This is a genomic window from Delftia sp. K82 (genome assembly GCF_002193035.1).
Classification (GTDB): Bacteria; Pseudomonadota; Gammaproteobacteria; order Burkholderiales; family Burkholderiaceae_C; genus Comamonas; species Comamonas acidovorans.
The window spans coordinates 767,307-823,006 of sequence record NZ_MYFL01000003.1; the positions used below are offsets into that span (position 1 = coordinate 767,307).

The window sequence follows — 55,700 nt, forward strand, 5'->3', positions numbered from 1 at the left end:
CGGCAGCTGCGCAGCCAGCCGGCCGTACAGGGCTTCGGTCTCGGCATCGAAGAAGCGGTACTGCGGCTTGTCGGTCTGGTAGGCGGCCAGGGTCAGCACGCGGCGCTTGCGCGAATAGGCGGCTGCGCCCAGATCGACTTCCTCGGGCACGAAGATTTCTTCTTCCTCGTCGGGCCGGGCCGGGTCGATGACCACCAGGGCCAGCTTGTCGCGGCCCCGGTTGGACAGGGCGTAGAGCCTGCGGTCATCGAAGGTGAAGAAGGCCGGGCTGACGCTGGTGCGGTAGTCGGTGGTGATCAGGGGCTGGAACTCGCCGGCCTCGTCGTCGCGGTAGAGCAGGGCGCTGTTCAGGCCGTCGCTGGCCACGGCGGCCCGCACGCGGCCTGCGTGGTCGGTCTGCCAGCCGACGATGTTGCCGGGGTTCTGCGCCACCAGTTGCGCCGCGCCCGTGTGCACGTTCACGCGGTACACGTCGAAGACCTCGGCATCGCGCTGGTTGTGGCTGATCAGCACATGGTCGGGGTCGTCTTCCAGGTCGTCCTCGATGCTGGCGCGCACGCCGTCCCAGGGCGTCAGGTCGGTGGCCTGGCCGCTGCGCGCGTTGACCGCCAGCACGTGGAAGTTCTCGTCGCCGCCGAAGTCCTTCTGGTAGAGCACCACATCCGAGCCCTTCCAGAAGAAGTTGCTGATGTCGCGCTCGGTCTCGGCCGTGATGCGGCGCGGCTCGCCCACAGGGGTGCTGCCCTCCAGTGCCTGCACATGGATGTTCATGCGCGCCGGATGGCCGTCCACGCTGACGGGCTGCATGAAGCCCAGCATGCTTCCGTCATCGGCCAGGCGGAAGAAGCCACGCTCCGGATTGCGGAAGAAGTCCTTGATCGGATAGGCCTGCGGAGCCTGCGCATCGGCGCTGGCATCCCGTGCCAGGTTGAGGATGTGGGCGGCCATGGCGGGGTGTCGGGAAAACGTCGGCAAGGGTGACCTCCTGGGTTGCAGCGGCAGGGGAAAAAGGGAGCCGGCCATGATGCCATGGCGATGTATACAAACAGGCGGATCACTGTCTTTGCTGGGATTGTTTGTATACATTTGATTGGTGTTTTCCCGTGTTTTTGCGGAAATATGCACCATGAATTGCCTTGAATGTATACATTCACGCCATTCCATCCAGACAAAGCCCCATGAGCCCCCAGCTTGCCCCCGCCGCCTCCGAAGCGGAAAGCCACTCCCAGGTCATCAAGGCCCAGCTGCAACTGCGCGAGATGATTCTTGCGGGCGAACTGCCCGCAGGCGAGCGCATCGCCGAGCTCACCGTGGTGCAGCGCCTGGGCATCTCGCGCACGCCGGTGCGCGCCGCGCTGATGCGGCTGGAGCAGGAAGGCCTGCTCGAAGCCATGGCCGGCGGGCGCGGCTACCGCGTGCGGCTGTTCTCCGAGGCCGATGTGGCCGATGCCATCGAGCTGCGCGGCACGCTGGAAGGCTTGGCCGCGCGCTGGGCGGCCGAGCGCGGCGTGGCCGAGCCGCTGCTGGCCCAGGCCGGCCGCTGCCTGGATGCCATCGACCGTGTGCTTGAGACGCCCGACTGGGGCGATGAGGCCTTCTCGCGCTATGTGGCGCTGAACTCCGAATTCCACGACCTGCTGCACTCCATGGCCGGCAGCAGCGTCATGCAGCGCGAGCTGGAGCGCGTGGTGCGCATGCCCTTCGCCTCGCCTTCGGGCTTTGTGCTGGCGCGGGCCGAATCGCCGCGTGCGCGCCACAGCCTGATGGTGGCCCAGGACCAGCACCGCCAGGTGCTGGACGCCATTGCCGCGCGCGAGGGCGCCCGGGCCGAGGCGCTGATGAAGGAGCACTCGCGCATCGCGCGCCGCAACCTGCGCGAGGCCGTGAGCGAGCCCGGCAGCCATGCGGTTCCTGGCGTGCAGTTGATCCGAGCCTGATTCGAGTCTGATCCGCGCTTGATCTGCGCTTGATGTGTGCCGGCGGCCTCGGCCGCCCGTGCCCCAGCCACCGCAGCGCCAAGGACTGCGGACCCCACCCATAAAGGAGACCCCCATGAGCACATTTCCCAAGAACACCTGGTACGTGGCCGCCACGTCCGACGAGATCCAGGACAAGCCGCTGGGCCGTCGCATCTGCGGCGAGCGCATTGCGTTCTACCGCGCGCAGCACGGCGTTGCCTCCGTGGAGGATTTCTGCCCGCACCGCGGCGCGCCCCTGTCGCTGGGCTTTGTCTGCGAGGGCAAGCTGGTCTGCGGCTACCACGGGCTGGAGATGGGCTGCGACGGCAAGACCATTGCCATGCCGGGCCAGCGCGTGCGCGGCTTCCCCGAGATCCGCAGCTATCCCGTCGAGGAACGCCACGGCTTCATCTGGGTCTGGCCCGGCGACAAGGCGCTGGCCGATGCCGCCCTCATCCCGAAGCTGCCCTGGCACGACAACCCCGAATGGGCCTACGGAGGCGGCATGTTCCACATCCAGGCCGACTACCGGCTGATGATCGACAACCTCATGGACCTGACGCACGAGACCTATGTGCACGCCAGCTCCATCGGCCAGGCCGAGATCGACGAGACGCCCTGCAAGACCGAGACGCGCGGTGAGGGCGCCGATGTCGAGGTCGTCACCAGCCGCTTCATGAACGACATCCCCGCCCCACCGTTCTGGAAGATGGCGCTGCGCAGCAACGGCCTGGCCGACGAGGTGCCCGTGGACCGCTGGCAGGTCTGCCGCTTCACCCCGCCCAGCCATGTGCTGATCGAGGTCGGCGTGGCCCATGCAGGCCACGGCGGCTACGACGCGCCCGACGAACACAAGGTCTACAGCATGGTGGTGGACTTCATCACGCCGGAGACCGAGGAATCCATGTGGTACTTCTGGGGCATGGCGCGCCGCTTCAATCCGGGCGATGCCGAAGTCACCGACCGCATCCGCGAGGGCCAGCACAAGATCTTCAGCGAAGACCTGCAGATGCTGGAGTTGCAGCAGCGCAACCTCAGTGCCCACCCAGACCGCAAGCTGCTCAAGCTCAACATCGATGCGGGCGGCGTGCAGTCGCGCAAGGTCATCGACAAATGGATTGCGCAGGAACAGCAGGCGGCGGCGGTGGCCGCAGCAGCGGCCCAGCCTGCCGCCGCGGTGGCCTGAGGCCGGCCATGGCCCGGCGCGCATCCAGGACCGGCGCCGGGGATGGGGTAACCTCGGCGGGCTTCAACCCCAGGGCCGCAAGGCCTGCCGCCACCGATGGTCCACTCCGCCTCCGATCCGCTTTCCATCGACCTCTACGACCAGCCGGGCCACCTGATCCGGCGCGCGCAGCAGATCGCGGCGCAGCTGTTCCGCGATGTGCTGGGGCCGGACGTGACGCCCGTGCAGTACGCCATCCTGCGCATGCTGCAGGAAAAGCCGGGCATCGACCAGGTGACGCTGGCGCGGCTGGTGGCGCTGGACAACTCCACCACGGCCGACATCGCGGCGCGCCTGGAGGCCAAGGGCTGGGTGCTGCGCGAGATCCTGCCCCGGCGCCAGCGGCGCCTGACGCTCACGGCCGAGGGCGAGACCATGCTGGCCGGCTTCGTGCCCAATGTCCACGAACTGCACGAGCGCATGCTGGCCGCGCTCGAACCCCAAGAGCAGGCCGAGTTCAAGCGCCTGCTGCGCAAGTTCGTGCAGCTGCACGACGCACGCGACACCCTCGACGCTTCCTCATCCGACTGACGGCGGCCCGGCCGCGTCCGCGACCGAGTCTGCGCGGCCCCGCCTGATCGGGGAAATCCCGGTATCTGGCGCAGATTTTCATTCAGTAAACTGAATCACATTCAGCATACGTAATGATGTGCTGAGAACACAAGAAAGCTTCCACAGAGCTTCAACCCAAGGAGACCCACGATGACTGCCTCTACCCCTGTCCCATGGCTGCAGCGGCCTTGCGCCGCTGCATCGTCCAACTGCCCGTTGCGGGAGCTGCGGCCATGAGCGCCGACCTGCGTGCAAGCGTCGACCAGCGGCCCATGACGCGCTTCCAGTGGTCGGTCATAGCCCTGTGCATGGTGCTCAACATGATCGACGGCTTCGACGTCCTGGTCATGGCCTTCACGGCCTCGGCCGTGTCGGCGCACTGGCAGCTCAGCGGCGCCCAGCTGGGCTTTCTGCTCAGTGCAGGCCTGTTCGGCATGGCGGGCGGATCGCTGCTGATCGCGCCCTGGGCCGACCGGCTGGGCCGCCGGCCGCTGATCCTGGCCTGCCTGGCCCTCTCGGGCGTGGGCATGCTGGGCTCGGCCTTCAGCCACAGCGCCATCCAGCTTGCGGCGCTGCGCGTGCTCACGGGCCTGGGCGTGGGCGGCATCCTGGCCTGCAGCAACGTGATCGCCAGCGAATACGCCTCGCAGCGCTGGCGCAGCCTGGCCGTCACCCTGCAGTCCACGGGCTATGCGCTGGGCGCCAGCATTGGCGGCTCCATCGCGGTGTGGCTGCTGGGGCGCCATGACTGGCGCGCCGTCTTCCTCTTCGGCGGCTGCGTGACGCTGGGCGTGCTGGTCCTGGCCTGGTGGCGACTGCCCGAATCCATGGACTTCCTGCTGGCGCGGCGCCCGGCCGGCGCGCTGCAGCGGCTCAACGCCCTGGTCGGCCGGCTGGGCCTGCCCACGCTGGTGGCGCTGCCGCCTGCCGCGCCCGCATCGGCGGGGCCGGTGCGGCGGGGCCCGCTGCAGCTGTTTGCGCCGGGCCTGCGCCGGCCCACGCTGCTGGTCTGGCTGTCGTTCTTCGCGGTGATGTTCGGCTTTTACTTCGTCATGAGCTGGACGCCCAAGCTGCTCGCCGCCTCGGGCCTCACGCCCGAGCAGGGCGTGACCGGCGGCGTGCTGCTGAGCCTGGGCGGCATCCTGGGCGCCACCTTGCTGGGCCTGCTGGCGGCGCGCTATCCCGTGCACCGCGCACTGGCCGGCTTCATGCTGGCCACGGCCGTGCTGCTGTGCTTCATCGTGAGCAATCCGGGCTCGCTGCTGCTGTCGTACGCGCTGGCCTTCCTGATCGGCGTCTTCGTCAACGGCTGCGTGGCGGGGCTCTATGCCATCGCGCCCATGGTCTATGGCGGCGAGGTGCGCGTGACCGGCGTGGGCTGGGGCATAGGCATAGGGCGCATCGGCGCCATCGTCTCGCCCATGGTCGCGGGCTCGCTGCTCGACGCCTCCTGGTCTGCCAGCCAGCTGTACGTGGGTTATGGCGCGGCCTTCGTGTTCGCGGCCTGCATCGTGTCGCTGCACCGGCTGCAAGGGCCCGAAGCCGGCAGGCCCGCAGCCACGGGCCGCACGCTGTCGGCGCATTGAGCGCGGCTTGCAGACAAGAAGGAGAACCCCATGACCGAATGCACCACCATTGCACCTGCCTCCACGCCCGCCCCCATGCCCGCCTTCCCGCTGGACCAGTGGTATGTCGCCGGCTTTGCCTGGGAGCTGCAGGACGCGCCGCTGGCCCGCACCCTGCTGGGCCGGCCCGTCGTGCTGTTTCGCACGCCCGATGGCAGCGTCGCCGCGCTGGAAGACCGCTGCTGCCACCGCGAGCTGCCGCTGTCTTGCGGCACGGTGGAGGCGCGCGGCCTGCGCTGCGGCTACCACGGCCTGCTGTTCGACCGCGCCGGCCAGTGCCTGGAGATTCCGGGCCAGCAGCGCATACCGCCCAAGGCCTGCGTCAAGTCCTTCGACCTGCGCGAACGTGACCAGATCCTCTGGATCTGGATGGGCGCCACGCCCGATTCCGTGCCCGCGCAGGAGCCGCCCGCCTATCCCGTGCACGGGGATGCGCGCTACCGCTTCGGCGGCGATGTCTACCACTACGACGCGCCCTACCAGCTCATCCACGACAACCTGCTGGACCTCAGCCACCTGGGCTATGTGCACCTCAAGACCATTGGCGGCAATGCCGGCGTCCACATGAATGCCGAGCTCAAGGTCCGCCAGGAGGGCGACAGCGTCACCGTGCTGCGCTGGATGCCCGACTCCGACCCGCCGCCCACCTATGCGGCGGCCTGGCCGTTCGCGGGCCGCATCGACCGCTGGCAAGAGGTGGAGTTCCACCCCTCGCATGTGCGCATCTGGACCGGTGCCATGGACGCAGGCAGCGGGCAGCTCGACGATCCGCAGCGCGAAGGCTTTCACATGCGGGGCTTTCACGGCGTGACGCCGGAGACCGAGCATTCGGCCCACTACTTCTGGACCATTGCCACCAACCCGCACCCCGAAATGCAGGACACCACGCGCCTGGTCATCGACCAGACGGCCGCCACCTTCGAGGAGGACAAGGTCGTCATCGAGGCCCAGTTCCGCAACCAGCAGCGCTTTGGCGCGCGCCCCGTCATCGACATCCATGTGGACGCAGGCCCCAACCGCGCGCGCCGCGTCATCCACCGGCTGCGCGAGGCCAGCGCCCAGGCGCTGGCGGCGGCCTGATTTTCCGAACCCCTCCATTCCCACGTTTCCCCATGCAAGCCAACCCCATCCTTCAGGTGCGCGTCGCGCGCAAATGCGCCGAGGCGCAGGACATCTGCAGCCTTGAACTCGTGCCGCTGGACGGCGAAAGCCTGCCCGCCTTCACGGCCGGCTCCCACATCGACCTGCACCTGCCCGGCGGGCTGGTGCGCCAGTACTCGCTGTGCAACGACCCGCAGGACACGGGCCGCTACGTGGTCGGCGTGCTGCGCGAGGCCGCCTCGCGCGGCGGTTCGGCCGCCGTGCACGAACAGGTGCAGGAAGGCCAGCAGATCGCCATCGGCGCGCCGCGCAACCACTTCGCGCTGCATGCAGACGGCCCTGCGCGGCATCTGCTGCTGGCCGGCGGCATAGGCATCACGCCCGTGCTGGCCATGGCGCGCCAGCTGGCGCGCGAGGGTGCCGATTTCGAACTGCACTACTGCGCGCGTTCGCGCGAGCGCATGGCCTTCACGGCCCTGCTGCAGTCCATGCCCTGGGCCGACCGCGTGCATCTGCATGTGGACGGCGAGAGCGCGCTCGACATGGCGCAACTGCTCGGCGCCCCGCAGGCGGGCCTGCACCTGTATGTCTGCGGCCCGCGCGGCTTCATGGACGCGGCGCTGGGCCATGCCCGCGCGTCGGGCTGGGGCGAGGACCGCCTGCACTACGAGTTCTTCGCGGGCGAGGCCGTGCAGCGCGAGGGCGATGCCGGGTTCGAGATCGAGATCGCAAGCACCGGCCAGGTGGTGCGCGTGGCGCCGGAGCAGACCGTGGTCCAGGCGCTGGCCGGCATCGGCGTGGAGGTGCAGACCTCGTGCGAGCAGGGCGTGTGCGGCACCTGCCTCACGCGTGTGCTCTCGGGCGAGCCCGAGCACCGCGACATGTACCTCACCGAAGACGAACAGGCCGCCTGCGACCAGTTCCTGCCCTGCTGCTCGCGCGCGAAATCCGCCCGGCTGGTGCTGGACCTGTAGGGCGGCACCGCGCAGGGCCCCTGGCGGGTGGACAATGGGTTTCCCCTTGCCCACAGCCCGTTGAAGCCGCTGATTTCCCCGCGGCAGCGGGCGCCGCTCTTTCGCCATGCAACCTGCCCTGCTTGTCCTGAACTTCAACGCCGAAGGCCATCTGCGCCAGATGGCCCAGGCCTTTCCCTCCTTCGACCTGCTCTACGCGCCCGACGCCAGCCAATGCGAGGCGGCTCTCGCCGAGCACGGCGCACGCATCCAGGCCGTGCTGACCATCGGCTCCATCGGCCTGTCGGCCGCCCAGATGAAGCGCATGCCGGCCCTCAGGCTGGTCTGCGCGCTGGGCGCGGGCTACGAGAACATCGATGTCGCCCATGCGCAGGCCCACGGCATTGCCGTGGGCAATGGCGCGGGCACCAATGACGACTGCGTGGCCGACCACGCCATGGGCCTGCTGATCGCCTCCGTGCGTGGTCTGGTGCGCCTGGACCGCGCCACGCGCGACGGCGTCTGGCGCACCGCCATGCCGCTGCCGCCCAATGTCTCGCACAAGCGCCTGGGCATCCTGGGCATGGGCGCCATCGGCGCCAAGATCGCCCAGCGCGCGCTGGGCTTCGAGATGGAGATCGGCTACCACAACCGCAGCCAGCGCAGCGAGCTGCCCCACCGCTACTTCGGCGACCTGCTGTCCCTGGCGCAATGGGCCGATGTGCTGCTGGTCGCCACGCCGGGCGGCCCGGGCACGCGCCACCTCATCAACACGCAGGTGCTGGATGCGCTGGGCCCGCAGGGCCATCTGGTCAATATCGCGCGCGGCAGCGTGGTCGATACCGCCGCCCTGGCCGCCGCCGTGCGCGAAGGCCGCCTTGCCGGCGCGGGCCTGGATGTCTACGAAAGCGAACCCGCACCCCCGGCCGAACTGCTGGACCTGGACGCCGTGGTGCTCACCCCCCATGTGGGCGGCTGGTCGCCCGAAGCCGTGCAGGCCTCGGTGGACCGCTTCATCGCCAACATGCGCTGCCACCTGGAAGGCCGCCCGCTGGTCTCGCCGGTCACGGCCTGAGGCCGGATTCAGCCCTGTGCCATCCCGGCAGCTGCTGCCAGGTGCAGCAGCCCCATGACCAGGCAGATGGCCGAGGACACATGCCAGAAGCGGTCGCTGTTGTCCGGAAAGCGTGGTTTCAGCCACGGAAAGGCCACGGCCCGCGCCACCAGCACCAGGCCGGCCCCGGCCAGCACCGGGCGCATGAAGGGCAGGGGACTCAGCAGGCCCGCGCCTGCCAGCGCATACCCCGCCAGCAGCGACAGCACCACGCCGATGGCCGCCGACACCAGCGGCGGATACCAGTGCCCCGCCTCGGCCATGCGCGCCATGCGCTCGCCGGCACCCATGAGCCGCAGCCCACGTCCCCCCCAGACGATGCAGGCGAAGTGGGCCAGCGCGGCCGCCGTGTCGAACAGGGCGGCGGCCAGGGCCAGCAGTTGCACGCCCTTCACGGCAGGGCTTCCCACGCGCCGGTGTGCTGATGTTTCTTCATGGTGTATTCCTTGGGGTTTGCTGCAATGGCCGGCCACTGTAGTGCTTAAACTCCGGGCAGAAAACTCGCCTTGTGCTCAGGTTTTGCCGCATGCCCTCCCATACCTCCGCTACCACTGAATCCCAGAGAAGAAGACAGCCCGTACAGGCCCGTGCGCAGCGCACGCTGCAGGCCATTCTTCAGGCAGCAGCTCAGATTCTGGTCAAGGAGGGCGAAGCCGCGCTCACCACCAACCGCATTGCCGAGCGCGCAGGCGTCTCCATTGGCACGCTCTACCAGTACTTTCCCGACAAGCAGGCTGTCTTCCGCGCCATGGTCGATGGCCAGCGCCGTGCGGCCGTCGCGGCCATCGAGACCTGGCTGGAGCAGGCGTCGGAGCAGGGCCTGCTGCGCGAGGCCGTGGCGCGCGGCGTGGTCGCCTGCATCGTCGAGGGCTTTGCGGGCCGCACGCCTGCGCGGCGCAAGCTGGCGCGCTTTGCCTGGCGCCAGGATGGCGATGAGCGCATTGCCCTGTCCATGCGCGAGACCGCCGAGCGCATGGCCGCCCACCTGCAGCGCTGGGGCGGCCCCTCACTGTCCTATGCGCGCCTTTACGTGGCCACGCGGGCCGTGCTGGGCACGGTGCGCTTCGCCTCGTTGGAGGCTTCGCCGCTGATCGCCTCGGGTGCACTGGAGGAGCTGCTGTGCGAGATGGGGACAGACATGTTGCTGGGTGGCGTGCAGGGCGCCAGCGCTGCTGCCTCATAGAGGCTGTTCCATTCGCCGAGGCCATCATGGGGCATGGCGTTCGTTGATGGCGTGCCGGAGGCCCGGGCCGTTCCTGCGCAGCAGGATGGCGAAAAAAAGGCCCCGCAGAGCGGGGCCTTTTGCTTCTACCGGAGTGTGCGATCAACCGATAGCATTCTAACGAGTTCGCGCGGCAATGGCTTTCTCCGCCACATCCACCAGGTCGGTGCCGACCTGCTGCTTCCACTTGTCGTAGACGGGGCGCGTGGCCTTGACGAAGGCTTCGCGTTCGGCAGGCGTGAGCTGGGTCACGGTCACGCCGTTGGCGGCCAGGTCCTTGAGCAGCGGCTTGTCGGCCTCGATCATGCCCTTGCGCGCGATCACGATCTGCTCCTTGGCGGCGTCCACGGCGGCCTGGCGCACGATGTCCTGGTCTTCCTTGGTCCAGGTGCCCCAGATGTCCTTGTTGACCACGAAGATCAGCGGATCGTTGATGTAGCCCCACAGCGTCAGATGCTTCTGGCCCACGGACTGCAGCTTGGCGGCCATGTAGACCGAGACGGGGTTCTCCTGGCCGTCCACGGCGCCGCTGGCCATGGCGGGCTGGGCATCGGCCCAGCTCATCTGCGTGGGGTTGGCGCCCAGCGCGGTGAAGGTGTCCAGGAACAGCGGCGAGCCCACGACGCGGATCTTCAGGCCCTTGAGGTCGGCAGGGGTCTTGATGGCGTGCTTGGAGTTGCTGATCTCGCGGTAGCCGTTCTCGCCCCAGGCCAGCGGCACCACGCCGGCCTTTTCCAGGCGCTGGAACAGGCGCTTGCCGGGCTCGCCATGCGTGAGCGCGTCGGCAGCGGCGTAGTCGGGCATGAGGAAGGGCAGGGCGAACAGGTTCAGCTCCTTGATCTGGGGCGACCAGTTCAGCGTGGAGCCCACGGCCATGTCGATCACGCCCTGGCGCAGCGCGCTGAATTCGCGCGTCTGGTCGCCCTGGATCAGGGACACGCCCGGGTAGAGCTTGATGTTGATGCGGCCGTTGGTGCGCTCGCGCACCTTGTTGGCCCAGATCTCGCCGCCCTTGCCCCAGGGAAAGGCCGTGCCCAGCACCAGCGACATGCGGTACTCGCTTTTGTACTTGGCCTGGGCATGGGCCATCAGGGGCGCAGAAGACAGGGCCAGGGCCGCTGCTGCGGCCAGGCCGCTGGCGAGGAAGCTGCGAAGTTTCATTGCGAAGGTCTCCTTGTTGAATTTTTGGGAAATCAGTAGCCCAGACGGGCGGGCAGCCACAGGGCGAGCTGCGGGAAGGCGATCACGGCGATCATCACCAGGAACATGGCCAACAGCATGGGGCCGACCCAGCGCACGGTGGACTCCATGCGCACGCCCGCGATGCGGCAGGACACCATCAGGTTCACGGCCAGCGGCGGCGTGAACTGGCCCAGCGCCACCTTGAGCGTGAGGATGACGCCGAACCACACCGGGTCCCAGTTGTAGTGCTGCATGATCGGCAGCAGCAGCGGCACGAAGATCAGGAAGATGGAGATGCCGTCCAGGAACATGCCCACGGTGATCAGCAGCAGGATCAGCAGCGCCATCACGCCGTACTCGCCCAGGCCCGAGTCCACGATGGCCTTGGCCACCGGGTCGATCACGCCCAGCGTGGACAGTGAGAACGCGAAGATGCCGGCCAGCGACACCACCAGCAGGATCACGGCCGACAGCTCGCCGGCCTCGCGCAGGATGGGGTAGAGGTCGCGCAGCGTGATGGTGCGGTGGATCACCATGCCCACGAACAGGCCGTAGAACACGGCCACCACGGCGGCCTCGGTGGGGGTGAACCAGCCGGCTCGCATGCCGCCCAGGATCAGCACCGGAGCGGCCAGGCCCCAGGAGGCCTCCCGCAGGCTGCGCCAGAACGGCGGGCGCGGCATGGACGATTCCAGCGCACCCATCTTGTGCTTGCGCGACATCCACACGGCAGGAATGATCAGCGCCACGCCGGCCAGGATGCCGGGGATCATGCCGGCCGCAAACAGCGCCGGCACCGAGGCGCCGGGCACCAGCACCGAGTAGATGATGAAGGCCACGGACGGCGGGATCAGGATGTCGGTGGCCGCAGCCGCGCCCACCACGCTGGCCGAGAAGCTGCCGGGATAGCCGGCGCGGCTCATGGCCGCGATCATCACGCCGCCCACGGCGGCGGCATTGGCCGGACCCGAGCCCGAGATGCCGCCCAGGAACATGGCCACGGCAATCGCCACCAGGGGCAGCATGCCGGGGCCGCGGCCCACGATGGCCACGGCGAAGTTCACCAGGCGCAGCGCCACGCCAGAGCGGTCGAAGATCGAGCCCACGAGCACGAACATCGGAATCGCCAGCAGCGGGTACTTGCCCAGGCCCGCATAGAAGTTCTGCGGCACGGCCAGCAGGCCGTACCACTGCGTGTCGGGGCTGGCCAGCGCGATGGCGGCGGCGCCCGCCAGGCCCAGGGCCGCACCGATCGGCACGCCCAGGAACATCAGGCCCAGGAAGGCGATGAAGAGCAGGGTTGCGATCATTGCGCCTTCTCCCCGGTGCTGTCATCGAAGGCGCCAGGGCGGCCCTGGCGCTGGAACAGCTGCAGCGCGCGCACCGTGATCAGGGCCGAGCAAATCGGCAGCCACATCGAATACCACCACTGCGGCACGCCGATACCGGGCGAGGTTTCCTCGAAACGGTAGTCGTCCCAGACCACGCGCACGCTCAGTGCGGCGATCACGGCGAACAGCAGGGCCACCATCAGCGTGCCGAAGCGCGCCAGGCGCTTCCTGCGCAGGGCGCTGCCGCCTTCGGCGAAGTACTCGATGCGGATATGGGCGTTGCGCGCCACGGCCGCCGAGCCCGCGACCATGGCCAGCAGGATCATCAGGAAGACCGAGATTTCCTCGGTCCAGGCGAAGGAGGAGGAGGTGAAGTAGCGCACCAGCACATTGGCGAAGGTGATCAGGGCCAGCAGGGCCATGATCACCACGGTGAGCCAGTCCTCGATGCGCAGCGAACGCGGCTCGTCCGGCTGCGAAGGCGTCTCAGCGGCGCCGTTTTCGGTGGGAGGGGATGACATGGACGCGGGGAGTCAGAAAATTACACATGGCGGGGCAGATGCAGTCACTGAGCTTCCTCGGCGTCGTGTGCCGGGGGCCGTGAGGAAAAAATGTCACATTGGGTAAATGCGGCGCAGCGCCATTATGTGCGCATCCATGCGGTGTGCCAGAGGGACCATCCCTGCCCTGTCAGGCACCCGTCACGGCCCGGCGGATAATGGCGGGCATGGAAACCAAATGGCTAGAAGATTTCGTCAGCCTGGCTGAAACACGCAGTTTCAGCCGCTCCGCCCAACTGCGGCATGTGACGCAACCTGCGTTCTCGCGCCGCATCCAGGCACTGGAGGCCTGGGCCGGCACCGACCTTGTGGACCGCAGCTCCTACCCGACCCGGCTCACGCCGGCCGGCAAGACCATGTATGACCAGGCGCTGGAGATGCTGCAGTCGCTGCAGAGCACGCGCACCATGCTGCGTGCCCACGTCAGCGCGGGCAAGGGCATGGTGGGTTTTGCGGTGCCGCACACGCTGGCCTTCACCTTCTTCCCGAACTGGGTCTCCAGCGTGCAGGCCAAGTTCGGGCCGTTCCGCAGCCGGCTGTTCGCGCTCAACGTGCATGACGCCGTGATGCGCCTGGTCGAAGGCGGCTGCGACCTGCTGATCGCCTACTTCCATCCGTCCCAGCCCTTCCAGCTTGACCCGGCGCGCTACGAGATGGTCAGCCTGGGCCATGAGGTGCTCGCCCCCTACGCCAAGCCCGACGCCGACGGCCTGCCGCTGCACCAGTTGCCGGGCCGCCAGGGCCAGCCGCTGCCTTATCTGGGCTATGCGCCCGGCGCCTACCTGGGCCGGGTGACGGAGCTCATCCTCAAGGAAGCGGCCGAGGCAGTGCACCTGGAACGCGTCTACGAGACCGACATGGCCGAAGGCCTCAAGGCGATGGCGCTGGAAGGCCATGGCGTCGCGTTCTTGCCGTTCAGCGCCGTGCGCAACGAGCTGGAGGCCGGGCGCCTGGTCAGCGCCGCGCCTGCGGGCGACAACGGTTTTCGCATGGACATGGAAGTGCGCGCCTACCGTGAAAAACCCGCCAGCAAGGACGCGCCCCAGGGCGTGGCCGGCGCGCTGTGGAACTTCCTGCTGGAGCAGGGCGAGACCATCGGCTGACACGCCAAACGGCACGCATCAGGAAAAAAGGGGCTCTCGCAGCCCCTTTTTGCTGCACGTTGGTGCATGCGGGTGCCCGGCAAGAGCCCGACTTGGTGCACGGGTTATGCCTAGGGTAAACACCTATTATGCATGGCATGCATAAGGGCTTTTGCAAACGGCATTGGCTGTGCCACCGGCCCTGGCATTAGAGTGCGCGCACAGCAACCACGCCGTGTGCAGGACGGCCGGTGCGCTGGATCGGGCAAAAAACGCGTGCCATGGCACGGCAGTTGCTTACCTGAATCCGGCTGACGTGCTGGAAAGCCCTAGCACGTGTCGGTGCTCCAGCACCGTGCGTGATTGCACAATATGTGTCACATCGTTGATAGTTCGAGCCAGCCCACAAGGCGACTCGACCGTTCTCATCAAGACCGTTTTCGTTCTCATCTCAGGAGACCCGTATGAAGAAGCATTTGTTGGCCATCGCCGTGACCGCCCTGGCTGCAGGCAGCGCTTTCGCGCAGGCTGGTGACACCCTGGCCAAGATCAAGTCCTCCGGCGCCGTGACGCTGGGCGTGCGTGAATCCTCCGGCCTGGGCTACACGCTGGGCAATGGCAAGTACGTGGGCTTCCACACCGAGATGGGCGAGCGCGTGCTGGCCGACATCCAGAAGGAACTGGGCCTGGCCAAGCTGGACATCAAGTACCAGCCCGTCACCTCGCAAAACCGCATCCCCCTGGTGACCAATGGCACCGTGGACATCGAGTGCGGCTCCACCACCAACAGCCAGGCCCGCCAAAAGGATGTGGCCTTCGCCGTGACCACCTACGTGGAAGAAGTGCGCATCGCCGTCAAGGGCAACTCCGGCATCACCGGCATCAAGGACCTGAACGGCAAGACCATCGTCACGACGACGGGCACCACCTCGGTGCAGACCCTGCGCAAGAACAAGCGCGCCGACGGCCTGACCTTCAAGGAAGTCATGGGCAAGGACCACGCCGACAGCTTCCTGATGCTGGAAACCGGCCGTGCCGACGCCTTCATCATGGACGGCTCCATCCTGGCCGCCAACATCTCCAAGTCCAAGGCACCTGCCGACTACAAGATCGTCGGCGAAACCCTGTCGGTCGAACCCATCGCCTGCATGCTGCGCAAGGACGACCCTGCCTTCAAGAAGGCCGTGGACGACTCCATCAAGCGCCAGATCGCCGACGGCTCGCTGGCCAAGCTCTATGACAAGTGGTTCATGCAGCCGATTCCCCCGGTCAACGTGAAGGTCGGCCTGCCACTGTCCGACGCCACCAAGGACGCATGGGCCCACCCCAACGACAAGCCCATGGAGTCGTACGAAGTCAAGTAAGCACCAGCTGAATGCCGCCCCTTCTGCCATGCGGTTGGAAGGGGCGTTTTTTGTTGCGTCGCCGGTTTTTCTGCCGGCACGCATTTCGTGTTTTGAATGAAGGGGTGCTCCTATGAGTTGGGATTGGCAGGTGTTCTGCCAGGACACCATTACCCAAGAGGTCGGTCAAAGCTGCTTCGGCAAGAACGGCGATATCACCTACCTCGACTGGATGCTGTCGGCCTGGGGCTGGACCATTTCCGTGTCGCTGCTGTCGCTGTTGATCGCACTGGTCGTCGGATCGCTGATCGGCACGCTGCGCACTTTGGAGGGCCGGCCGTGGATCGTGCGGCTGGGCAATGCCTGGGTGGAGCTGTTTCGCAATATTCCGCTGCTGGTCCACATCTTCATGTGGTACCACGTGGTTCCGTCCTTTGTTCCTGCGCTGAAGTCGCTGCCGGGCTTCGTGCTCGTGGTGCTGGCGCTGGGTTTCTTCACCTCGGCGCGTATCGCCGAGCAGGTGCGTTCGGGCATCCAGGCGCTGCCGCGCGGCCAGCGCTATGCGGGCATGGCGATGGGTTTCACCACGTTCCAGTACTACCGCTACGTGCTGCTGCCTATGGCGTTCCGCATCATCATCCCGCCGCTGACCAGCGAGACCATGAACGTGTTCAAGAACTCGTCCGTGGCCTTCGCCGTGTCCGTGGCCGAGCTGACCATGTTCGCCATGCAGGCGCAGGAAGAGACTTCGCGCGGCATCGAGATCTATCTGGCCGTCACCGGCCTGTATGTGGTTTCCGCCTTTGCCATCAACCGCATCATGGCCTTCATCGAGAAGCGTTCGCGCGTCCCGGGCCTGATCGCTGCCAGCGGCGGAGGACACTGACATGAACCTGCAAATCGACTGGTCGTTCTTCACCTGGGACCTGTTCAGCAACTTCGTGCTGAAGGGCCTGTACTTCAGCCTGACGCTGACCGTCATCGCCACCATCGGCGGCGTGCTCTTCGGCACCGTGCTGGCGCTGATGCGCCTGTCCGGCAAGAAGTGGCTTGATGTGCCCGCCACGCTCTACGTCAACGGCATGCGCTCCGTGCCGCTGGTGATGGTGATCCTGTGGTTCTTCCTGCTGATGCCGCTGATCATCGGTCGGCCCATCGGCGCCGAGGTCTCGGCCATCATCACCTTCATCGCCTTCGAGGCGGCCTACTTCAGCGAGATCATGCGCGCGGGCATCCAGTCCATCCCGCGCGGCCAGGTCTCCGCGGGCCAGGCCATGGGCATGACCTACGGCCAGAACATGCGCCTCGTGGTCCTGCCCCAGGCCTTCCGCAACATGCTGCCGGTGCTGCTCACGCAGACCATCATCCTGTTCCAGGACACCTCGCTGGTCTATGCCATCGGTGCCTACGACATGCTCAAGGGCTTCGAAGTGGCGGGCAAGAACTATGGCCGTCCCATCGAATCCTATCTGGCCGCTGGCGTGACCTACTTCGTGCTGTGCTACTCGCTCTCGTGGGCAGTCAAGCGCCTGCACAAAAAGATTGCCATCATTCGATGACACACCACCCCCTGAGTCGCTTCGCGCCTTCCCCCTTGAAGGGGGACGACGGCCTTGGCTGCGGGGCGGCCCTTGCTGGCCGTCCCGCCACCATGACCGCGCCCCTTGTCGGCGCGGCGATGGACAACTGACACGAGTCGGAGTGAACCAATGATTGAACTCAAGAACGTTTCCAAGTGGTACGGCAGCTTCCAGGTGCTGACCGACTGCTCCACCAACATCCAGAAGGGTGAGGTCGTGGTGGTCTGCGGCCCTTCGGGCTCGGGCAAGTCCACGCTGATCAAGACCATCAACGCGCTGGAGCCCTTCCAGAAGGGCGAGATCTTCGTGGACGGCGTGGCCGTGCACGATCCCAAGACCAACCTGCCTCAGCTGCGCAGCCGCGTGGGCATGGTGTTCCAGCACTTCGAGCTGTTCCCCCACCTGTCGGTGACCGAGAACCTGACCATCGCCCAGATCAAGGTGCTGGGTCGCAGCCCGGACGATGCCAAGAAGCGTGGCCTCAAGATGCTGGACCGCGTGGGCCTGACGGCGCACAAGGACAAGTTCCCGGGCCAGCTGTCGGGTGGCCAGCAGCAGCGCGTGGCCATTGCGCGCGCGCTGTCCATGGACCCCATCGTGATGCTGTTCGACGAACCCACCTCCGCGCTGGACCCCGAAATGGTCGGCGAAGTGCTGGACGTGATGATCGGCCTGGCCAACGAAGGCATGACCATGATGTGCGTGACCCACGAAATGGGCTTCGCACGCAAGGTGGCCAGCCGCGTGATCTTCATGGACGTGGGCGGCAAGATCCTGGAGGACTGCTCCAAGGACGAATTCTTCGGCAACCCCGAAGCACGCCAGCCGCGCACCAAGGAATTTCTCAACAAGATCCTGCAGCACTGAACCGGTGCGGCCCTTGCGGGCACGGCAATCAAGGGGCGCTTCGGCGCCCTTTTTTTGTGGCCAAGGCGAGCTGATGATGAGAATCGTTCTCGATACAATCGCCGGCTCAGCTGTTTGCATCGTGCTCCAGATTCCGCCCCCATTACCCCGCCGCCGGACAACTTCCACGTCCGCCGTGCCATGCCTGCCATGAAGCGCGACGACGCCCCGGGAGAGCCCGGTGGCCATTCCCGCAGTCTCTACACCCGCTGGCGCAAGCCACTGCAGCGCATGCTGGCGCGGTACTTCAAGAGCCCGGCCGATATCGAGGATGCCTCCTAGGAGGTCTTCGTGCGCATGCTGTCGGCCGACAAGTGCCTGCCCGTGGACGAAGAGCGGCCCTATCTGCATCAGGTCGTGCGCAGCGTGGCGGCCTTCGCGCACCGCACGACACCGCAGCAGGCCGGTGTGCGGCTGGTGTCCGTGGAGGATTGCCGCGACGAGGTCGAGTCCCTGCCGGCCCGCGACAGAGCCGATCATGCGCTGGACGATGAGCGCCGCCAGCGCCTGGCCCGGCTGCGCGATGCCCTGAACGAGCTGCCCGAGCGCCAGCGCCAGGCCTTCGTGCTTCACCGCGTGCAGGAACTGACGCTGGAGCAGACGGCCGAGCGCATGGACATCACCGTGCGCATGGTCTCGCGCCACCTGAGCCGGGCACTGTCCTATTGCGAGATCCGCGTACGCTACGCCAGCGCCGAGCAAATGCGTGCCCTGCTGCGCGCAGACGAGCAGCGGCCGGGCGCCGCAGAGAACACACGATGAGCAACGAACTTCCCCCGGGCGTTTCGCCGCAGGAGCTGGTGGGGCTGCATGACAGGGCGGCCGACTGGTTCGTGCGCCGCCAGCAGCCGGACTGGACGGGCGCCGATGAGCGCGCGCTGGATGCGTGGCTGGGCGCCAACCCGCTGCACCGCAGCATCTTCGAAGGCATGTCGCGCCACTGGCATGGCGCGCCACAGCTCAGGGAACTGTTTCCCGATGAGTTTGGCGCAGCGGTGCCGCCCGCCGCGCCTGCCGTCTGCGCTGCACCAGCGGCCGCGCCGCCGCGCCAGCGCGTTCATGCCCGCTGGCCCGGCCGCCCTGCAGCAGCCCTGTCCGTGCTGGCGGTGGTCTCGCTGCTGGCCTGGGGTGGCTGGTACCGCTGGGATCACACGCCGGGCTATACGCTGCAGGCCCGCACGGCGCCCGGGCAGACGCAGAGCATCGAGCTGCCCGATGGCTCGCGCGTGGACCTCAACGTGGACAGCGAACTTCAGGTGCGCTACTACCCGCGCCGCCGCGAGGTGGTGCTGGATCGGGGCGAGGCCTTCTTCGAGGTCACGCCCGGCCCGGACCGGCCCTTCACCGTGGACTCCGGCGCCAGCCGCGTCCGGGTGGTGGGCACCGCGTTCAATGTGCGCGCCGGGCCGCCGCGGCTGGTGGTGAAGGTGCTGGAGGGCAAGGTGCAGCTGCGGCCCGAGCGGGAGCGGGCCGGGGGCGATGTCCTGCTGCTGGCGGCAGGCGCGGGCGTGGCTGTGGACAGCGCCGGCCGGCACAGCTCCGTGGTGGCCGATGCGGACAGCGTGGGCGACTGGCGCACGGGCCAGGTGCGCTTCAGCGGCACGCCGCTGGCGGAGGTGGCGCAGGAGCTGTCGCGCTATCTGGGTGCGCCCGTGGAGCTGGGCGACGAGTCGCTGGGCCGCCTGCGTGTCTCGGGCCTGCTGGCCACGGCCGCGCCCGAGCGCTTTGTGCGCGCGCTGCCTGCCTTGATTGCGGTACGCGTGCAGCCGCGCAGCGGCGGAGGGTGGCTGATCGTGCGGGGATGAATCGAAGGTTGAGAAACAATTTGTTTCAAACTGACGGCCAACCCCAGGTTCCAGCTTTGCACCGGTCTTGGCTTCTATAGGGGCAGGGGCGTGGATTTTCCAGGCCCGCACGGCTGCCAGCCAAGGACCACCGAGGGCGCTCGTCCCTCACGCCCCAGCCAACGGCCGCAACACCTGACGCGCATGCGCGGGTGGGCTGGAATGGCTTGTCCGACGCGGTTCCTGATCGCCCGCGACGGCTGCCTGCAGCCTGCCCGTCGCGTGCCCGTGCAACGGCACAGCAACGGAGTGGCAATGAGAGCGCAAGAAGCAGCAGGCAGGGAATTCGCAGGCAGGGGCATACATGCCCGACACAGGAACATGAAGGAGCAGGGCGCCGGCCCGCAGGCCAGTCCGCGCCTGCTGGCGTGGCTGGTGGCCGGTGCCGTGGCCGGCATGGGCGCCGCGCCGTCCGCCCGTGCGCAACAGCTTCAGCAGCCGGCCGCCTCTTCACCGATGCCGTCATCCGGACAGCGCCTGGCCTTTGACCAGCCGGCGCAGCCGCTGATCAACGCGCTGCGAGCCTTTGGCCGCCAGGCCCAGTTCCAGGTGCTGTACGACGAAGCCGTGCTGGGCGGCCGCCAGGCGCCGGCCCTCCAAGGCAGCTTCACGCCGCAGGAGGCCATGGACCGGCTGTTGGCTGGCACCGGTGTGACCGCGCACAGCACCGAGCAGGGCACGTTCACGCTGCGCAAGGCGCCTGCGCCGCAGCCTCAGCCGTCGGCGGGCACCACGCTGTCCACGGTCAACGTGACATCGCAGCGCATGGCCGCGCCGGGCAGCTACGTGGGCAGCGGCAGGAGCGCCAGCACCAAGCTGGACACGCCGCTGATCGAGACGCCGCGCTCCATCTCCATCGTCACCCAGGAGCAGCTGCAGAACCAGGCGCCCAAGAGCATCGAGCAGGCCCTGTCGTACACGGCCGGCGTGTCCACCGAAGTCACGGGCGCGGACCTGCGCATGACGGGCGCCATCATCCGGGGTTTCAGCGATGGCAGCTCCTACTACAAGGACGGCCTGCGGCAGTTTTCAGCCGGCACCTATGGTTCGTGGAACGACGAGATCGACGAGCTGGACAGCATCGAGGTCATCAAGGGCCCGGCCTCCGTGCTCTTTGGCCAGGGGCGGCCGGGCGGCGTGATCAACGTGGTCTCCAAGAAACCCGAGGCCGACCATTTGAACAGCGTGGGCCTGTCCTATGGCCGCTACCAGCGCGCCCAGGCCACGGCCGATCTGGGCGGCGCGCTGGATGCCTCGGGCGACCTGCTGTACCGGCTCAACCTCAAGGCGCGTGACAGCGACGGACGCACCGTGGGCTCGCGCGATGACCGCATCTCCATCGCGCCCTCGCTGCGCTGGAACCTCTCCGGCCGCACCCACCTGACCGTGCTGGGCAGCTATTCGCGCGAGCGCGGCACGCCCAAGTCCTGGTGGCCCAGCCTGTTCACCTACCCGCAGATCAAGGACCTGCCCGCGCACCTGACGGCCGGCGACCCGTCCTTCGACCGCTTCGACCGCGACACGCGATCGCTGGGCTACGAGTTCTCGCACCAGACCGACAGCGGCTGGCAGCTCACGCAGAATCTGCGCTACTCCACCATCGACATCGATTACCGCCACATCTACGCCATGGACGTGCTGGCCGACGGCCGAAGCGTCTCGCGCGCCAGCCTGGCCCAGCGCACCAAGGGCCGCACGCTGGCGCTGGACACCCGCCTGCAGAAGGACCTGCGCTGGGGCGGGCTGCAGCACCGGATGGCCTTCGGCATGGACCATGTGAAGTACAGGGAGCGCGGCGGCCTGGGCTTTGGCTGGGATGTGCCCGACCTGGACATGCTCGACCCCGCCTATGGCCAGTCCATCGCCTATCCAGAGCTGGAGGACAGCCGCACGGACCTGCGCCAGACCGGCATCTACACGCTCAACCAGTTCAAGTGGGACCGCTGGGTGGCCAATCTCAGCCTGCGCCATGACCAGGCGCGCACCACGCAGAACAGCAGCACCCAGCCGCGCATGAGCGACAGCGCCACCACCGGCAGCGCGGGCCTGCTCTACCTGTTCGACAGCGGCTGGGCGCCCTATGCGAGCTACGCGACCTCCTTCGATCCGGTCACGGGCCTGCAGTACGACGGCAATCCGTTCGAGCCCCGGCGCGGCAAGCAGTACGAGGCGGGCGTGAAGTACCAGCCTCCGGGAAGCACCTCGCTGATCACGGCCTCGGTCTTCGACCTGCGCCAGACCAACGTCACCACGCTGGACCCTGACCACCCGCGCTTCAGCATCCAGACGGGCGAGGTGCGCTCCACGGGGCTGGAGCTGGAAGGCCGCTTCGCGCTCACGCGCGAGCTGAACGCGCTGGCCAGCTACACCTACCTGGACCCGCGCACCACGCAGAGCAACCGGCCCGCCGAAATCGGCCGCCAGACCATACAGACCACACGCCACATGGCCAGCCTGTGGCTGGACTACCGACCGCGCGCGGTGCCGGGCCTGATGGTGGCCGGCGGCCTGCGCTACAAGGGTCGCTCTCCCTACAACGTGGCAGCGGACGGCACGCTGAACATCAACGACTCCGCCACACTGGCCGACCTGGCGCTGGCCTACGAGACGCCGCAGTACCGCATCGCGCTGAACATCAACAACCTGTTCAACCGCAAGTACTTCGCAGGCATCTTCCGCGGCGTGGATCGCGAGGCCACGCTGAGCTTCAAGTACTACTGGTCTATGTAGAAGACCTGCGCGCGGGTGGCTTGCGCGCGGCGCGAGCCGGCCCGCGCGGCTCGGGCGTCCTGATCAGCTGGTGGTTGAACTCCTTCCACAGCGCGTCGCGCCGGGCCAGGGCCTCGGACACATCCTTGTGGCGCAGCTGGGCCACGGCCGATACCAGGGCGTTGCACAGGTAGAAGGCCGCCGTGTAGGAGTGAAAGGGCGAGGCATTGGCCGTGCGTACCTGCAGCCAGTGGTGGGCCACGGTGGCCAGCGGCGCGGCGGGGCTGTCGGTGAGGGCCAGCACCTGGGCGCCGGCGTCGGCAAAGCGCTGCGCTATCTCGAAGGTGCCGCGCGAATATTGGCTGACGCTGAAGGCCAGCAGCGTGTCCGAGGGGCCGATCCACAGCAGCTGGTCGGCCGGCGCGATGGCTCCGGCATCCAGCTCCTGCACGCCGGGGCGGCACATGTTCAGGTGCAGGGCCAGCCAGGCGGATACCGGCGAGCTGTTGAGCTGGGCCAGCACGAACACCCGGCCCTCGCTCTGGGCCAGCTTGCGGGCCATGGCCTCGAAGGCCGCCATGTCCAGCCCCTCGCGCGTGGCCTGGATGTTGTGCTGGTCGTGCAGCAGCGCATCGTCCACGCATTCGCTCAGGCTGCGCTGCGCGCCCAGCAGCACGGGCGCGCGCTGGGCGGCCGTCTGCAGCAGCGCCGTCACCTCGCCGCGCGCCTCGCGCTGGGCCTCGGCATAGCTGGCATAGCCGAGCTTGGCGAACAGGCGCACCACGGTCGAGGCGCTGGTGCCCGTGTGCGCGGCCAGCGCCGTGGCCGACTCCAGCAGCGCATGCGGGTAGTTGCTGCCCAGGGTCTGGGCCAGCGTCAGCTCGCTGGCCGTCAGCTCCGCGCCCTGCTGCGCCAGGCGCTGCGGCAGCAGCAGTGCGGCTTTTTGCAATGGTGATTTCATATTTTTCTTGTATATGCAACGTGTGTTGCAAAATAGGGGGTCGCGTGCAACACTGCATGCACTCTGGAGATTCCACCATGCACGATACCCTCGAACAAAGCCGCGTGCAGCAGCGCGCGAGACTGCTGGACTGGCTGGGCGGCCAGCAGCAGGCCATGCAAGACCTGTTGCACAGGATTGTCGATATCGACAGCGGCAGCCGCGATGAAGCCGGCATCCTGGCCGTGGCCCAGGCGCTGCGCGAGCGGCTGGAGGCGGCCGGCGTGGCCGTGCGTTTCGAGGACGTGCCCGGCTACGGCGTGCTGCTGCATGCCGATGTCGCCGGTCCCGACGGGGACGGCCCGGCCGAAGGCGCACCCATCTATCTGATGGGCCATATGGACACCGTCTTCCCGGCGGGCACCGTGGCGCGCCGCCCCTTCCGCGTGGAAGAGGGCAGGGCCTACGGTCCCGGCGTGGCCGACATGAAGTCGGGCCTGGTGCTCAACGTCTTCGTGGCCGAGGCCTTTGCGCGCTGCGGCGGCCTGGGCGCGCCGCTCAAGCTGTTCTTCTCGTGCGACGAGGAGATCGGCTCGCCCGCCACGCGCCAGACCATCATGGACACGGTGCGCGGCGCGCGCGCCGTCTTCAATGCCGAGCCCGGCCGCGTCAGCGGCAACCTGGTGACCAGCCGCAAGGGATCGATGGCCGTGGAGTTCGAGGTGCAGGGCGTGGCCGCCCATGCGGGCATCAACCACGCGGCCGGCGCCAGCGCGCTGGAGGCCATGGCGCGCAAGCTGCTGGCCCTGCATGCGCTGACCGATCCTGCCACGGGCACGACCACCAATGTGGGCGTGCTGCAGGGCGGCATCGTGCCGAACATGGTGGCGCCCCACGCCAAGGCCGAGCTCGATGTGCGCTACACGGCCCAGACCGATCCCGATGCGCTGATGGAGCGCATCCGCGCCATCGTGGAGGAAGAATCCGTGCCCCGCACCCAGGGCCGCGTCACCGCCGTGCGCCGCACCCTGCCCATGGCGCCCACGCCCGATGCGCTGCTGCAGCTGTACCGGCGCGGCGCGCAGTCGCTGGGCTTCGACGTGCAGGGCGAGTTCACGGGCGGCGCGGCCGACAGCGGCCTGACCGCCTCGGTGGGCGTGCCCACGCTGTGCGCCACCGGCCCCGTGGGCGGCCATCCCCATACCGAGCGCGAGTACTGCGAGCTGGCCACCTTCGTGCCGCGTGCGCAGGCCGTGGCCCTCGCCATCTTTGATCACCCCTGATTGCGCTGATACCCATGAAAAACCTGTCCGTGAACCCCTCCCTGAACACCCGCCGCAAGCTGCTGGGCGCAGGCCTTGGCCTGGCGGGCCTGTCCGCGCTGGCGCCGCTGGCCGCACGCGCCGATGACAAGTACCCCTCGCGCCCGATCACACTGGTCGTGCCGTTTCCGCCCGGCGGTTCGGTGGACATCATGGGCCGCCAGTACGCAGAGCCCCTGTCGCGCATCCTCGGCGCGCCCATCGTGGTGGAGAACCGGCCCGGCGCGGGCGGCTCGGTGGCCACGCAGTACGTGTCGCGCGCCAAGCCGGACGGCTACACCCTGGTCGTGTCCTCGCAGAGCAGCCACCTGGCCAATCCGCTGACCCAGCCCAAGGTGGGCTACGACCCCATCAAGGACTTCGAGAACATTGCCATCCTGGGCCGCCAGCCCAATGCGCTGATGGTGCATTCCAGCCTGCCCGTGAAGAACTTCCAGGAGTTCATCGAGTACGTGAAAAAGCGCCCCGGCCAGGTCAACTACGGCAGCGCCGGCATCGGCAGCATGGGCCAGCTCAATGTGGAAATGCTCAAGGCCGCCACGGGCATCTTTGCCACGCACATCCCCTACCGTGGCGGCTCGCCGCTGGTCACGGCCGCTATCGGCAACGAGGTGCAGTTCATCCTCGACAACCTGGTCTTCATGCTGCCCCACGTGCAGTCGGGCAAGGTGCGCGCCCTGGTCGTGGCCTCGGAGCAGCGCCTGCCCATGCTGCCCGACGTGCCCACCATGGCCGAGGTCGGCTATCCCCAGCTCAACATGAGTTCCTGGACCGGCATTGCGGCGCCTGCGGGCACGCCCGACGCCATCGTCCAGACGCTGTACAAGGCCATCCGCCAGGCGGCCACGGCGCCGGCCATGGTGGCCAGCCTCAAGGAGCGCGGCGTGGTCGCGCCCGAGGAGATGAGCCCCGCCGCCTTCGAGAAGATGATGGCCGAGCGCCTGAAGCTCTTCGGCGAGGTGGTGCGCAAGGCCCATATCGTGGCCGAGTAAGCAGGGCACGCCCAGGGTGCCCCCAGGGCGCCCCGGATGGCCGGGCGCAGCCGACGTATTTCCATAAGGAGGAGACATGAGCATGACCCCTATCGCCCGCCAGGCTGCCAGCCACCCTTCCCGCCGCCGCGTGCTCGGCGCGGGGCTGGGCCTGGGTGTGCTGGCGCCGCTTGCGGCGCTGGCCGCCGAAGGCAAGGCCGCCGGCTACCCCACGCGCCAGATCAGCTTCATCGTGCCGTTTCCGGCCGGTGGCTCGGTGGACGCCATGGCGCGCCAGTACGCCGAGCCCATGGCGCGCATCCTGGGCGTGCCCATCGTGGTGGAGAACCGGCCCGGCGCGGGCGGCTCGGTGGCTGCGCTGGCCGTGGCGCGCGCCAAGCCGGACGGCTACACCCTGGTCGTGTCCTCGCAGAGCAGCCACCTGGCCAATCCGCTGACCCAGCCCAAGGTGGGCTACGACCCCATCAAGGACTTCGAGAACATCGCCATCCTGGGCCGCCTGCCCAATGTGCTGGTCGTGCCCGCGAGCCTGCCCATCCGCAGCTTTGCGGAGTTCATCGCCTATGCCAAAAAGCACCCTGGCCAGCTCAACTACGGCAGCGGCGGCACGGGCAGCATGGGTCAGCTCAACATGGAGATGTTCAAGGCCGATGCGGGCCTGGACATCACCCATGTTCCCTACCGGGGCGGCACGCTGCTGGTCACCTCGGTGCTGGCGGGCGAGGTGCAGGTGTTCTTCGACAACCTCATCTCCATGCTGCCCCACATCCAGGCAGGCAAGGTGCGCGCCCTGGCCGTGGCCTCCGAGCAGCGCGTGGCGCAGCTGCCCGATGTGCCCACGCTGGCCGAGGTTGGCTACCCGCAGCTGAACATGAGCTCATGGACCGGCTTGGCCGCGCCGGCCGGCACGCCCGCGCCCGTGGTGCAGGCCCTCTTCAAGGCCGTGCGCCAGGCCGCCACGGCGCCGGCCATGGTGGCCAGCCTGCAGGACCGGGGCGTGACCCCGCCCGAGGAAATGAGCCCCGCCGCCTTCGAGGCCATGATGTCCGACCGCCTCCAGCGCTTTGGCGAGGTGGTGCGCAGGACGGGCATCGTGGCCGAGTGAGCCTGGCCCGCCAAGGGCCTGCCCTCAGTCCAGCTGCACACCCACCTCGCGCACCAGCCGGCCCCAGTCCGCCAGGTCCTGGCGCAGCGTGTCGGCGAATTGCGCGGGCGTGGTCCGGGGCAGATCGGTCAGGTTGAGCTCGCCCAGCTTTTTGGCCGTGGCCGGGTCCTGCAGCAACTGGTTGATGGCGGCGTTGAGCTTGTCCACGATGGGCTGCGGCGTTTTGGCGGGCGCGAAGACGCCGTACCAGGAATAGTTGTGGAACGGGTAGCCCGCCTCGGTCAGGCTGGGCAGGTCCGGCTGGCTGGGAATGCGCTTGTCGCCGCTGTGTGCGATGGCGCGCACGCGGCCCGCACGCACCAGTTCCACGGTGGAAGAGGTGTCTGCAAACGCCGCCTGCACCTGCCCGCCCAGCAGGCCCTGCACACAGGGGCTGCTGCCCTTGTAGGGCACATGCTGCATCTGCAGGCCGGCCTGCTTGAGCAGGAATTCCATGGTCAGGTGCCCGCCCGAGCCCTGGCCCCAGGAGCAATAGCTGAGCTGGCCGGGCCGGGCGCGCACATGCTCCACGAACTCCTTGAGCGAATGCACGGGCAGATCGCGCGAGACCAGCAGCAGATTGCCCGCGCGCCCTATCTGCGCAATGGGGGCGAAGTCCTTGATCGGGTCATACGGAACCTTGCGGTAGAGGCTGGGATTCACGGCCATGGACGCCGTGTAGGTGAACAGCAGCCGGTCGCCGTCCGGCGCACTGCGCGCGGCCTGCTCCACGCCGACCAGGCCGTTGGCGCCGGGCCGGTTGTCCACCACGAAGGGCTGCTTGAGCAGCCGGGTCAGGCCTTCGGCAAACACCCGCGCGATGGTGTCCGTGCCGCCGGCGGCGGCCGTGGGCACGATCAGCGTGACGGGGCGGGCGGGGTAGTTGCCGGCATCCTGTGCCGGCTGGGCGTGGCCTGTGCAGGCCATGGCCAGCAGCAGTGCCAGGGCCATGCCGTGCTTCTTCATCGTCTTCATGCACTTGTCTCCTTGTGTCGCCTTGTGTCGCCTTGCCTGTGCGCGGCCCCGTCAGCGTAGCCCCAGGCGCGCCTGCGTGCCCTGTTCGATCATGTCGGCCCCCACGCGGTAGAGGTTGCGCGAGACATAGCTGTCCACCTCGCGCGCACGCTCGCGCAGCCAGCCGGCCTTGAGGCTGCGGGCCTGGCCGATCTCGGGCGCGTCGCCCGCCGCGGTGGCCAGCACGTCGATCACATGCAGGGCCAGCTGCCACTGGCCCGCGTCGGCCAGCGCCTGGGCGCTGGCCACCAGGCCGGGCTTGTCGGTGATGGCGTCGGCAATGGCGGCGCCTGCGGCTTCGGGCGGGGCCGGGTGCAGCGTGGTCGGGTTGCGGTCCCACCAGCCGTTTTCCGAACGGTAGATGTCGCGCACGATGTAGCTGGGGTCGCCATAGGTGGGCTTCATCCACTCCACGCCGAACAGTTCCTGCGGATAGTCCATGGCCGCGAGCACCTGCTGCTCGTTCAGGCCCTCGTTCATCAGGCGCACGACTTCGGCGCGCAGCCAGCGCAGCGCCTGTGCGGTGTGCAGCAGCACCTGCTGCACGGCCTGCTCGCCCTCGATCACGGGACCGAACTCGCGCACGGCCTTGAGCGGGCGCAGCGCGGCCATGGCCTGCAGCGTGTCGGCCCAGCGCACGGTGTCGCGCAGCGTGCGAAACGGCGTGCCGATGTTGGGGATGGAGTCCAGCAGCGCCGCGCCGCCGTACAGCACGCGCTGGCCGGGGCTCCACAGCGCGATGGCGTCGTCGGTCTCGGACGGCGCCCAGAACAGCTCGATGCGGCTGTCCCCGCTGCCTATCTCCAGCCGCGTGTCGAAGGTTTCGGTGGGCTCGTGCATGTCCAGCCGGTGCTCGAAAAAGCCCGCGCTGCGGTTGAACTGGATCTCGGCCATGCGGTGCTGCAGCGCCCGGGTCTCGCGGTAGCGAGTCTGGCGGCGCGGCAGGTTGCGGTGCGCGATGAGGCGCGGCACTGGCTCTCCGCGCGCGGCCGCATGCTCCAGCCAGGCGGGCACGCCCGCGTTGTAGCCGATGTGGCCGTGGCTGTAGCACAGCGCATGCACGGGCGCGTCGCTGAGCTGGCGCAGGCTGGCGATCATGTCCTGGCTGACCTTGCCGCCGGGGCCGGCGTCGATCACCACCAGGCCCGCGCCGGTCTCGGCCACGAAGGACTGGCCCTGGCCGCGCAATATGTGCAGGCCCGGCGCCACGGTTTCGCTGCCGGTGCCCACCAGCAAAAAGGGCTTGTCGTCGTCTCTGGCGTTCATGGGGTCTCCTGTTCTGGTTCGATGGGGGGCAGGGCGTAGCGGCCGTCCAGCAGTTCGGGACTGGGCATGTAGGCGCGCAGGCACAGGTAAAAGCCTTCGCGCGGCGCGGGCAGCCAGTTGGCGCGGTGGTTTTCGCTGGCCGGCGGCGCGTGGCTGATGTGGATAGTCAACCCGCCATCGCCATCAGCGTCGGGGCGCAGGCCCGGCGTGCGGTCGCCGATGGCATAGCGGTCGATGGGGTTGTCCACCAGCATGCAGTCGTGGGCGCCGTAGAGGGTCAGGGACCAGAAGGCCTGCACGGGCGGCAGCGCGCCTGGGGCAAAGCGCAGCCGGTAGCGGCGGCTGCCGTGCAGGGGCCGGCTCTGGGCGTCATGCCAGGCCAGCGGGTAGATGGCCTCGCGGCTTTCCAGCATGCCGATGTACTTGAGCGCAATTTCGGCGCGGGCCTGGAAGTCGTCGCCAAAACTGCCTTCGACCAGGGCGGGGAGTTCCCAGCCCGAGTCCAGGCGCCGGCCCGTGCTGGCTGCGCGCAGCCGGGGCAGCACGCTGTCCAGGGCGCGCTGCAGTGCGGCTTGCTGTTCCGCGTCGGGTGCGCCCAGCCCGGCACCCAGGCCCACGGCCGCAAAGCGCGCGACCCGTGCGGCATGCCCTGCTGGCGGCGGGTTGTCGCGTAAGGCGGCATTCACCTGGGCTGCATAGTGCTCGGCATTTGGCGGGGCCTGGGGATCGCAGTCCGGGTCGAAGGCGCGGGCCTGCGAGGGAGTGCCCGCCTGCCAGTCGGCCAGCGGGCGCACCGCAAAGCCGTCCTGCAGCGCGTGCACGGCGGGCAGGTCGTGCTCGCCATCGACCAGGATGCGGCCTATCACCCACAGCCAGGGCGTGGGCGCGGCAATGTGTGCGCCGGGCGCATCGAACGGTGGCGGCAGCGCCCCCTGCCAGCCGGGCGGCGTGACCAGGAAGGAGCGCGCTGCCGTGCCCGTCAGGCGCTGGCCCAGGTGGGCGAAGGGGTTGGTGAAGAAGTCCAGCAGGCCCAGGACGTAGTAGCGGCCCGCCGTGTCGGGCACGTCGATCACCAGCGGCCCGGCGCCCAGGTCCAGCCAGGCGTTGGTGTAGAGCGTGTCGTTGTTGGGCGTGACCACGCGGCTGGTGCCGGCGCGCAGCAGCTGGCGCGCATGCACGAACTGGTTGCACCAGCGCAGCGGTGCGGGCGCGGCCTCGCCCGCCGCATTGCGCCGGGGCGAGGTGGCCGCGCGCATGCGGCGCATCTCGTACAGCGGGCAGGTGTGGATGACGGCCTCTTCGGCCAGGGTGCTCAGGTCCATGGCGTGTCTCATGCGGCCACGGGCTGCAGGGGCGGAACAGGCCATTGGTGCGCGCCTGCCTGCGGGTGGTACATGCGCAGGATTAGGTAGAAGCGCCCGTGCGGCGTGGGCAGCCAGTTGGCGGCGCCCTGTGTTGGTCGGGCATGGCCCAGGTCGATCTGCAGGCTGCCGTCGGCCTCGCGCAGCAATCCCGGCGTGCGGTCCCCTATGGAGTGGCGGCCGATCTCGTTGCCGTAGAGAAAGCGGTCGGCGTCGTACAGGGTGACCGACCAGAATGCGTCGGCCGGTGGCATGTCGGCGGCATTGAAGCGCAGCACATAGCGCTGGCTGCCGTCCAGCGGCTGCAGGCCTGCGTCGTGGTGGGCGGCCGCGTAGATGGCCTCGCTGGTGGCCAGCGCGCCCAGGCCCAAGTAGGCGGTGCGTGCGCGGCCCAGGTACTCGCTGCCGTAGCGGCCGGTGGACGGCGTCATGGTCCAGGGCCGGGGACGGCGGTTGCGCCCCATGGCGGCCACGGTGCGCACGCCGTCGGCAAAGCCCTCGGTCAGGCCTTCGCGCACGGGCTCCTCCAGCTGCTCCCACGCCATGTGGGCGCTTGCCACCAGGCCGGCCTGGCCGAACCAGGCCAGCAGCCCCTGGTCCTCCTTGCGGCCAGGTGCCTCGGCCAGCGCATGGCAGAGGTTGGCAAAAAATCGCGGCGCAACCTCGGCCGCAGGCTCCTGGCTCTCGAAGGCGGCCGCCATGGCGTCCACGGGCGGGCCGACCCAGTTCGCGACGGCGGCCGGGCGGCCTCCTTTCGGCGTGCCTGGCGCGGGCTCCAGCCGGATGTCGGCCTGCAGTGCGCGGGCCGCAGGCCAGTCGGGCGCATCGCCCACCACGGTGCGGCCGATGAGCCAGACCAGGTTGCTGGGGCAGTGCACCAGACGGTGGCCGGCCAGGTGTTCCGGCACCTGGCCGCCCGGCCCGACCAGGACCACGGTCTCGCCTTCGGGCGCGCAGTTGCGCGGGCCCAGGTTCTCGAAATTCTCGGTATAGGCGTCGTACAGGGCCAGCACGAAATAGCGGCCCGGATGTGCGGCGCTGGAGGGCACGGTCAGCAGGCGCGGGCCGTCGGCCAGGTGGATCCAGGCCAGCGAGTACAGCAGGTCGTTGGCGGGCGTGACCACGTCGCGGTCCTCATGGGTGGAGGGGCGCTGGCTGTGGTGCAGCGTGTCGAAGTCGCCGCGCATGTCCAGGCCCAGGCCGGTAGCGCGCGCGGCGCCGGCATCGGTCTGCAGGCGGCAGGTGCGGTAGGTCTCTATCAGCGGATAGCCGTAGACAAAGGCGGCCAGGCCGATGGAGCGCGCCAGGGCGCGGCGGACTTCGGGCAGGGAGGGAGGGGTCGGGTTCATGTCCATTGTTTTATTCAGGGGATGAGAGGTTCAGTCGAGGGTCACGCCCGTGGAGCGCGCCAGGTCCAGCGCCACGGGCAAGAAGGCGGCGTAGGCGGCGCTGGCCTCGGCCGGGCTGTTGCCCTGGGCCTCCAGGCCCAGCGCCTCGACACGCTGGCGCACCTGGGGCTCGCGCATCACGGCGGCGACCTCGCGGCCCAGGCGTTCGACGATGGCGTCGGGCGTGCGCGCGGGCGCCATCAGCGAGATCGATCCCGTGATGGCATACACGGGCTCGCGGTAGCCCTGCTCGGCAAAGGTGGGCACATCGGGCAGGGCCTTGCTGCGGCGCGGTCCTGCCACGGCCAGGGCGCGCAGCTTGCCGGCGTCGATGAAGGGCTTGAGCGTGGCGGCCGAGCCCAGCGTCATCTGGATCACGCCGCTGATCAGGTCGATGGACATGGGCCCCTCGCCCTTGTAGGCCACGTGCAGCGACTGCAGGCCGTAGGCCTTGTCCATGAAGACCTGGACCTGGTGCGGTTGCGTGCCCGCCCCCCAGGAACCCATGGCGTACTTGCCCGGCGACTGGCGCACGGCCTCGACCAGGCCCTTGAAGTCCCTGGCCGGCACGGCCGGGTTGACGGCCATCACCATGGAGGGCGAGACCACGTCCGAGACCATGCGCAGCTCGGTGCGCGGGTCGTAGGGCAGCTTCTTGTAGAGCACCAGGTTGGCCGTGATGGGCCCGGGCACGGTCAGCAGCAGGGTGTGGCCGTCGGGCACGCTCTTGGCCACATGCTCGGTGCCGATGATGCCGCCCGCGCCGCTGCGGTTGTCCACCACCACGGGCTGACCCAGGCGCTTGGCCAGGCCCTCGGCCAGGATGCGCGCCACGGTGTCGGTGGAGCCGCCGGCCTGGTATTGCACGACGATGCGAACGGGACGAGAGGGATAGCCGTCCTGGGCCAGCGCGGCGCTGCAGGCCAGGGCAAGGCAGGTCAGTGCGGCGGTGCGCAGCAGGGGTGTGTTCATGGAGGCCTCCGGGCGGGCGATGGGGTGGGTGTCGGCTTTCATGCAGCCTCCCTGCCGATGACCAGCGCATCGACGGCCACGCAGCCGCCGTCCTCGCGCGGGCGGGCGATCAGGGGATTGATCTCGGCGCTTTCCAGCGTGGCGCCTGCGCGCTGCGCAAAGCCGGCCAGGGCGTACAGCGTGTCGGCAATGCTGTCCAGGTCCACGCGGGGGCGGCCGCGCGCGCCGTCCAGCACGGCAAAGGCCCGCAGCTTGCGCACCATGGCCAGCGCGTCGTCGCGCGTGATGGGCAGCAGGCGCAGCGAGACATCGCGCAGGATCTCGGCATGGATGCCGCCCAGCCCGAACATCAGCACCGGGCCGAATACCGGGTCGCGGTGCACGCCGGCGATGCACTCCACTCCGCCCTGCACCATGGGGGCGGCCAGCGCGCCGTCGATGCGCGCATCGGGCCGAGCCTGGCGCGCATTGGCCAGGATGCGGTCGAAGGCGGCCTGGGCGCCGGCCGCATCCGCCAGGTTCAGTGCCACGCCGCCCACGTCGGACTTGTGGGCGATGGCATCGCTGCAGACCTTGAGCGCAATGCGTCCGCCCATCTCCTGCACGGCCTGCACGGCCTGCGCTGCCTCGGTTGCCGTGCGCACCAGCCGGTGCGGCACCACGGGCACGCCGGCCTCGGCCAGCAGGGCCATGCTGCGCTGCTCCGACAGCGTGCCCGCCGGCAGGTACAGCGCGCTGCCTGCATCGGCCATCGCGGGCAGCGCCTGCGGTGTTTCATGCAGGCGGGCCAGCGCGCCAATGCAGCGTATGGCCGCGCCCGGGTCGGCGAACACCAGGCAGCCCAGCGCCTCCAGCGCATCGCGGCGCTCGGGCGGGCACAGCGTGCTGACGGCCAGCAGGGTATCGGGATGGTGGGCGCGCAGCGTCTGCACCAGGCTTTGCAGCACGGGCCAGAAGGCGTCGGACAGGCCTCCTGCCGCGAAGAAGCCCAGCCAGCTGTCGAACTGCCGGTCGGCCAGCATCAGGCGGGCGCTGCGCTCCAGCAGCGTCATGTCGTTGGTGACCTGACCCGTGATGTCCACGGGGTTGCGCGGCGCGGCAAACGGCACCCATTCGCGCAGCTGGCGCTGGGCCGCATCGGACAGCGGTGCCACGTCCAGGCCGGCTGCGCTGGCATCGTCGGCCATCATGGCGCCCACGCCGCCCGAGACCGTGAACAGTCCGATGGACCGCCCCTTGGGCGCCCGCGCGATGGAGGCACTGGCCGCCAGCGCGAAGAAGTCCGTGATGGAATGCGCGCGCAGCACGCCGTAGCGGCGGAACACCGCGTCATAGACGGCATCATTGCCCGCCAGCGAGGCCGTGTGTGATGCGGCGGCGGCCGCGCCCAGGGCGCTGGTGCCCACCTTGCACATGACCACGGGCTTGCCGCGCTCCTGCGCCAGGGCCAGGGCCGCGCGCAGCCGGGGGCCGTCGCGGCAGCCCTCCATGTAGGCCATGATCACGTCGGTCTCGGGGTCCTGGGCCAGCCAGGCCAGGCCGTCGGCCAGTTGCACATCGGCCTCGTTGCCCGTGGTGGCCCACAGCGACAGGCCCAGCCCGCGCTCGCGCGCCAGGCTGTAGGCATAGGCACCGAAGGCGCCAGACTGGCTGACCATGCCGATGCGCCCGGGCCGCACCAGCCCGCCGCCCGGCGCGGGCGAGAACGTGGCGTAGACCTGGTGGCCGGGGCGCATGAAGCCCAGGCAGTTCGGGCCGATGAGGCGTATGCCCGCCTCCTGCGCGCGCCGCGCCAGTGCCTGCTGGGCGGCCGTGCCGTCGGAGCCGGTCTCGGCATAGCCCGAGGAAAACAGCACCATGGACTGCACGCGCGCGGCGGCCGCATCCTCCAGCACGCCGGCCACCTGCGATTGCGGCACGGCGACGATGGCCAGGTCCACCGGCGCGCCGATGGCGGCCAGCCGCTCGTGCGCGGGCAGGCCCTGCACGTGGCTGGCGCGCGGGTTCACCGCATACAGCGCGCCGCCGTAGCCGAAGCGCAGCAGGTAGTCCAGCGGAATGCCGCCGATCTTGCTGGCCTGGTCCGAGGCGCCGACCACGGCGATGGAGCGCGGCGCGAACAGCGCGTCGAGCCGGGAAGTGTCGAAGCAATGGCTGTCGGTCATGTGTGTCCCTCAGAAGTTGTGGCGCACACCCAGCGCCAGGGACCGCACGCCGTCGCCGCTGTTGGCGGCCACCGGCACGTTGGCAATGGCGGCCGAGGCATTGGCCGCGTTGCCCAGCTGCAGCCAGCGCGCGTAGAGCACGGTGCGCTTGCTCAGCGCGTAGTCGTAGCCCAGCGTCCAGGTGTTCTGGGCGCGGTCCGTACCACCCACCTCGCGCCGCGCCACCGAGACCAGCAGCTTGGAGCGCGCATCCACGCTCCAATCGGCGCCCAGCTGGGCCAGCTTCGCCTTGGGTGTGCCTGCACGGTCCACGCGGTTGATGACGTAGTTGCCCGTCAGGCGCAGGCCGTCCAGGGCTTCCCAGCTGGCCGACAGTGCCTGGTACTGGCTGGTGGCGGGCGCGGCCACGGGTGCGGCGGCGCTGCCTTCCACGGACTTCTGGAAGCTGTATGCCAGGAACCAGGGCTTCTGGTTCCAGCCCAGCGTGGCGCCGTAGAGGCGGCCGTTGCTGCTGTTCGGTGAAGCCACTTCGCCAAAGGAATAGGCCAGGTCCGCCAGCCAGGGCTGGCCTGCCGGCGTGCGGTAGCGCACCAGGTTGTTGGCCCGCGCCGCAAACGGCCGCAGGCCGGCCTGGGCATCGGTGGCCGACACCAGGTTCAGCGAGGAAAACAGCGCGTTCATGCCCAGCGGATCGGCGCGGAACAGCGCGCCGAACATGGGCGTGTACATGCGGCCCATCTCCACGGCGCCCCAGCCGCTGTTCAGTCCCACCCAGGCCTGCCGCGTGAAGGCCAGGCCCGGGCCGGGAATGGTGCCCAGGCCCGTGTCCGGCGCCACGCCGGCCTCCAGCATGAACTGGGCGCGCAGGCCGCCGCCCAGGTCCTCGCTGCCGCGAAAGCCGATGCGTGATGCCGCGCTGCCCCCGTCCTCCAGCCGGCTCAGGCGCGTGGCGCCCGATCTTGCGCTGTTGATGTGGACGTCGACGATGCCGAACATCTCCACGCTGCTCTGGGCCCACGCGGACGTGCCCAGGGCCGCCATGCCGCCGGCGGCCAGCCAATGCTTGTGCTTCACGAACTTGTCTCCTTGGTAGCGCCCCGGATGCTTTGCCCGGTGGCTTGCTTGCTACTATCCCGAGCGACAGGGGATGCACTCTGTCAAGCCATTGACAAATGGCGGTACATGGGCACCGGACTAACCCGGGGCCTTCGACATCGTGAGAGAACCATGCGCTCCAAGCCTGCTCCCGTGGCCGACCCTTCGGCGCTGATCCGCCGCGCCCTGGGCCTGTGCCGCATGCTGCGCAACTGGCCGCCCGAGGTGCTGGATGAGCTGACGGCGCTGTCCCGCCTGGGCCGCTACGAGCGCCACCAGCAGGTGCGCGCCGCCGACCCCAAGCGGCGCGAGGTGCTGGTGGTGGCTTCGGGCTGCGTGGAAGTGGGCGGCGTGGACGCCACGGGCTCGCGCTTCGTGCTGTCCATGCACAGCGCGGGCGACATCGTCGGCCTGGCGCGGCTGCTGGAGCACACGCAATTCGTCTACGACTACCACGCGCACCAGCCCACGGTGTTGGTGGAGATTCCCGGCGAGTCCTTCCTGGCCCTGCTCGATGCCCATCCGCCGCTGTGGAAAGACATCTGCCTGCTGGTGCTGGCACGCATGCACGAGCTGATCGTCGTCCAGCAGCGCCACGCCTTCAGCAACATCGACAACCGCGTGGCCGAACTGCTGGCGCGGCTGGCCCCCACGCATGGCCAGCCCGCGCCCGACGGGCAGGGCGTGGTGCTGCGCATCTCGCAGAGCGACCTGGCCGCCATGCTGTCGGTCTCGCGCCAGACCATCAACAAGGAGCTGCGCCTGCTGGAGCAGCGCGGCCTGCTGCAGGCCGCCTATGGCCGGCTGACGCTGGTCGATCTTGCCGGCCTGGGGCGCGCGGCCGCAGCCGGCCCGGCAATGGGACAATAGCGCACCATGACCGCCTCCACCGACACCCTCACGATCACCCGTCCCGATGACTGGCACCTGCACGTGCGCGATGGCGAAGCCATGCGCAGCGTGGTGCCCCATACGGCCGCGCAGTTTGCGCGCGCCATCATCATGCCCAACCTCAAGCCGCCGGTGACCACCGCCGAGCAGGCGCTGGAGTACAAGCAGCGCATCCTCTCGGCCGTGCCCGAAGGCATGGCCTTCGAGCCGCTGATGACGCTGTACCTCACCGACAACCTGCCGCCCGAGGAAATCGTGCGCGCCAAGGCGGCCGGCGTCGTGGCCTGCAAGCTCTACCCGGCTGGCGCTACCACCAACAGCGACCACGGCGTCACCGACCTGCGCAAGATCTACCCCACGCTGCAAGCCATGCAGCGCGAAGGCCTGCTGCTGCTGGTGCACGGCGAAGTCACCAGCAGCGACATCGACCTGTTCGACCGCGAGGCCGCCTTCATCGACCAGCACCTGATCCCGCTGCGCCGCGACTTCCCCGAACTCAAGATCGTCTTCGAACACATCACCACGCGCGAAGCCGCCCAGTACGTGACCGAGGCCGACCGCTTCGTGGGCGCCACCATTACGCCCCAGCATCTGCTGTTCAACCGCAACGCCATCTTCACGGGCGGCATCCGTCCCCACTACTACTGCCTGCCCGTGCTCAAGCGCGAGACGCACCGCCTGGCCCTGGTGGAGGCAGCCACCAGCGGCCTGCCCAAGTTCTTCCTGGGCACGGACAGCGCGCCGCACGCGGCCCATCTCAAGGAACACGCCACGGGCTGCGCCGGCTGCTACAGCGCCCATGCCGCCATCGAGATGTATGCCGAGGCCTTCGACAATGCCGGCGCGCTGGACAAGCTAGAAGCCTTCGCCAGCTTCAACGGCCCGGACTTCTACAGCCTGCCGCGCAACACCGGCAAGGTCACCCTGGTGCGCGAAAGCTGGACGCCGCCGGACAGCTTCGCCTTCGGCGAGGCGCAACTGAAGCCGCTGCGCTCGGGCGAAGCCTTGCCCTGGAAGCTGGTGGCCGCATAAACTGGCTTGATGCAGCCAACCGCACCCGCAGCCATCCTCATTGATGCAGACAATCTGCAAGATGAGGTGTGGTTGGAGGCGGTGCGCGAACAGGTCAAGCATCGCTGCGGTCGCCTACCCGTCATTCGAGTCTATGGCAGTACGGCGAAGCTCCAGTCCAGAGTGGACCTGTGGGCACGCCTGGGGGCCGAGATGGCGCCCACCTTGCCGCTGGACAAGAACACTACCGATGCCAGCCTGATGGTTGACGCGGTAGAGCTTTGCTGCCGCGATGGCGTGCGTTTTTTTGCTATTGCGTCCGGCGATGCGGATTTCGCCCCCCTGGCTGTACGGCTGCGTGCCAGAGGCTGCGAAGTTTGGTGTTTTGCGGTGACTCAGACACTTTTTAACGGGGCGCAGCTTTACTACGACAAAGTGGTCCGCTTCGAGAGGCCGCCTGTGTTGGCGCCTGTTTCAGTCACCCCTGAAAGGGTGCCGGCCCTCGCGGAGTGCATAGCACCATATAAATTACTGGCACTTTCGTCGGCGCAGGCCGCTACGTCGCTGCCAATACCGAAGCTTGCGGTGCCCCGGCTACCTTCGTCGGGCAAGTCCCAACCTGTCGAGCCATCGCGCCCGGCTTTGGTTTCTTCCGTACTGAAGGCGTGCCCGGCATTGCGAGGCGGTCAACCTCTTTCCCTGTCCCTGGCCATCCCCTTGCTGCGTCGGGAAGGACTGATCGGGCAATCCGAGAAGCCGAAATCATGGGCTGCGAAACTTGCACCCCATTTTCAATTGATGCCAGCCTCTCAGCCCAATGCGATTCGGTATGTCGCGAGGCCTATCGGTGTGAAGGCAGGCGTTGCTGTCCATAAAAAGCAGGCAGCAGCGCCCGTGCGTGATGTTGATGGGCCCAGGCAACCACGTGTAGCAGCCACACCTTTGCGACAGGAGTTGCATGTGTTGCGATCGGCTCTGTGGGCGTGCGCTTACCTGAAGGTTTCGACTGCAGACGTACTTTTCCATGTCCCTGAGCTGCTGGATGGAAAACAACGTTTTTCGTTGTCCAGTGTGGCGAGTCGTTTGCGCATGAAGGGCATGCTGGCGCCACCCCATTCGGCCCTCAAGATCTTGGATAGATTTCCCGCCAGCTTTGAAGTGGATCTTGCAACGACTCCCCAAAGCGTTCGCTACATTGGCTGAGTCAGGATGTTTTCTCTTCACAGCGCATCTCCATGAACGACAAACAACCGCGCATCGCCCTGCTGATCGACGCCGACAACGCGCCGGCCGAGATGATCGACGAGATCCTGACCGAGCTGTCGACCTTCGGCGTCATCGACATCCGCCGCGCCTACGGCAACTGGACCAAGCATTCGCTCAGCGGCTGGCAGCGCAAGCTGCTCGATTTCGCACTGCGGCCCATGCAGCAGTTCGACTACTCCAAGCACAAGAACGCCACCGACATGGCGATGACCGTGGACGCCATGGAGCTGCTCTACACCGAGCGGCCAGACGCCTTCGGCATCGTCTCTTCCGACGCCGACTTCACCCCGCTGGTCATGCACCTGCGCTCCAAGGGCGCGGCCGTCTACGGCTTCGGCATGGCGCAGACGCCCCAGCCCTTCGTCAATGCCTGCTCGCGCTTCCTGTACCTGGAGGCGCTGGGCGAGGCGGCGCCAGCCAATGGCAATGGCCAGGACGCCGCGCATGAGGCGGGCCAGGCGGCGGTGCCGCCCGTGGCTGCAGCCGCAGTGGCTACCGCTCCCCAGCCGCCGAACGGCGCTGGAAAGGAGCGTGCGCCGGCCCAGGCCGAGAACGAACCCTCGGCAGAACCCCAAGCCCAGCCCCAGCGTCCCTGTCTGCGCGTTCCCAGCCAGGAACTGCGCCAGGACAAGCGGCTGCTGGCCATGCTGCGCAGCGCCGTCAACGCCACGCAGGACGAAAGCGGCTGGGCCCATGTGGGCGCCGTGGGCGCGCAGATCGGCAACAAGGCCTCGTTCGATGCGCGCAACTACGGCTACGCCACGCTCACCAAGCTGCTGGCGGCCACGCAGGCGTTCGAGATGCGCGACGAGGGCACCTCGCGCGTGGCCGTGCGCGACAAGCGCCTGGCCAAGGCTCAGTCCAGGCCGTCCGGCAATTGACGTTTCCCATCGACTGGAATGCGCCCTGGCTGCAGGGGCTGCAAACGGAGGGCAGGGCGGCCTGCCTGCAGGTGGAGCAGGGCCGGCCGGTCTGGCAGGCCTTGCAGTCACTGGCCGACGCACAGGCGCTGCCCTTGCGCTTTGTGCCCCAGCACGATCTGCCCGAAGGCAAGGCCTACGAGCAATTCATCTTCGAGACGCGCTGCATTCCCACGCGCGACAACCTGCATGACTTCTTCAACGGCCTGATCTGGTTGCGCTGGCCCGCGCTCAAGCAGCGCTGCAACGCCCTGCAGGCCCGTGCCATTGCCCAGGCGGGCGTGGGCGCGCAGCGCGGGCCGCTGCGCGATGCCGTCACCGTGCTGGACGAGAACGGCGCCCTGCTGCTGGCGCCGGCCGCGCTGTGCGAGGCGCTGAGGCACCGGCGCTGGCACCAGCTCTTCGTGGAGCGGCGCGCGCTGTGGCGCCAGGCCAGGCTGCTGCCCATAGGCCATGCGCTGCTGGAAAAGCTGGTGCAGCCGCGCAAGCCCATCACGGCCCATGTGCTGTGCGTGCACACGGATGGTGCAGGCGCCACGGCAGGCCCCGCCACGGCGGACATCGACACCTGGCTGGCCGGCAGCATCTGGCTTGAGGCCGACACCCTGGCGTGCAAGCCTTTTGCACCCTTGCCCGTGCTGGGCGTGCCCGGCTGGTGCCACGAGAACGAGAACTTTTCCTTCTATGATGACTCTCTCGTGTTCCGGGCGCCCCGTTCCGCACAAGCATCACAACAAGGAATGGCAACGGCGCAGGACCCGGCTTGAAAACAGCCGGTGGGGCCCTCACTTTTCAACGCTGTAGGGCCCAGATCCTTCCCCCTTTCCCCACTTTGTGGAGAACCCACTGATGAAACGCATCGCACTTTTTCTTTTGACCAACGTCGCCGTCGTGGTGGTGCTGGGCATCGTCGCCAGCCTGCTGGGCGTCAACCGCTTCCTGACTTCCAATGGCCTGAACCTCGGGGCCCTGCTGGGCTTCGCCTTCATCATGGGCTTTGGCGGCGCCATCATCTCGCTGCTGATCTCCAAGCCGCTGGCCAAGTGGAGCTCGGGCGTGCACGTGATCAACGAGCCGCGCAACGCCGATGAGGCCTGGATCGTCAACACCGTGCGCGGCTTCGCCGACCGTGCCGGCATCGGCATGCCCGAAGTCGGCATCTACGAGGGCGAGCCCAATGCCTTCGCCACCGGCGCCTTCAAGAACTCGGCCCTGGTGGCCGTGTCCACGGGCCTGCTGGAAGGCATGACGCGCGAAGAGGTGGAGGCCGTGATCGGCCACGAGGTCGCCCACATCGCCAACGGCGACATGGTGACCATGACCCTGATCCAGGGCGTGATGAACACCTTCGTGGTCTTCCTGTCGCGCGTCATCGGCTATGCCGTGGACAGCTTCCTGCGCAAGAACGACGAAAGCAGCTCGGGCCCCGGCATCGGCTACTACGTGACCACCATCGTGCTGGACATCGTGCTGGGCTTCCTGGCCGCCATCATCGTGGCCTGGTTCTCGCGCCAGCGCGAATTCCGCGCCGACGCGGGCGCTGCCCAGCTCATGGGCCGCAAGCAGCCCATGATGAATGCCCTGGCCCGCCTGGGCGGCATGCACCCCGGCGAGCTGCCCAAGAGCGTGGCCGCCATGGGCATTGCCGGCGGCATCGGCAAGCTGTTCTCGACCCACCCGCCGATCGAAGAGCGCATAGCCGCGCTGCAGAACGCGCAGAACCTCTGATTCAGGATCAGGTTCGACACGCTGGAGCCTGCCCAGTGGGGCCCGGTCATCGACGGGGCTCCGCTTCCCGAAGCCCCATCAGAAATGCTTGTCCGGTGCTACATTTTTGCGAATGTAGTAACGTACAAGCATTTTCTTTGACGGAGGTGCGTCATGCAGATTTCGACCTTCAGCAGCCGTGAATTCAACCAGCATGTTTCCGCTGCCAAGAAAGCGGCCAGCGGTGATGACGTGGTCTACATCCTGGACCGGGGGCAACCTGCCCACGTGCTGATGAGCATTGAGAAATTCCGTGAACTGTCGGGGCAGACCCGGAACATTCTTCAATTGCTGGCCATGCCCGAGGCCGCCGATATCGATTTCGACATTGAGCGGACGAAGGATTTGCCGCGCGCCGTGGACCTGTCCTGATGTATCTCGTGGACTCCAACATCGTGTCCGAACTGCGCAAGGCATCGTCGGGCCGCGCGAACGATGGCGTTGTGGCTTGGGCGCAATCGGTCGCGGCCGAGTCCCTTTTCATCAGCGCGATCACGCTGATGGAGCTGGAGAAAGGCGTGCAGTTGAAAGCCCGGCAAGACCCGATTGCCGGGCAGGTGCTGCGCCGCTGGCTGGTGGAACGCGTGTTCACGGCCTTTCAGGGGCGAGTGCTGCCAGTGGATGCGATGGTTGCCATGGAAAACGCGGCCTATCACGTGCCTGCGCCGCGGCCGCTGGCCGACAGCCTGATCGCGGCCACGGCGAAGGTGCATGGCTTGTGCGTGGTCACTCGCAACATCAAGGATTTCGAGCCGTTCCATGTTCATGGAGTGCGCGTCTTGAACCCTTGGATGTAGGGCCCGTCTCAACCTCACGTACAGCCAGACTTGATCTTTACCCAGGCTTCACAAGCCCCTGTCAACAACCGGCAGGGGCTTTTTCGTTGTATCTGCATGGCCGCACTAAGCGCGGCCAGGAGTGCATCGTGAAGTCTGTATCGATTCAAACGCCGGGCCGTCGCCTGGTTCCGGCCCTGGTCCTGGCTGCCGCCACCGTGGCATTGACCGGCTGCGTGGTGGCGCCTGCCTATCCCGTAGGTCCTTCGGGCGAGGTGGTCTACGCGCCCATGGCGCCGCCGCCGCTGCAGACCGAGGTCATTCCGGTCGCTCCCTCGCCCGTCCATGTCTGGATCGGCGGCTCCTGGGGCTGGGGTGGGGGGCGCTATGCCTGGCGCCCGGGTTACTGGGCCGCGCCGCCGCACCCCGGCTATGGCTGGCGTCCACACGGCTGGGACCATGGCCCGCGTGGCTGGTACCAGCGCCCGGGCGGCTGGTACCGCCGCTGATTCAGGTGGCGGCAGCGTCGCCGCTGCCGCTGCCACCCTGGCCGGCCTTGGCCAGCAGGAAGTCGATGCAGGTGCGCACGGCCCGCGTCTGATGACGGTCAGGCAGGTACAGCAGGTACATGTGGGTGCCAAAGATGCTCAGTCGGTACTCCTGCAGGGTCAGTACCACCTCGCCGCTGGCCACCTTGTCCTGCACCACGTAGTCGGGCACCAGGCCCACGCCCAGGCCCGCCAGAATGCCCTGGCGCAGGAATGGGAAGTGCTCGGAGATCATGGTCGGCGCCAGCAGCACCTCCTGGCGGTCCGTGCCCTGGTAGGCCGACAGGCGCAGCTGGCGGCCCATCACTCCGGCCGTGATCAGCGGGCTGTTGCGCAGCTCGTACAGCGTGGTGGGCAGGCCGTGCTGCTGCGCATACTCGCGTGAGGCGCAGGCCACGTAGTGCACATTGCCCAGGCTGCGCGCAATCACCGACAGCGGCGGCTCCTGGATCACGCGGATGGCGATGTCCACCTCGTCGCGCAAATGGTCGGCGCGGTTCTCGAACAGCACATCCAGCACGATGCCCGGATACAGCCGCTTGAACTCGATCAGCCAGTCGCTCATCACGATCTGCCCATAGCCGCTGGGCACGCTCAGCCCCACGCGGCCTGCCATCCCCTGGCCCAGCGACGTGATCGTCTCGCGCGCCGACATCATCTCGTTCTGGATCGCGCGGCCATGCTCGTACATCCGCATCCCCACCTCGGTCGGCTCCACGCGCCGCGTGGTGCGCCGCACCAGCTGTACCCCCACCGATTTTTCCAGCTGCGTCAGGTGATAGCTCACATTGGCCCGCGTCATCTTCAGCTTGCGCGCCGCCTGGCTCAGATTGCCGCTATCGATGATTTCCACCAGCAGGGTCAGCGAGTTCAGATCCATTCAGTTCACCAAGCAAAACAGCGAGATCGAGCGCAAGAGCAGAGGGCATAAAACTGGCGCAACCCAAAGCGAGGGACACCGAGGAAGGGCCGTCCCGCACCGAGGGTGTCGTCCCCCTCCCCCGCGAAGCGGGTAGAGAGGGGGAAGCGGCGTAAGCCGCTCAGGGGGTTGTCAAATACGTTTTTACAGTCTGTCAATCATTCATGGGATTGTAAAGAACCATTGTCGTAGCAAGAATGGATGTTTTGAGTGGAAAACCCAAGTTCGGAGACATACAGATGAGCGAACAAGCCCAGGCTTCCGTGGTCCAGACCCGCCTTGATGGTGCCGTGCTGGTGGTCAGCATCAACAACCCCCCCGTGAATGCCCTGGGCCAGGCCGTGCGCGCCGGCCTGCTGGCCGCCGTGGAGCAGGCCGAATCGGATGCCGCCGTCAAGGCCGTGCTCATCGTGGGTGAGGGCAAGGCCTTCATCGCCGGTGCCGACATCCGCGAATTCGGCAAGCCCGCCATGCCGCCCTCGCTGCCCGAGGTGCTCAATCGCCTTGAAGCCTCCGACAAGATCGTGGTCGCCGCCATCCACGGCCCGGCCCTGGGCGGCGGCCTGGAAGTGGCCATGTCGGCCCACTACCGCCTGGCTTTGCCGGCTGCCAAGCTCGGCCTGCCCGAAGTCAACCTGGGCCTGCTGCCCGGCGCCGGCGGCACGCAGCGCGCACCGCGCCTGATGGGCGTGAAGGCGGCCGCCGACCTCATGCTCAGCGGCAAGCACCTGTCGGCCAAGGCCGCGCTCGCAGCCGGCCTGGTGGACAAGCTGGTGGACGGCACCGACGCCACGGCCGCAGGCCTGGCCTACGCCAACGAGCTGCTGGCAACCAATACCGCGCCGCGCCGCACGCGTGACATCGAGATTGCCGACAAGGCCGCCGCCCTGGCCGAACTCGACGCGCTGGCCGCCGACACCGCCAAGAAGAGCCGCGGCCTGTTCTCGCCGCTGAAGATCGTGGAATGCGTGCGCGCCGCCGTGGAGCTGCCCTTCGACGAAGGCATCGCCAAGGAGCGCGCCCTGTTCGTGGAATGCCTGAACAGCCCGCAGCGCGCCGGCCTGATCCACGCCTTCTTCGCCGAGCGCGAAACCGCCAAGATTCCCGAAGCCAAGGCCGCTGCGCCGCGCCACTTTGCCAAGATCGCCGTCATCGGCGGCGGCACCATGGGCGCCGGCATCACGGTGTCCGCGCTGGACGCGGGCCTCACGGTGACCATGATCGAGCGCGACGCCGAGTCCATCGCGCGCGGCCAGGCCAATGTGGAGAAGGTCTACAACGGCCTGATCGCCAAGGGCCGCATGACCGAGGAGGCCAAGGCCGCCGTCATGGCGCGCTACACGCCTAGCACCTCCTATGACGACATCAAGGATGTGGACCTGGTGATCGAGGCCGTGTTCGAGGACCTCGAAGTCAAGAAGGCCGTGTTCAAGGAACTGGACCGCGTCTGCAAGCCCGGCGCCGTGCTGGCCACCAATACCTCCTACCTGGACATCGACGCTATTGCCGCCGCCACCGCGCGGCCGCAGGACGTGATCGGCCTGCACTTCTTCAGCCCCGCCAACATCATGAAGCTGCTGGAGATCGTGGTGCCCGCCAAGGTGGCGCCCGACGTGGTGACCACGGCCTTCGAGCTGGCCAAGCGCATGAAGAAGGTGCCTGTGCGCGCCGGCGTCTGCGACGGCTTCATCGGCAACCGCATCCTGGCCGTCTACAAGCAGGCTGCCGACTACATCATGGAAGACGGCGCCAGCCCCTACGAGATCGACGAGGCCGTGCGCGGCTTCGGCTACCCGATGGGCCCGTTCCAGGTCACCGACCTGGCCGGCGGCGACATCGGCTGGGCCACGCGCAAGCGGCGCGCGGCCACGCGCGATCCCAAGGCCCGCTACGTCGAAGTGGCCGACCGCGTCTGCGAGCGCGGCTGGTTCGGCCAGAAGACGGGCCGTGGCTTCTACCTCTACCCGCAGGGCGCGCGCGTCGGCCAGCCCGACCCCGAAGTGCTGGCCATCGTCGATGCCGAGCGCGCCAAGAAGGGCGTGACGCCGCGCAAGTTCACCCCTGAGGAAATCATGCGCCGCTACATGGCCGCCATGGTCAACGAAGGTGCCAAGGTGGTGGAGGAGGGCATTGCCCTGCGCCCGCTGGACGTGGACGTGACCTTCCTGTCCGGCTACGGCTTCCCGCGCTTTCGTGGCGGCCCCATGAAGTGGGCCGACATGCAAGGTCTGGACAAGGTGCTGGCCGACATCCGCGAATTCGCCAAGGAAGACGCGCTGTTCTGGAAGCCCGCTCCCCTGCTCGAAAAGCTGGTCGCCGAAGGCCGCGATTTCGAAAGCTTGAACAAGGCGGCGTAGGCCGCCCCCGCGTTTCCCCGCCATGCCCTTGACCCGCTCCGTCCAACGCAGAGCGGGCAGGGCCGTGCACAACCACAACAATTTTTCAGAGACAAGCAAGGACCGACCATGCGCGAAGCCGTCATCGTTTCCACTGCCCGCACGCCCCTGACCAAGTCGCACCGCGGCGAGTTCAACGTCACGCCCGCCGCCCAGCTGGCGGCCTTCTCGGTCAAGGCCGCGGTCGAGCGCTCGGGCATCGACCCGGCCATGATCGAGGACCTGATCCTGGGCTGCGGCAACCCCGACGGCTTCCAGGGCCGCAACCTGGGCCGCCAGACCGTGCTGCGCGCCGAGCTGCCCCTGTCCATCGCGGGCACGACCATCACGCGCTTTTGCGCCTCGGGCCTGCAGTCCATCGCCATCGCGGCGGGCCGCATCGTGGCCGAGGGCGTGGACGCCATGCTGGCCGGCGGCATCGAGACCATCTCGGGCATCCGCCCCGGCAACAACCTGCCCACCGACATGGACCCCTGGCTGGTCGAGCACAAGCCCGCGCTGTACATGGCCATGATCGACACGGCCGACATCGTGGCGCGCCGCTACGGCATCAGCCGCGAGGACCAGGACGCCTTCTCGCTGCAAAGCCAGCAGCGCACGGCCGCCGCCCAGGCCGCCGACCTGTTCAAGGACGAAATCATTGCCTGCGCCACGCGCATGGCCGAGAAGAACAAGGACACGGGCGAGATCACCTACCGCGACGTGGTCGCCACCAAGGACAACTGCAACCGCGCCTCCACCACGTTGGAGGGCCTGGCCAAGCTGGAACCCGTCAAGGGCCCGGACCAGTTCATCACGGCCGGCAATGCCTCGCAGCTGTCCGATGGATCGTCGGCCTGCGTGCTGATGGAAGCCAGGCAGGCCGAGCGCCTGGGCCTGTCCCCGCTGGGCGCCTTCCGCGGCTTTGCCGTGGCCGGCTGCGAGCCTGACGAAATGGGCATCGGCCCCGTCTTCGCGGTCCCCAAGCTGCTGGCGCGCCACGGCCTCAAGGTCGAGGACATCGACCTGTGGGAACTCAACGAGGCCTTCGCCTCCCAGGCCCTGTACTGCCAGCGCAAGCTGGGCATTCCCAACGAGCGCCTGAACGTCAACGGCGGCGCCATCTCCATCGGCCACCCCTTCGGCATGACGGGTGCGCGCCTGGCGGGCCACATCCTGCTGGAAGGCCGGCGCCGCAAGGCCAAGTGGGGCGTGGTCACCATGTGCATCGCAGGTGGCATGGGCGCCGCAGGCCTGTTCGAAATTTATTGAATAAGCACCCCCTGAGCGGCTGGCGCCGCTTCCCCCTCTCTCGCTTCGCGGGAGGGGAACGACGCCCTTGCTGCGGGGCGGCCCTTGCTCGGCGTCCCTCGCTTAGGGCACGCCAATTTCAGGGCTGCAAACGGCTTACAACGCCACGGATTACTGGGGAATAGCAATGGATTTGCAATTTACGACTGAAGAACTGGCCTTCCGCGACGAGGTTCGCGGCTTCCTCAAGGACAAGCTGCCCGAGGACCTGTCGCACAAGGTCAAGAACGGCCTGCAACTGAGCAAGCAGGACATGGAGCGCTGGCACGCCATCCTCAACGAGCGCGGCTGGCTGGCCAACCACTGGCCCGAGCAGCACGGCGGCCCGGGCTGGAGCGCGGTGCAGAAATTCATCTTCGAGCATGAATGCGCACTGGCGGGCACGCCGCGCATCGTGCCCTTCGGGCTGAGCATGCTGGGCCCCGTCCTGATCAAGTACGGCAACGAGGCGCAGAAGGCCCACTGGCTGCCGCGCATCCTCAATGGCGCCGACTGGTGGTGCCAGGGCTATTCGGAGCCGGGTTCGGGATCGGACCTGGCCTCGGTCAAGACGTCTGCCGTGCGCGATGGAGATCACTACATCGTCAACGGCCAGAAGACCTGGACCACGCTGGGCCAGCACGCCAACATGATCTTCTGCCTGGTGCGCACCAACCGCGAGGCCAAGGCGCAGCAGGGCATCAGCTTCCTGCTGGTGGACATGAACTCGCCCGGCGTGGAAGTGCGCCCCATCATCACGCTGGATGGCGAGCACGAGGTCAACGAAGTCTTCTTCACCGACGTCAAGGTGCCCGTGGAGAACCTGGTCGGCGAGGAGAACAAGGGCTGGACCTACGCCAAGTACCTGCTGACCTACGAGCGCACCAACATCGCGGGCGTGGGCTTCTCGGTGGCCGGCCTGGAAAAGCTCAAGGCCGTCGCCGGCCGCATGCTGCGCAACGGCAAGTCGCTGACGCAGGACCCGCTGTTCGCGGCCCGCCTGGCCAAGGTCGAGATCGACCTGGAGAACATGAAGACCACCAACCTGCGCGTGATCGCCGCCGTGGCCGGCGGCGGCGTGCCGGGCGCCGAAAGCTCCATGCTCAAGATCCGCGGCACCGAGATCCGCCAGGAAATCCTGTCTCTGGTGCGCCGCGCCATGGGACCCTACGCCGCGCCCTTCATCGAAGAGGCCCTGCAGGCCGGCTACGACCAGCCTGCCATCGGCGACGCGGCTGCCGCCACGGCCGCCGCCGCGTACTTCAACTACCGCAAGCTGTCGATCTTCGGCGGCTCCAACGAAATCCAGAAGAACATCATCTCCAAGATGATCCTCGGCCTCTGATCCGGCAAGGAAAACGGAATATGAACTTCGAACACACCGAAGACCGCCGCATGCTGGCGGACAGCCTCAACCGCTTCGTCTCCGAGCAGTACGCCATCGAGGCGCGCAACCACGTCGCCTATGGCGAGGAAGGCCACAGCCCGCTGCTGTACGGGCAGTTCGCGGACATCGGCGCCATCGGCGCGCTGTTCCCGGAAGACGCTGGCGGCTTCGGCGGCCATGGCTTCGACATCAGCGTGGTCTTCGAATGCCTGGGCCGCGGCCTGGTGGCCGAGCCGCTGCTGGGCGCCCTGGTCGTGGGCCAGGCCCTGATCGCGGCTGGCAGCGATGCGCAAAAGGAACAACTGGCAGCCATCATCGGCGGCACGTCCATCGCTGCCCTGGCCCATGACGAGCCCGGCAGCCACTACGAGCTCAACAACGTCGCCACCACGGCCGTGCGCAGCGGCGACGGCTGGGTGCTGAACGGCGCCAAGGGCGTGGTCGCTTTTGGCGAGAAGGCCGACCTGCTGCTGGTCTCGGCCCGCACCTCGGGCAGCCAGTACGACGAGGCCGGCATCAGCCTGTTCCTGGTCCCCGGCAATGCCGCAGGCATCGCCAAGCGCGGCTACAACCGCATCGAGGGCGGCCGCGCGGCCGAGCTGGTGCTGGACAAGGTGCAGGTCGGCGCAGACGCCCTGCTGGGCGAAGAAGGCCGGGGCCTGTCCCTGCTGGAACGTGTCAGCGGCTACGCCGTGCTGGCGCTGACCGCCGAGGCCGTGGGCGCCATGGACGTGGCCAAGGACCAGACGCTGGAGTACCTGCGCACGCGCAAGCAGTTCGGCGTGCCCATCGGCAGCTTCCAGGCCCTGCAGCACCGCATGGCCGACCTGCTGCTGGAAGTGGAGCAGGCGCGCTCGGCCGTGATCAACGCGGCCGCCGCCATTGCGGACGAAGACCGCGTGGCGCGCGAGAAGGCCCTGTCGGCCGCCAAGTACAGCATCGGCCGCATCGGCACCCTGGTGGCCGAGGAAAGCATCCAGATGCATGGCGGCATCGGCATGACCTGGGAGCTGCCCCTGGCCCACTACGCCAAGCGCCTGGTCATGATCGACCACCAGTTCGGCGACGAGGACCACCATCTGTCGCGTTACATCGCACTCGGCTCGCAACACTGAGCCAAGGAAAGCCGCCATGACCGAAGCGAACCAAGTCCTGCTGACCCGCCGCGAAGGCGCCGTGCTGGTGCTGTCCAACAACAACGTGGCCGCGCGCAATGCGCTGTCGCCCGAGTTCTACGCGGCCGTCTCGGCGGCGCTCAAGAGCGCGGCGACCGACCCCACCGTGGGCGCCGTGGTGCTCACGGGCGAGGGCGGCCACTTCTGCGCGGGCGGCGACCTGCGCCAGCTGGCCAAGCGCCGCGAGCTGCCGGTGCAGGAGCGACGCGCCAAGCTCGAAGGCCTGCATGACCTGATCCGCAGCGTGCGCGACTTTCCCAAGCCCGTGATCGCCGCCGTCGAAGGCGCGGCGGCCGGCGCGGGCCTGTCGCTGGCCCTGGCCTGCGACATGCTGGTGGCGGCGAAGAACGCCGTGTTCTCGGTCGCCTACGTCAAGGTCGGCCTCACGCCCGATGGCGGCGCCACCGCCTTCCTGGCCGAGTTCGTCTCGCGCCAGGTGCTGACCGAGCTGTGCCTGACCGGCGAGCGCATCAGCGGCGAGCGCCTGCATGCCCTGGGCCCCGTCAACCGCCTGTCCGAACCGGGCCAGGCCCAGGCCGACGCCGTGGCGCTGGCCGCCCAGGTGGCCACCGGCCCCGACCAGGCCATGGCCCTGATCAAGGACCTGTGCCGCCAGGCGCCGCGCAACACGCTGGAAGAGCAGCTGGAGCTGGAGGCGCAGTACATGGTGCGCTCGCAGGAGAGCGAGGAATCGCGCGAAGGCATTGGCGCCTTCCTCGAAAAGCGCGCTGCTGACTTCACCAAGCTGCGCGGCTGAAACCGCTCAAGACCTAAAAGACTTTCCAAGGAGACAACGCACATGGCCGACAGCCACAACGATCAGAACCAGGACATCGACTTCCCGCTGGAGGGTGTGCGCGTGCTCGACCTCTCGCGCGTGTTCGCGGGGCCGCTGTGCGGCATGGTGCTTGCCGACTTCGGCGCCGAAGTGGTCAAGGTCGAGCACCCGGGCCGCGGCGACGACACGCGCGATTGGGGCCTGCGCATCGGCAAGACCGAGACCACCTACTACAACAGCATGAACCGCAACAAGCGGTCCATCACGCTGGACCTGCAGACCCCCGAGGGCGTGAAGATCGTCCACGACCTGCTGCCCCAGTTCGACGTGGTCATCCACAACTTCAAGACCGGCGGCGCCGAGAAGCTGGGCCTGGGCTACGAACAGCTCAAGGCCATCAAGCCCGGCATCATCTACTGCGCCGTGGCCGGCTATGACAGCAGCGGCCCCGAGGCCAAGCGTCCCGGCTACGACCTGGTCATCCAGGGCGAGGCCGGCCTCATGGCGCTCAACGGCGAGGCCGGCACGCCGCCGCTCAAGTTCGGCGTGGCCGTGGTCGACCTCATGACCGGCATGTACGCGGCCCAGGCCATCCTGGCCGCGCTGTTCCGCCGCGAGCGCACGGGCAAGGGCCGCCTCATCGAGATGGCGCTGTACGACAGCGGCATCATGATCACCGGCTACTACGGCCTGGATGCCATGCAGCTCGGCCACGACCCCGAGCGCTACGGCAATGCCCACCCCTCCATCGTTCCCTACGGCATGTACGAGGCGGCCGACGGCCCGCTGATCATCGCCGTGGGCAACAACGCCCAGTTCGACAAGTTCTGCCGCCAGGTGGTGATGCGCCCCGACATCGTCGAGGACGAGCGTTTCTCCACCAACGTCAACCGCGCCAAGAACCGCCTGGAGCTGGGCCCCATGCTCAAGGAACTGATCCGCTCCTTCCCGCGCGATCTGCTGCTGGAGCGCCTGACGGCCGCCGGCATCCCCTGCGGCCGCGTGGCCGGCCTGCACGAGGCCCTGACCAGCGAGCGCACGCGCCGTGGCGGCCTGCTGCGTGACATGCCCCACCCCGTGGTCGGCACCACGCCCGTGTTCGCGCCGCCCTACCGCCTGGATGGCCAGCGCCTGCCCATCCGCCATGCACCGCCCACGCTGGGCGAGGGCACGCGCGAGGTGCTGCACCGGCTGCTGAGCATGAGCGACGAGCAGCTGCAGCAGCTGCAGTCCAAGGGCGTGCTGACCCTGCCCGAGACCCCCGCGCAACAGGGATAAGAGGACCGATCACGCGACTGATTCCACGGGGGCCATTGATGCCCGGCTCCCGACCCGCCAGGTTTGCATGCCGCACCAAGACGGCACCCATAGACAGCAATACCCAGGAGACAAAACCATGAGCAACCAAGTCACACGCCGCGACATTCTTCAAGGGCTGGCCGCCATCGGCGGCACCAGCCTGCTGGCCACGGGCGCCACCAGCGCCCTCGCACAGGCCGGCAAGCCGGCAGCTTGGCCTACCAAGCCCATCCGCGTGGTCGTGCCCTTCAACGCGGGCGGCGCCACCGACATCATTGCGCGCACCATCGGCGAGGCCCTGGCCAAGCGCGTGGGCCAGCCCGTGGTCATCGACAACCGCGCGGGTGCGGCCGGCATCCTGGGCACGGACGCCGTGGTCAAGGCGCCCGCCGATGGCCACACCCTGCTGGTCTCGCTCAGCACCTCCATGCTGATCAACCAGTTCCTCTACACCAAGCTGCCCTACAACCCGCAAAAGGACATCGCCCTGGTCACCCAGATCGCGGCGGCGCCCGTCACCCTGGTGGTCCATCCCTCGGTGCCGGCCAACAACATGAAGGAGCTGCTGGCCTACGTGAAGGCCAACAAGGGCAAGCTCTCGTACGGCTCCTGGGGCGTGGGCTCGTATGCCCACCTGGCCGGTGCCTACATGAGCAAGACCATGGACGCCGACATGACCCATGCCGCCTACAAGGGCGAGGCGCCCATGATCCAGGAGCTGATCGGCGGCCAGCTGCAGATGTGCTTTTCCAGCGCGCTCAACACCAAGCCCTTCATCGACTCGGGCAAGCTCAAGGCCATCGGCGTCACCGGCAAGGAGCGCATGGAAATCCTGCCCAAGCTGCCCACCATCCATGAGCAGGGCGTCACCGACGACGCCTACGCCATCTACGGCTGGGTGGCCATGGGCGCACCGGCCGGCGTGCCCAAGGAGATCGTGGACCAGCTCTACGGCCACCTGCGCGAAATCGCCAAGGACCCCAAGGTGCTGGAGCGCACCGTGGGCGCAGGCTTCATGCCGCTGATGAACAGCCCGCAGGCCTTCCGCGAGAACTACCAGCGCGACATGCCGATCTGGAAGGCGCTGGTGGAGGAAGCTGGCGCAAAGCTTGATTGATTTTTCTGGCCCGCAGTAGCGGGCCGCCACCGACGACTGCTGAGACAGCTTTGAGAGGAGACTTCATGTACACGCGCAATCCCGCATCCCCGGCACGCCCCACGCGGCGCAGCGTTCTGGCCCTGGCCGCAGCCCCGCTGCTGGCCGGCCTGGCCGGCGGCGCCCTGGCCGAGACCGGCTGGCCCAGCAAGATGCTGCGGCTGGTCGTGCCCTTCCCGGCGGGCGGCCCCACCGACACGGCATCGCGCATCGTGGGCCAGAAGCTGGGCGAGCGTCTCAAGCAGACCGTGGTGGTGGAAAACCGCCCTGGCGCCTCCGGCTCCATCGCGGCCGTGCAGGTCGCCAAGAGCCCGGCCGACGGCTACACGCTGATGATGCTGGCCACGCCCACGCTGCTGGCGCCGCACCTGTACAAGAAGGCCGGCTACGACACCGTCAAGGACTTCACGCCCGTGGCCACGGTCTATGACCTGCCCATCGTCATCGTGGTCAATCCCACGCTGCTGCCCGATGTCACCGACCTCAAGAGCCTGATCGCCCACGCCAAGGCGCAGAAGGTCGCGCTCAACTACACCAGCTCGGGCGCCGGCAGCTTCGGCCACCTGAGCATGGAGCTGCTCAAGCAGATGGCCGGCTTCGACATGCAGCACGTGCCCTACAAGGGCGGCGTGCCCGCCATCACCGACACCATCGGCGGCCAGGTGCCCATCATGTATGCCGACCTCGTGGCCGCGCTGCCCCACATCCAGGCCGGCAAGCTGCGCGCCATCGCCGTGGGATCGCCCCAGCGCGTGGCCATGCTGCCCGACACCAAGACCATTGCCGAGCAGGGCATCAAGGGCTACGACGCCGTCTCCTGGGGCGGACTGCTGGCGCCCAAGGGTACGCCCAAGGCCGTGGTTGACCGCATCGCCAGCGAAGTGCAGCAGATCCTGGCCGACAAGGACATCCAGGAAAAGCTGCTCAACGCAGGCGCCATCGCCGCCTACCAGAACCCCGCCCAACTGGGCCAGCGCATCCAGCAGGACTACACGCGCTGGGGCCAGCTGATCCGCGACAAGGGCATTGCAGTGGAGTGACATCGACATGAAGACACGCATCACCGAACTCTTTGGCATCGAGCATCCCATCATCCAGGGCGGCATGCACCATGTGGGCCTGGCCGAGCTGGCCGCCGCCGTCTCCAACGCGGGCGGCCTGGGGCTGATCACGGGCCTGACCCAGCGCACGCCCGAGCTGCTGGCGCGCGAGATCGCGCGCTGCCGCGAGATGACGGACAAGCCCTTCGGCGTCAACCTGACCTTCCTGCCCTCGGTCAACCCGCCCGACTACCCGGGCTACGTCAAGGCCATCATCGAAGGCGGCGTCAAGGTCGTGGAGACGGCGGGCAACAACCCGCAGAAATGGCTGCCCGCGCTCAAGGAAGCCGGCATCAAGGTCATCCACAAGTGCACCTCGGTGCGCCATGCGCTCAAGGCCGAGGCCATCGGCTGCGACGCCATCAGCGTGGACGGCTTCGAATGCGGCGGCCATCCGGGCGAGGACGACATCCCCAATTTCATCCTGCTGCCGCGCGCGGCCGAAGAGCTCAAGATTCCCTTCGTCGCCTCGGGCGGCATGGCCGACGGCCGCTCGCTGGTGGCTGCGCTGGCGCTGGGCGCCGAGGGCATCAACATGGGCACGCGCTTCATCGCCACGCAGGAAGCGCCCGTGCACGACAACGTCAAGCAGGCCATCGTCGCGGCCAGCGAGCTGGACACGCGCCTGGTCATGCGCCCGCTGCGCAACACCGAGCGCGTGCTGACCAACCCGGCCACCGAGCGCCTGCTGCAAAAGGAGCGCGAGCTGGGCGCGGCCATCACCTTTGCCGACATCGCGCCCGAGGTGGCCGGCGTCTATCCGCGCATCATGCATGACGGCGACATGGACGCAGGCGTCTGGTCCTGTGGCATGGTGGCCGGCCTGATCAACGACGTGCCCACGGTCCAGCAGCTGATCTCCGGCATCATGGACCAGGCCCATGCACTGATCAACGAGCGGTTGGCCGGCCTGGCCCGCTGACCGCCCATCTTCACAGGGCTTACGCAAACAGGATGCGACAACGTGCTGCGCCCCATGGCAAGCCGCTTGCCTTGTTCCTTCTTGCGTAAGTCGTACTTCAAAAACCAGGAAAGAGCTTTCTCATGAAAATCCTTGTACCCGTCAAGCGTGTCGTGGACTACAACGTGAAGGTCC

General features: G+C 68.0%; 52 protein-coding genes (1 of these 52 only partly in view). 38 read left to right on the forward strand and 14 right to left on the reverse strand.

Translation table 11 applies throughout. From position 1 onward, the window contains the following. Window positions 1-948, reverse strand: partial view of a S9 family peptidase gene (locus KDK82_RS20360; protein ID WP_088166041.1) — the 5' portion only. It extends 945 nt beyond the left edge of the window; 948 of the gene's 1,893 nt are visible here — the first part of the coding sequence; its start codon is at window positions 946-948; the stop codon falls past the left edge of the window. Window positions 949-1,178: 230 nt separating this feature from the next. Here KDK82_RS20360 and KDK82_RS20365 point away from each other — a divergent pair, with 230 nt between their 5' ends. The 7 genes from KDK82_RS20365 to KDK82_RS20395 all read left to right on the forward strand — a co-directional run bounded on the left by KDK82_RS20365 (window position 1,179) and on the right by KDK82_RS20395 (window position 8,489). Further along, window positions 1,179-1,937 (forward strand): GntR family transcriptional regulator, encoded by a 759-nt coding sequence (locus KDK82_RS20365; RefSeq protein ID WP_016451803.1) that lies wholly within the window; start codon window positions 1,179-1,181, stop codon window positions 1,935-1,937. Window positions 1,938-2,052: 115 nt separating this feature from the next. Further along, a complete protein-coding gene (locus KDK82_RS20370; protein ID WP_088166042.1) occupies window positions 2,053-3,144 on the forward strand; it encodes an aromatic ring-hydroxylating dioxygenase subunit alpha in 1,092 nt (363 codons plus the stop codon). A gap of 96 nt (window positions 3,145-3,240) precedes the next feature. Beyond that, on the forward strand, window positions 3,241-3,714 hold the full coding sequence (locus KDK82_RS20375; RefSeq protein WP_012203283.1) for a MarR family winged helix-turn-helix transcriptional regulator: 474 nt from the start codon (window positions 3,241-3,243) through the stop codon (window positions 3,712-3,714). Window positions 3,715-3,968: 254 nt separating this feature from the next. Next, window positions 3,969-5,321 (forward strand): MFS transporter, encoded by a 1,353-nt coding sequence (locus KDK82_RS20380; protein ID WP_013804185.1) that lies wholly within the window; start codon window positions 3,969-3,971, stop codon window positions 5,319-5,321. A 30-nt stretch (window positions 5,322-5,351) separates the two neighbouring features. After that, window positions 5,352-6,440: an aromatic ring-hydroxylating dioxygenase subunit alpha gene (locus KDK82_RS20385; RefSeq protein WP_088166043.1), complete on the forward strand. Its 1,089-nt coding sequence runs from the start codon at window positions 5,352-5,354 to the stop codon at window positions 6,438-6,440. Between the two features lie 32 nt (window positions 6,441-6,472). Beyond that, the gene (locus tag KDK82_RS20390) at window positions 6,473-7,435 is read left to right on the forward strand and encodes a PDR/VanB family oxidoreductase (RefSeq protein WP_088166044.1); all 963 of its coding nucleotides are present in this window, start codon (window positions 6,473-6,475) and stop codon (window positions 7,433-7,435) included. A 106-nt stretch (window positions 7,436-7,541) separates the two neighbouring features. Beyond that, window positions 7,542-8,489: a 2-hydroxyacid dehydrogenase gene (locus KDK82_RS20395; RefSeq protein ID WP_088166045.1), complete on the forward strand. Its 948-nt coding sequence runs from the start codon at window positions 7,542-7,544 to the stop codon at window positions 8,487-8,489. Window positions 8,490-8,497: 8 nt separating this feature from the next. Here the strand turns inward: KDK82_RS20395 and KDK82_RS20400 are convergent, their stop codons facing one another. After that, window positions 8,498-8,938: a hypothetical protein gene (locus KDK82_RS20400; protein WP_256974523.1), complete on the reverse strand. Its 441-nt coding sequence runs from the start codon at window positions 8,936-8,938 to the stop codon at window positions 8,498-8,500. 116 nt (window positions 8,939-9,054) lie between these two features. Between KDK82_RS20400 and KDK82_RS20405 the strand changes: the two genes are divergently transcribed. Next, window positions 9,055-9,711, forward strand: coding sequence for a TetR/AcrR family transcriptional regulator (locus KDK82_RS20405; protein ID WP_088166047.1), 657 nt, complete (start codon window positions 9,055-9,057; stop codon window positions 9,709-9,711). A 156-nt stretch (window positions 9,712-9,867) separates the two neighbouring features. Here the strand turns inward: KDK82_RS20405 and KDK82_RS20410 are convergent, their stop codons facing one another. The 3 genes from KDK82_RS20410 to KDK82_RS20420 are packed head-to-tail and all read right to left on the reverse strand — an operon-like array spanning window position 9,868 to window position 12,784. Beyond that, on the reverse strand, window positions 9,868-10,911 hold the full coding sequence (locus KDK82_RS20410) for a DctP family TRAP transporter solute-binding subunit (RefSeq protein WP_088166048.1): 1,044 nt from the start codon (window positions 10,909-10,911) through the stop codon (window positions 9,868-9,870). A gap of 32 nt (window positions 10,912-10,943) precedes the next feature. After that, window positions 10,944-12,242: a TRAP transporter large permease gene (locus KDK82_RS20415; protein WP_012203291.1), complete on the reverse strand. Its 1,299-nt coding sequence runs from the start codon at window positions 12,240-12,242 to the stop codon at window positions 10,944-10,946. After that, a complete protein-coding gene (locus KDK82_RS20420; RefSeq protein WP_013804178.1) occupies window positions 12,239-12,784 on the reverse strand; it encodes a TRAP transporter small permease in 546 nt (181 codons plus the stop codon). The genes KDK82_RS20415 and KDK82_RS20420 overlap by 4 nt, the downstream gene beginning before the upstream one ends. A 206-nt stretch (window positions 12,785-12,990) precedes the next feature. Here KDK82_RS20420 and KDK82_RS20425 point away from each other — a divergent pair, with 206 nt between their 5' ends. The 9 genes from KDK82_RS20425 (at window position 12,991) to KDK82_RS20460 (ending at window position 22,308) form a co-directional block, all read left to right on the forward strand. Then, on the forward strand, window positions 12,991-13,926 hold the full coding sequence (locus tag KDK82_RS20425) for a LysR substrate-binding domain-containing protein (protein WP_170962088.1): 936 nt from the start codon (window positions 12,991-12,993) through the stop codon (window positions 13,924-13,926). Window positions 13,927-14,369: 443 nt separating this feature from the next. After that, window positions 14,370-15,269, forward strand: coding sequence for a transporter substrate-binding domain-containing protein (locus KDK82_RS20430; RefSeq protein ID WP_013804177.1), 900 nt, complete (start codon window positions 14,370-14,372; stop codon window positions 15,267-15,269). Window positions 15,270-15,381: 112 nt separating this feature from the next. Next, window positions 15,382-16,134: an amino acid ABC transporter permease gene (locus KDK82_RS20435; protein WP_013804176.1), complete on the forward strand. Its 753-nt coding sequence runs from the start codon at window positions 15,382-15,384 to the stop codon at window positions 16,132-16,134. A gap of 1 nt (window position 16,135) precedes the next feature. Beyond that, entirely contained in the window at window positions 16,136-16,807 is a 672-nt protein-coding gene (locus tag KDK82_RS20440) for an amino acid ABC transporter permease (RefSeq protein ID WP_012203296.1), read from the forward strand. Window positions 16,808-16,957: 150 nt separating this feature from the next. Further along, window positions 16,958-17,695 carry an amino acid ABC transporter ATP-binding protein gene (locus tag KDK82_RS20445; protein WP_012203297.1) on the forward strand — a complete coding sequence of 246 codons (738 nt, stop codon included), beginning with the start codon at window positions 16,958-16,960 and terminating at the stop codon, window positions 17,693-17,695. Window positions 17,696-17,884: 189 nt separating this feature from the next. Beyond that, window positions 17,885-18,016: a hypothetical protein gene (locus KDK82_RS33265; protein ID WP_256974524.1), complete on the forward strand. Its 132-nt coding sequence runs from the start codon at window positions 17,885-17,887 to the stop codon at window positions 18,014-18,016. A 15-nt stretch (window positions 18,017-18,031) separates the two neighbouring features. Then, a complete protein-coding gene (locus tag KDK82_RS20450) occupies window positions 18,032-18,496 on the forward strand; it encodes an RNA polymerase sigma factor (RefSeq protein ID WP_256974541.1) in 465 nt (154 codons plus the stop codon). Next, window positions 18,493-19,539, forward strand: a complete 1,047-nt coding sequence (locus tag KDK82_RS20455; RefSeq protein ID WP_088166049.1) for a FecR domain-containing protein — start codon at window positions 18,493-18,495, stop codon at window positions 19,537-19,539. The genes KDK82_RS20450 and KDK82_RS20455 overlap by 4 nt, the downstream gene beginning before the upstream one ends. 360 nt (window positions 19,540-19,899) lie before the next feature. Then, a complete protein-coding gene (locus KDK82_RS20460; RefSeq protein WP_088166050.1) occupies window positions 19,900-22,308 on the forward strand; it encodes a TonB-dependent siderophore receptor in 2,409 nt (802 codons plus the stop codon). On the opposite strand, the gene KDK82_RS20465 is transcribed toward KDK82_RS20460, so the two are convergent. Next, window positions 22,301-23,248, reverse strand: coding sequence for a MurR/RpiR family transcriptional regulator (locus tag KDK82_RS20465; protein WP_088166051.1), 948 nt, complete (start codon window positions 23,246-23,248; stop codon window positions 22,301-22,303). The two genes, KDK82_RS20460 and KDK82_RS20465, sit on opposite strands and share 8 nt — an antisense overlap. 77 nt (window positions 23,249-23,325) lie before the next feature. On the opposite strand from KDK82_RS20465, the gene KDK82_RS20470 reads away from it, so the two are divergent. The 3 genes from KDK82_RS20470 (at window position 23,326) to KDK82_RS20480 (ending at window position 26,646) form a co-directional block, all read left to right on the forward strand. Beyond that, window positions 23,326-24,510 (forward strand): M20 family metallopeptidase, encoded by a 1,185-nt coding sequence (locus tag KDK82_RS20470; RefSeq protein WP_043819932.1) that lies wholly within the window; start codon window positions 23,326-23,328, stop codon window positions 24,508-24,510. Between the two features lie 14 nt (window positions 24,511-24,524). Further along, window positions 24,525-25,541: a tripartite tricarboxylate transporter substrate binding protein gene (locus tag KDK82_RS20475; protein WP_088166052.1), complete on the forward strand. Its 1,017-nt coding sequence runs from the start codon at window positions 24,525-24,527 to the stop codon at window positions 25,539-25,541. A 76-nt stretch (window positions 25,542-25,617) separates the two neighbouring features. Beyond that, a complete protein-coding gene (locus KDK82_RS20480; RefSeq protein ID WP_088166053.1) occupies window positions 25,618-26,646 on the forward strand; it encodes a tripartite tricarboxylate transporter substrate binding protein in 1,029 nt (342 codons plus the stop codon). 24 nt (window positions 26,647-26,670) lie between these two features. Here the strand turns inward: KDK82_RS20480 and KDK82_RS20485 are convergent, their stop codons facing one another. Genes KDK82_RS20485 through KDK82_RS20515 form a run of 7 tightly spaced genes read right to left on the reverse strand, consistent with a single transcriptional unit; the run spans window position 26,671 to window position 35,925 of the window. Next, window positions 26,671-27,660 (reverse strand): tripartite tricarboxylate transporter substrate binding protein, encoded by a 990-nt coding sequence (locus tag KDK82_RS20485; RefSeq protein WP_088166054.1) that lies wholly within the window; start codon window positions 27,658-27,660, stop codon window positions 26,671-26,673. Window positions 27,661-27,711: 51 nt separating this feature from the next. Next, a complete protein-coding gene (locus KDK82_RS20490; RefSeq protein WP_088166055.1) occupies window positions 27,712-28,965 on the reverse strand; it encodes an alkyl sulfatase dimerization domain-containing protein in 1,254 nt (417 codons plus the stop codon). Beyond that, complete coding sequence (locus KDK82_RS20495) at window positions 28,962-30,287, reverse strand: DUF1254 domain-containing protein (RefSeq protein ID WP_088166056.1); 1,326 nt, start codon at window positions 30,285-30,287, stop codon at window positions 28,962-28,964. Before KDK82_RS20495 ends, KDK82_RS20490 begins: the two co-directional genes overlap by 4 nt. An 8-nt stretch (window positions 30,288-30,295) precedes the next feature. Beyond that, a complete protein-coding gene (locus tag KDK82_RS20500) occupies window positions 30,296-31,681 on the reverse strand; it encodes a DUF1254 domain-containing protein (RefSeq protein WP_088166057.1) in 1,386 nt (461 codons plus the stop codon). Window positions 31,682-31,705: 24 nt separating this feature from the next. Continuing rightward, the gene (locus KDK82_RS20505) at window positions 31,706-32,728 is read right to left on the reverse strand and encodes a tripartite tricarboxylate transporter substrate binding protein (RefSeq protein ID WP_088166058.1); all 1,023 of its coding nucleotides are present in this window, start codon (window positions 32,726-32,728) and stop codon (window positions 31,706-31,708) included. Then, window positions 32,725-34,851 (reverse strand): acetate--CoA ligase family protein, encoded by a 2,127-nt coding sequence (locus KDK82_RS20510; protein ID WP_088166059.1) that lies wholly within the window; start codon window positions 34,849-34,851, stop codon window positions 32,725-32,727. The genes KDK82_RS20505 and KDK82_RS20510 overlap by 4 nt, the downstream gene beginning before the upstream one ends. A 9-nt stretch (window positions 34,852-34,860) precedes the next feature. Beyond that, window positions 34,861-35,925, reverse strand: coding sequence for a porin (locus KDK82_RS20515; protein WP_071954377.1), 1,065 nt, complete (start codon window positions 35,923-35,925; stop codon window positions 34,861-34,863). 153 nt (window positions 35,926-36,078) lie between these two features. On the opposite strand from KDK82_RS20515, the gene KDK82_RS20520 reads away from it, so the two are divergent. From KDK82_RS20520 to KDK82_RS20560, 9 genes are all read left to right on the forward strand, one after another. Next, window positions 36,079-36,816 carry a Crp/Fnr family transcriptional regulator gene (locus KDK82_RS20520; protein ID WP_047326171.1) on the forward strand — a complete coding sequence of 246 codons (738 nt, stop codon included), beginning with the start codon at window positions 36,079-36,081 and terminating at the stop codon, window positions 36,814-36,816. Between the two features lie 6 nt (window positions 36,817-36,822). Next, complete coding sequence (gene pyrC, locus KDK82_RS20525) at window positions 36,823-37,869, forward strand: dihydroorotase (RefSeq protein ID WP_088166060.1); 1,047 nt, start codon at window positions 36,823-36,825, stop codon at window positions 37,867-37,869. A gap of 9 nt (window positions 37,870-37,878) precedes the next feature. Continuing rightward, entirely contained in the window at window positions 37,879-39,051 is a 1,173-nt protein-coding gene (locus KDK82_RS20530) for an NYN domain-containing protein (protein WP_088166061.1), read from the forward strand. A gap of 32 nt (window positions 39,052-39,083) precedes the next feature. Continuing rightward, the gene (locus tag KDK82_RS20535; RefSeq protein ID WP_088166062.1) at window positions 39,084-39,995 is read left to right on the forward strand and encodes an NYN domain-containing protein; all 912 of its coding nucleotides are present in this window, start codon (window positions 39,084-39,086) and stop codon (window positions 39,993-39,995) included. Then, the gene (locus KDK82_RS20540; RefSeq protein WP_088166063.1) at window positions 39,992-40,801 is read left to right on the forward strand and encodes a DUF3025 domain-containing protein; all 810 of its coding nucleotides are present in this window, start codon (window positions 39,992-39,994) and stop codon (window positions 40,799-40,801) included. The genes KDK82_RS20535 and KDK82_RS20540 overlap by 4 nt, the downstream gene beginning before the upstream one ends. 82 nt (window positions 40,802-40,883) lie before the next feature. Continuing rightward, complete coding sequence (gene htpX / locus KDK82_RS20545; RefSeq protein WP_013804154.1) at window positions 40,884-41,762, forward strand: protease HtpX; 879 nt, start codon at window positions 40,884-40,886, stop codon at window positions 41,760-41,762. 153 nt (window positions 41,763-41,915) lie between these two features. Beyond that, window positions 41,916-42,173 carry a type II toxin-antitoxin system Phd/YefM family antitoxin gene (locus tag KDK82_RS20550; RefSeq protein ID WP_012203319.1) on the forward strand — a complete coding sequence of 86 codons (258 nt, stop codon included), beginning with the start codon at window positions 41,916-41,918 and terminating at the stop codon, window positions 42,171-42,173. Then, a complete protein-coding gene (locus KDK82_RS20555; RefSeq protein WP_063327248.1) occupies window positions 42,173-42,598 on the forward strand; it encodes a type II toxin-antitoxin system VapC family toxin in 426 nt (141 codons plus the stop codon). Before KDK82_RS20550 ends, KDK82_RS20555 begins: the two co-directional genes overlap by 1 nt. A 128-nt stretch (window positions 42,599-42,726) precedes the next feature. Then, window positions 42,727-43,086, forward strand: coding sequence for a YXWGXW repeat-containing protein (locus KDK82_RS20560; protein WP_034398157.1), 360 nt, complete (start codon window positions 42,727-42,729; stop codon window positions 43,084-43,086). Window position 43,087: 1 nt separating this feature from the next. Here the strand turns inward: KDK82_RS20560 and KDK82_RS20565 are convergent, their stop codons facing one another. Next, window positions 43,088-44,005, reverse strand: a complete 918-nt coding sequence (locus KDK82_RS20565) for a LysR family transcriptional regulator (RefSeq protein WP_012203322.1) — start codon at window positions 44,003-44,005, stop codon at window positions 43,088-43,090. Window positions 44,006-44,283: 278 nt separating this feature from the next. Between KDK82_RS20565 and KDK82_RS20570 the strand changes: the two genes are divergently transcribed. The 9 genes from KDK82_RS20570 to KDK82_RS20610 all read left to right on the forward strand — a co-directional run bounded on the left by KDK82_RS20570 (window position 44,284) and on the right by KDK82_RS20610 (window position 55,526). After that, window positions 44,284-46,401, forward strand: coding sequence for a 3-hydroxyacyl-CoA dehydrogenase NAD-binding domain-containing protein (locus KDK82_RS20570; RefSeq protein WP_088166064.1), 2,118 nt, complete (start codon window positions 44,284-44,286; stop codon window positions 46,399-46,401). A 108-nt stretch (window positions 46,402-46,509) separates the two neighbouring features. Continuing rightward, complete coding sequence (locus KDK82_RS20575) at window positions 46,510-47,691, forward strand: acetyl-CoA C-acyltransferase (RefSeq protein WP_063327246.1); 1,182 nt, start codon at window positions 46,510-46,512, stop codon at window positions 47,689-47,691. A gap of 166 nt (window positions 47,692-47,857) precedes the next feature. Continuing rightward, window positions 47,858-49,054 (forward strand): acyl-CoA dehydrogenase family protein, encoded by a 1,197-nt coding sequence (locus tag KDK82_RS20580; protein WP_088166065.1) that lies wholly within the window; start codon window positions 47,858-47,860, stop codon window positions 49,052-49,054. 20 nt (window positions 49,055-49,074) lie between these two features. Continuing rightward, on the forward strand, window positions 49,075-50,211 hold the full coding sequence (locus tag KDK82_RS20585; RefSeq protein WP_088166066.1) for an acyl-CoA dehydrogenase family protein: 1,137 nt from the start codon (window positions 49,075-49,077) through the stop codon (window positions 50,209-50,211). 16 nt (window positions 50,212-50,227) lie between these two features. Beyond that, complete coding sequence (locus KDK82_RS20590; RefSeq protein ID WP_013804147.1) at window positions 50,228-51,028, forward strand: oxepin-CoA hydrolase, alternative type; 801 nt, start codon at window positions 50,228-50,230, stop codon at window positions 51,026-51,028. Window positions 51,029-51,070: 42 nt separating this feature from the next. Beyond that, entirely contained in the window at window positions 51,071-52,327 is a 1,257-nt protein-coding gene (locus KDK82_RS20595) for a CaiB/BaiF CoA-transferase family protein (protein WP_043789948.1), read from the forward strand. Between the two features lie 118 nt (window positions 52,328-52,445). Continuing rightward, a complete protein-coding gene (locus KDK82_RS20600; RefSeq protein WP_013804145.1) occupies window positions 52,446-53,465 on the forward strand; it encodes a tripartite tricarboxylate transporter substrate binding protein in 1,020 nt (339 codons plus the stop codon). A 65-nt stretch (window positions 53,466-53,530) separates the two neighbouring features. Further along, window positions 53,531-54,544, forward strand: coding sequence for a tripartite tricarboxylate transporter substrate binding protein (locus KDK82_RS20605; RefSeq protein WP_034390425.1), 1,014 nt, complete (start codon window positions 53,531-53,533; stop codon window positions 54,542-54,544). Between the two features lie 7 nt (window positions 54,545-54,551). Then, a complete protein-coding gene (locus KDK82_RS20610; protein WP_012203331.1) occupies window positions 54,552-55,526 on the forward strand; it encodes a nitronate monooxygenase family protein in 975 nt (324 codons plus the stop codon). Window positions 55,527-55,700 lie beyond the last annotated feature (174 nt).

What these genes read in the sequence shown, in the direction of transcription:
- KDK82_RS20365 (WP_016451803.1), top strand. Translation starts at nt 1,179, where the DNA reads ATGAGCCCCCAGCTTGCCCCCGCCGCCTCCGAAGCGGAAAGCCACTCC.
- KDK82_RS20535 (WP_088166062.1), top strand. Translation starts at nt 39,084, where the DNA reads ATGAACGACAAACAACCGCGCATCGCCCTGCTGATCGACGCCGACAAC.
- KDK82_RS20390 (WP_088166044.1), top strand. Translation starts at nt 6,473, where the DNA reads ATGCAAGCCAACCCCATCCTTCAGGTGCGCGTCGCGCGCAAATGCGCC.
- KDK82_RS20590 (WP_013804147.1), top strand. Translation starts at nt 50,228, where the DNA reads ATGACCGAAGCGAACCAAGTCCTGCTGACCCGCCGCGAAGGCGCCGTG.
- KDK82_RS20370 (WP_088166042.1), top strand. Translation starts at nt 2,053, where the DNA reads ATGAGCACATTTCCCAAGAACACCTGGTACGTGGCCGCCACGTCCGAC.
- KDK82_RS20520 (WP_047326171.1), top strand. Translation starts at nt 36,079, where the DNA reads ATGCGCTCCAAGCCTGCTCCCGTGGCCGACCCTTCGGCGCTGATCCGC.
- KDK82_RS20605 (WP_034390425.1), top strand. Translation starts at nt 53,531, where the DNA reads ATGTACACGCGCAATCCCGCATCCCCGGCACGCCCCACGCGGCGCAGC.
- KDK82_RS20555 (WP_063327248.1), top strand. Translation starts at nt 42,173, where the DNA reads ATGTATCTCGTGGACTCCAACATCGTGTCCGAACTGCGCAAGGCATCG.
- KDK82_RS20495 (WP_088166056.1), bottom strand. Translation starts at nt 30,287, where the DNA reads ATGGACCTGAGCACCCTGGCCGAAGAGGCCGTCATCCACACCTGCCCG.
- htpX (WP_013804154.1), top strand. Translation starts at nt 40,884, where the DNA reads ATGAAACGCATCGCACTTTTTCTTTTGACCAACGTCGCCGTCGTGGTG.
- KDK82_RS20585 (WP_088166066.1), top strand. Translation starts at nt 49,075, where the DNA reads ATGAACTTCGAACACACCGAAGACCGCCGCATGCTGGCGGACAGCCTC.
- KDK82_RS20395 (WP_088166045.1), top strand. Translation starts at nt 7,542, where the DNA reads ATGCAACCTGCCCTGCTTGTCCTGAACTTCAACGCCGAAGGCCATCTG.
- KDK82_RS20445 (WP_012203297.1), top strand. Translation starts at nt 16,958, where the DNA reads ATGATTGAACTCAAGAACGTTTCCAAGTGGTACGGCAGCTTCCAGGTG.
- KDK82_RS20415 (WP_012203291.1), bottom strand. Translation starts at nt 12,242, where the DNA reads ATGATCGCAACCCTGCTCTTCATCGCCTTCCTGGGCCTGATGTTCCTG.
- KDK82_RS20550 (WP_012203319.1), top strand. Translation starts at nt 41,916, where the DNA reads ATGCAGATTTCGACCTTCAGCAGCCGTGAATTCAACCAGCATGTTTCC.
- KDK82_RS20565 (WP_012203322.1), bottom strand. Translation starts at nt 44,005, where the DNA reads ATGGATCTGAACTCGCTGACCCTGCTGGTGGAAATCATCGATAGCGGC.
- KDK82_RS20580 (WP_088166065.1), top strand. Translation starts at nt 47,858, where the DNA reads ATGGATTTGCAATTTACGACTGAAGAACTGGCCTTCCGCGACGAGGTT.
- KDK82_RS20465 (WP_088166051.1), bottom strand. Translation starts at nt 23,248, where the DNA reads ATGAAATCACCATTGCAAAAAGCCGCACTGCTGCTGCCGCAGCGCCTG.
- KDK82_RS20480 (WP_088166053.1), top strand. Translation starts at nt 25,618, where the DNA reads ATGAGCATGACCCCTATCGCCCGCCAGGCTGCCAGCCACCCTTCCCGC.
- KDK82_RS20490 (WP_088166055.1), bottom strand. Translation starts at nt 28,965, where the DNA reads ATGAACGCCAGAGACGACGACAAGCCCTTTTTGCTGGTGGGCACCGGC.
- KDK82_RS20510 (WP_088166059.1), bottom strand. Translation starts at nt 34,851, where the DNA reads ATGACCGACAGCCATTGCTTCGACACTTCCCGGCTCGACGCGCTGTTC.
- KDK82_RS20460 (WP_088166050.1), top strand. Translation starts at nt 19,900, where the DNA reads ATGAAGGAGCAGGGCGCCGGCCCGCAGGCCAGTCCGCGCCTGCTGGCG.
- KDK82_RS20485 (WP_088166054.1), bottom strand. Translation starts at nt 27,660, where the DNA reads ATGAAGACGATGAAGAAGCACGGCATGGCCCTGGCACTGCTGCTGGCC.
- KDK82_RS20425 (WP_170962088.1), top strand. Translation starts at nt 12,991, where the DNA reads ATGGAAACCAAATGGCTAGAAGATTTCGTCAGCCTGGCTGAAACACGC.
- KDK82_RS20380 (WP_013804185.1), top strand. Translation starts at nt 3,969, where the DNA reads ATGAGCGCCGACCTGCGTGCAAGCGTCGACCAGCGGCCCATGACGCGC.
- KDK82_RS20385 (WP_088166043.1), top strand. Translation starts at nt 5,352, where the DNA reads ATGACCGAATGCACCACCATTGCACCTGCCTCCACGCCCGCCCCCATG.
- KDK82_RS20470 (WP_043819932.1), top strand. Translation starts at nt 23,326, where the DNA reads ATGCACGATACCCTCGAACAAAGCCGCGTGCAGCAGCGCGCGAGACTG.
- KDK82_RS20500 (WP_088166057.1), bottom strand. Translation starts at nt 31,681, where the DNA reads ATGGACATGAACCCGACCCCTCCCTCCCTGCCCGAAGTCCGCCGCGCC.
- KDK82_RS20595 (WP_043789948.1), top strand. Translation starts at nt 51,071, where the DNA reads ATGGCCGACAGCCACAACGATCAGAACCAGGACATCGACTTCCCGCTG.
- KDK82_RS20575 (WP_063327246.1), top strand. Translation starts at nt 46,510, where the DNA reads ATGCGCGAAGCCGTCATCGTTTCCACTGCCCGCACGCCCCTGACCAAG.
- KDK82_RS20450 (WP_256974541.1), top strand. Translation starts at nt 18,032, where the DNA reads ATGCTGTCGGCCGACAAGTGCCTGCCCGTGGACGAAGAGCGGCCCTAT.
- pyrC (WP_088166060.1), top strand. Translation starts at nt 36,823, where the DNA reads ATGACCGCCTCCACCGACACCCTCACGATCACCCGTCCCGATGACTGG.
- KDK82_RS20530 (WP_088166061.1), top strand. Translation starts at nt 37,879, where the DNA reads ATGCAGCCAACCGCACCCGCAGCCATCCTCATTGATGCAGACAATCTG.
- KDK82_RS20420 (WP_013804178.1), bottom strand. Translation starts at nt 12,784, where the DNA reads ATGTCATCCCCTCCCACCGAAAACGGCGCCGCTGAGACGCCTTCGCAG.
- KDK82_RS33265 (WP_256974524.1), top strand. Translation starts at nt 17,885, where the DNA reads ATGAAGCGCGACGACGCCCCGGGAGAGCCCGGTGGCCATTCCCGCAGT.
- KDK82_RS20405 (WP_088166047.1), top strand. Translation starts at nt 9,055, where the DNA reads ATGCCCTCCCATACCTCCGCTACCACTGAATCCCAGAGAAGAAGACAG.
- KDK82_RS20475 (WP_088166052.1), top strand. Translation starts at nt 24,525, where the DNA reads ATGAAAAACCTGTCCGTGAACCCCTCCCTGAACACCCGCCGCAAGCTG.
- KDK82_RS20505 (WP_088166058.1), bottom strand. Translation starts at nt 32,728, where the DNA reads ATGAAAGCCGACACCCACCCCATCGCCCGCCCGGAGGCCTCCATGAAC.
- KDK82_RS20600 (WP_013804145.1), top strand. Translation starts at nt 52,446, where the DNA reads ATGAGCAACCAAGTCACACGCCGCGACATTCTTCAAGGGCTGGCCGCC.
- KDK82_RS20455 (WP_088166049.1), top strand. Translation starts at nt 18,493, where the DNA reads ATGAGCAACGAACTTCCCCCGGGCGTTTCGCCGCAGGAGCTGGTGGGG.
- KDK82_RS20375 (WP_012203283.1), top strand. Translation starts at nt 3,241, where the DNA reads ATGGTCCACTCCGCCTCCGATCCGCTTTCCATCGACCTCTACGACCAG.
- KDK82_RS20570 (WP_088166064.1), top strand. Translation starts at nt 44,284, where the DNA reads ATGAGCGAACAAGCCCAGGCTTCCGTGGTCCAGACCCGCCTTGATGGT.
- KDK82_RS20430 (WP_013804177.1), top strand. Translation starts at nt 14,370, where the DNA reads ATGAAGAAGCATTTGTTGGCCATCGCCGTGACCGCCCTGGCTGCAGGC.
- KDK82_RS20610 (WP_012203331.1), top strand. Translation starts at nt 54,552, where the DNA reads ATGAAGACACGCATCACCGAACTCTTTGGCATCGAGCATCCCATCATC.
- KDK82_RS20440 (WP_012203296.1), top strand. Translation starts at nt 16,136, where the DNA reads ATGAACCTGCAAATCGACTGGTCGTTCTTCACCTGGGACCTGTTCAGC.
- KDK82_RS20435 (WP_013804176.1), top strand. Translation starts at nt 15,382, where the DNA reads ATGAGTTGGGATTGGCAGGTGTTCTGCCAGGACACCATTACCCAAGAG.
- KDK82_RS20410 (WP_088166048.1), bottom strand. Translation starts at nt 10,911, where the DNA reads ATGAAACTTCGCAGCTTCCTCGCCAGCGGCCTGGCCGCAGCAGCGGCC.